The 57,671-nt window shown below is 66.8% G+C and carries 41 protein-coding genes (2 of these 41 only partly in view); 17 read left to right on the top strand and 24 right to left on the bottom strand.

Going from position 1 to position 57,671, the window contains the following annotated elements; all coding sequences use genetic code 11:
- The 3 genes in view from carB to E5790_RS21760 are tightly spaced (at most 8 nt apart) and all read left to right on the top strand, a layout consistent with a single transcriptional unit that may run on beyond the window.
- Positions 1-1,878, top strand: the 3' portion of a protein-coding gene (gene carB / locus E5790_RS21770) for a carbamoyl-phosphate synthase large subunit (RefSeq protein WP_014646994.1). Its footprint begins 1,365 nt before the window's first position; 1,878 of the gene's 3,243 nt are visible here — the last part of the coding sequence; the start codon falls outside the window, past its left edge; the stop codon is at positions 1,876-1,878.
- A gap of 8 nt (positions 1,879-1,886) precedes the next feature.
- A complete protein-coding gene (gene greA / locus E5790_RS21765; protein WP_026347191.1) occupies positions 1,887-2,351 on the top strand; it encodes a transcription elongation factor GreA in 465 nt (154 codons plus the stop codon).
- A 4-nt stretch (positions 2,352-2,355) separates the two neighbouring features.
- Positions 2,356-3,273 (top strand): Regulatory protein, RpfE type, encoded by a 918-nt coding sequence (locus E5790_RS21760; RefSeq protein WP_014646995.1) that lies wholly within the window; start codon positions 2,356-2,358, stop codon positions 3,271-3,273.
- 112 nt (positions 3,274-3,385) lie between these two features.
- Here the strand turns inward: E5790_RS21760 and E5790_RS21755 are convergent, their stop codons facing one another.
- Positions 3,386-4,426 (bottom strand): DUF1176 domain-containing protein, encoded by a 1,041-nt coding sequence (locus E5790_RS21755; RefSeq protein WP_111206965.1) that lies wholly within the window; start codon positions 4,424-4,426, stop codon positions 3,386-3,388.
- A 146-nt stretch (positions 4,427-4,572) separates the two neighbouring features.
- Here E5790_RS21755 and recJ point away from each other — a divergent pair, with 146 nt between their 5' ends.
- Positions 4,573-6,330 (top strand): single-stranded-DNA-specific exonuclease RecJ, encoded by a 1,758-nt coding sequence (gene recJ / locus E5790_RS21750; RefSeq protein ID WP_111206976.1) that lies wholly within the window; start codon positions 4,573-4,575, stop codon positions 6,328-6,330.
- A 142-nt stretch (positions 6,331-6,472) separates the two neighbouring features.
- Positions 6,473-9,385 carry a VIT domain-containing protein gene (locus E5790_RS21745; RefSeq protein WP_111206964.1) on the top strand — a complete coding sequence of 971 codons (2,913 nt, stop codon included), beginning with the start codon at positions 6,473-6,475 and terminating at the stop codon, positions 9,383-9,385.
- A gap of 102 nt (positions 9,386-9,487) precedes the next feature.
- Here E5790_RS21745 and E5790_RS21740 read toward each other — a convergent pair whose 3' ends face one another.
- On the bottom strand, positions 9,488-10,687 hold the full coding sequence (locus E5790_RS21740; RefSeq protein WP_049440096.1) for an acyltransferase family protein: 1,200 nt from the start codon (positions 10,685-10,687) through the stop codon (positions 9,488-9,490).
- A gap of 175 nt (positions 10,688-10,862) precedes the next feature.
- Here E5790_RS21740 and E5790_RS21735 point away from each other — a divergent pair, with 175 nt between their 5' ends.
- The 8 genes from E5790_RS21735 (at position 10,863) to E5790_RS21700 (ending at position 22,817) form a co-directional block, all read left to right on the top strand.
- Complete coding sequence (locus E5790_RS21735) at positions 10,863-11,723, top strand: LytTR family DNA-binding domain-containing protein (RefSeq protein WP_032959458.1); 861 nt, start codon at positions 10,863-10,865, stop codon at positions 11,721-11,723.
- A gap of 70 nt (positions 11,724-11,793) precedes the next feature.
- Positions 11,794-12,919, top strand: a protein-coding gene (prfB, locus tag E5790_RS21730; RefSeq protein WP_014037064.1) for a peptide chain release factor 2 whose coding sequence is annotated in 2 segments (ribosomal slippage) — positions 11,794-11,868 and positions 11,870-12,919 — 1,125 coding nt in all. Because the reading frame shifts where the segments join, the coding sequence is not laid out codon by codon here.
- A 156-nt stretch (positions 12,920-13,075) separates the two neighbouring features.
- Positions 13,076-13,858, top strand: coding sequence for a helix-turn-helix transcriptional regulator (locus E5790_RS21725; protein WP_021204557.1), 783 nt, complete (start codon positions 13,076-13,078; stop codon positions 13,856-13,858).
- Between the two features lie 646 nt (positions 13,859-14,504).
- Positions 14,505-15,890, top strand: coding sequence for an NAD-dependent succinate-semialdehyde dehydrogenase (locus E5790_RS21720; protein WP_111206962.1), 1,386 nt, complete (start codon positions 14,505-14,507; stop codon positions 15,888-15,890).
- A gap of 62 nt (positions 15,891-15,952) precedes the next feature.
- Complete coding sequence (locus tag E5790_RS21715; RefSeq protein ID WP_111206961.1) at positions 15,953-17,593, top strand: acetolactate synthase large subunit; 1,641 nt, start codon at positions 15,953-15,955, stop codon at positions 17,591-17,593.
- Positions 17,594-17,780: 187 nt separating this feature from the next.
- Positions 17,781-19,292 (top strand): lysine--tRNA ligase, encoded by a 1,512-nt coding sequence (gene lysS / locus E5790_RS21710; RefSeq protein WP_049440102.1) that lies wholly within the window; start codon positions 17,781-17,783, stop codon positions 19,290-19,292.
- A 205-nt stretch (positions 19,293-19,497) separates the two neighbouring features.
- Positions 19,498-20,643 carry a two-component system response regulator gene (locus E5790_RS21705; RefSeq protein WP_032959453.1) on the top strand — a complete coding sequence of 382 codons (1,146 nt, stop codon included), beginning with the start codon at positions 19,498-19,500 and terminating at the stop codon, positions 20,641-20,643.
- Positions 20,640-22,817: a response regulator gene (locus E5790_RS21700; protein ID WP_111206960.1), complete on the top strand. Its 2,178-nt coding sequence runs from the start codon at positions 20,640-20,642 to the stop codon at positions 22,815-22,817. The genes E5790_RS21705 and E5790_RS21700 overlap by 4 nt, the downstream gene beginning before the upstream one ends.
- 70 nt (positions 22,818-22,887) lie before the next feature.
- Here the strand turns inward: E5790_RS21700 and E5790_RS21695 are convergent, their stop codons facing one another.
- From E5790_RS21695 to betI, 5 genes are all read right to left on the bottom strand, one after another.
- Positions 22,888-23,760 (bottom strand): crotonase/enoyl-CoA hydratase family protein, encoded by an 873-nt coding sequence (locus E5790_RS21695; protein ID WP_014647007.1) that lies wholly within the window; start codon positions 23,758-23,760, stop codon positions 22,888-22,890.
- 161 nt (positions 23,761-23,921) lie between these two features.
- A complete protein-coding gene (locus E5790_RS21690; protein WP_014647008.1) occupies positions 23,922-25,598 on the bottom strand; it encodes a long-chain fatty acid--CoA ligase in 1,677 nt (558 codons plus the stop codon).
- A 221-nt stretch (positions 25,599-25,819) separates the two neighbouring features.
- Entirely contained in the window at positions 25,820-27,502 is a 1,683-nt protein-coding gene (betA, locus tag E5790_RS21685; protein ID WP_014647009.1) for a choline dehydrogenase, read from the bottom strand.
- A gap of 101 nt (positions 27,503-27,603) precedes the next feature.
- Entirely contained in the window at positions 27,604-29,076 is a 1,473-nt protein-coding gene (gene betB, locus E5790_RS21680) for a betaine-aldehyde dehydrogenase (protein ID WP_014647010.1), read from the bottom strand.
- 38 nt (positions 29,077-29,114) lie between these two features.
- Complete coding sequence (betI, locus tag E5790_RS21675) at positions 29,115-29,705, bottom strand: transcriptional regulator BetI (RefSeq protein ID WP_014647011.1); 591 nt, start codon at positions 29,703-29,705, stop codon at positions 29,115-29,117.
- Between the two features lie 168 nt (positions 29,706-29,873).
- Here betI and E5790_RS21670 point away from each other — a divergent pair, with 168 nt between their 5' ends.
- Positions 29,874-31,424, top strand: a complete 1,551-nt coding sequence (locus E5790_RS21670; protein WP_014647012.1) for a BCCT family transporter — start codon at positions 29,874-29,876, stop codon at positions 31,422-31,424.
- Positions 31,425-31,553: 129 nt separating this feature from the next.
- On the opposite strand, the gene acnA is transcribed toward E5790_RS21670, so the two are convergent.
- Positions 31,554-34,307: an aconitate hydratase AcnA gene (gene acnA, locus E5790_RS21665; protein ID WP_111206959.1), complete on the bottom strand. Its 2,754-nt coding sequence runs from the start codon at positions 34,305-34,307 to the stop codon at positions 31,554-31,556.
- A 302-nt stretch (positions 34,308-34,609) separates the two neighbouring features.
- Between acnA and E5790_RS21660 the strand changes: the two genes are divergently transcribed.
- Genes E5790_RS21660 through acnB form a run of 3 tightly spaced genes read left to right on the top strand, consistent with a single transcriptional unit; the run spans position 34,610 to position 37,874 of the window.
- On the top strand, positions 34,610-34,834 hold the full coding sequence (locus tag E5790_RS21660; protein WP_005409505.1) for an AbrB/MazE/SpoVT family DNA-binding domain-containing protein: 225 nt from the start codon (positions 34,610-34,612) through the stop codon (positions 34,832-34,834).
- Between the two features lie 6 nt (positions 34,835-34,840).
- Positions 34,841-35,239 carry a type II toxin-antitoxin system VapC family toxin gene (locus E5790_RS21655; protein WP_005416402.1) on the top strand — a complete coding sequence of 133 codons (399 nt, stop codon included), beginning with the start codon at positions 34,841-34,843 and terminating at the stop codon, positions 35,237-35,239.
- Positions 35,240-35,282: 43 nt separating this feature from the next.
- Positions 35,283-37,874 carry a bifunctional aconitate hydratase 2/2-methylisocitrate dehydratase gene (gene acnB, locus E5790_RS21650; RefSeq protein ID WP_014647014.1) on the top strand — a complete coding sequence of 864 codons (2,592 nt, stop codon included), beginning with the start codon at positions 35,283-35,285 and terminating at the stop codon, positions 37,872-37,874.
- Between the two features lie 144 nt (positions 37,875-38,018).
- Here the strand turns inward: acnB and E5790_RS21645 are convergent, their stop codons facing one another.
- From E5790_RS21645 to E5790_RS21570, 16 genes are all read right to left on the bottom strand, one after another.
- Positions 38,019-39,164, bottom strand: coding sequence for an XVIPCD domain-containing protein (locus E5790_RS21645; RefSeq protein ID WP_229653759.1), 1,146 nt, complete (start codon positions 39,162-39,164; stop codon positions 38,019-38,021).
- Between the two features lie 219 nt (positions 39,165-39,383).
- On the bottom strand, positions 39,384-40,022 hold the full coding sequence (locus E5790_RS21640) for a hypothetical protein (RefSeq protein ID WP_111206958.1): 639 nt from the start codon (positions 40,020-40,022) through the stop codon (positions 39,384-39,386).
- A gap of 414 nt (positions 40,023-40,436) precedes the next feature.
- Entirely contained in the window at positions 40,437-41,510 is a 1,074-nt protein-coding gene (locus E5790_RS21635) for a chemotaxis response regulator protein-glutamate methylesterase (RefSeq protein ID WP_014647016.1), read from the bottom strand.
- On the bottom strand, positions 41,507-42,103 hold the full coding sequence (gene cheD / locus E5790_RS21630; RefSeq protein ID WP_014037083.1) for a chemoreceptor glutamine deamidase CheD: 597 nt from the start codon (positions 42,101-42,103) through the stop codon (positions 41,507-41,509). The genes E5790_RS21635 and cheD overlap by 4 nt, the downstream gene beginning before the upstream one ends.
- Positions 42,100-42,969, bottom strand: a complete 870-nt coding sequence (locus E5790_RS21625; RefSeq protein ID WP_049407415.1) for a CheR family methyltransferase — start codon at positions 42,967-42,969, stop codon at positions 42,100-42,102. Before E5790_RS21625 ends, cheD begins: the two co-directional genes overlap by 4 nt.
- Before the next feature lie 37 nt (positions 42,970-43,006).
- Complete coding sequence (locus E5790_RS21620; RefSeq protein WP_111206957.1) at positions 43,007-45,277, bottom strand: methyl-accepting chemotaxis protein; 2,271 nt, start codon at positions 45,275-45,277, stop codon at positions 43,007-43,009.
- A gap of 827 nt (positions 45,278-46,104) precedes the next feature.
- Complete coding sequence (locus tag E5790_RS21615) at positions 46,105-48,480, bottom strand: methyl-accepting chemotaxis protein (RefSeq protein WP_075076502.1); 2,376 nt, start codon at positions 48,478-48,480, stop codon at positions 46,105-46,107.
- Positions 48,481-48,581: 101 nt separating this feature from the next.
- Positions 48,582-48,887 (bottom strand): hypothetical protein, encoded by a 306-nt coding sequence (locus E5790_RS21610; protein ID WP_223224824.1) that lies wholly within the window; start codon positions 48,885-48,887, stop codon positions 48,582-48,584.
- A gap of 213 nt (positions 48,888-49,100) precedes the next feature.
- Positions 49,101-49,592, bottom strand: coding sequence for a chemotaxis protein CheW (locus E5790_RS21605; protein WP_014647021.1), 492 nt, complete (start codon positions 49,590-49,592; stop codon positions 49,101-49,103).
- A 183-nt stretch (positions 49,593-49,775) separates the two neighbouring features.
- Positions 49,776-50,549, bottom strand: a complete 774-nt coding sequence (locus tag E5790_RS21600; RefSeq protein ID WP_046430424.1) for a flagellar brake protein — start codon at positions 50,547-50,549, stop codon at positions 49,776-49,778.
- A gap of 160 nt (positions 50,550-50,709) precedes the next feature.
- Entirely contained in the window at positions 50,710-52,959 is a 2,250-nt protein-coding gene (locus tag E5790_RS21595) for a methyl-accepting chemotaxis protein (protein ID WP_111206988.1), read from the bottom strand.
- A gap of 371 nt (positions 52,960-53,330) precedes the next feature.
- Positions 53,331-55,319: a chemotaxis protein CheA gene (locus E5790_RS21590; protein ID WP_111206882.1), complete on the bottom strand. Its 1,989-nt coding sequence runs from the start codon at positions 55,317-55,319 to the stop codon at positions 53,331-53,333.
- Between the two features lie 45 nt (positions 55,320-55,364).
- A complete protein-coding gene (locus tag E5790_RS21585; protein WP_005409521.1) occupies positions 55,365-55,730 on the bottom strand; it encodes a response regulator in 366 nt (121 codons plus the stop codon).
- Positions 55,727-56,035, bottom strand: coding sequence for an STAS domain-containing protein (locus tag E5790_RS21580; RefSeq protein ID WP_014647026.1), 309 nt, complete (start codon positions 56,033-56,035; stop codon positions 55,727-55,729). Before E5790_RS21580 ends, E5790_RS21585 begins: the two co-directional genes overlap by 4 nt.
- Before the next feature lie 285 nt (positions 56,036-56,320).
- A complete protein-coding gene (locus tag E5790_RS21575; protein ID WP_111206881.1) occupies positions 56,321-57,586 on the bottom strand; it encodes a chemotaxis protein CheW in 1,266 nt (421 codons plus the stop codon).
- Positions 57,583-57,671, bottom strand: partial view of a ParA family protein gene (locus tag E5790_RS21570; RefSeq protein ID WP_014647028.1) — the end only. 694 nt of this gene lie beyond the right edge of the window; the window shows 89 of its 783 coding nt (coding positions 695-783); the start codon falls outside the window, past its right edge — the gene reads right to left on this strand; its stop codon occupies positions 57,583-57,585. Before E5790_RS21570 ends, E5790_RS21575 begins: the two co-directional genes overlap by 4 nt.

The following is a 57,671-nucleotide window of genomic DNA, read 5'->3' as shown; positions in this document are numbered from 1 at the left end:
CTGTCGTTCATCGACCACTGGTTCCTGGACCAGATCGAGGAAATCATCGCTGCAGAAGGCGAAGTCGCGGCCGGTGGCATCGACGCGCTGGACGCCGCACGCCTGCGCAAGCTGAAGCGTGCTGGCTTCTCCGATGCGCGCCTGGCGCAGCTGACCGGCACCAATGAAGCCGCCATCCGCGCGCTGCGTCGTGCGCACAAGGTGCGCCCGGTCTACAAGCGCGTGGACTCCTGTGCGGGTGAATTCTCCACCGGTACCGCCTACCTGTACTCGACCTACGAGGACGAGTGCGAGGCCGCGCCGAGCAACCGCGACAAGATCATGATCCTGGGCGGTGGCCCGAACCGCATCGGCCAGGGCATCGAGTTCGACTACTGCTGCGTGCACGCCGCACTGGCGCTGCGCGAGGATGGCTATGAAACCATCATGGTCAACTGCAACCCGGAAACCGTGTCGACCGACTACGACACCTCCGACCGCCTGTACTTCGAACCGCTGACCCTGGAAGACGTGCTGGAGATCGTCGAACTGGAACAGCCGAAGGGCGTGATCGTGCAGTACGGCGGCCAGACCCCGCTGAAGCTGGCGCGCGCGCTGGAAGCCAATGGCGTGCCGGTGATCGGCACCAGCCCGGACTCGATCGACCTGGCCGAAGACCGCGAGCGCTTCCAGCAGCTGGTCGACACGCTGGGCCTGAAGCAGCCGCCGAACCGCATCGCCCGCAACGACCAGGAAGCCCTGCTGCTGGCCCGCGAGATCGGCTACCCGCTGGTGGTGCGCCCGAGCTACGTGCTGGGTGGCCGTGCGATGGAAATCGTCTATGGCGAAGCCGACCTGGCCCGCTACGTGCGCGACGCGGTGAAGGTGTCCAACGATTCGCCGGTGCTGCTGGACCGCTTCCTCGACAACGCCGTGGAGTGCGACGTCGACATCATTGCCGATGCCCAGGGCAACGTCCTGATCGGTGGCGTGATGGAGCACATCGAAGAAGCCGGCGTGCACTCGGGCGATTCCTCGTGCTCGCTGCCGCCGTACTCGCTGTCGGCTGAAACCCAGGCCGAGCTGCGCCGCCAGGTGGTGGAGCTGGCCAAGGCCCTGAACGTGGTCGGCCTGATGAACACCCAGTTCGCGATCCAGACCAGTGACGAGGGTGCCGACACCATCTACCTGCTGGAAGTGAACCCGCGTGCCTCGCGCACCGTGCCGTTCGTGTCCAAGGCCACCGGCATGCCGCTGGCCAAGATCGCCGCCCGCTGCATGGCCGGCAAGACGCTGGCGGAGCAGGGCGCGACCAAGGAAATCGTGCCGGACTACTACTCGGTGAAGGAAGCGATCTTCCCGTTCGCCAAGTTCCAGGGCGTCGACCCGATCCTCGGGCCGGAGATGCGCTCCACCGGTGAGGTGATGGGCGTGGGCCGCACCTTCAACGCCGCCTTCGCGCGGGCGCAGGAAGCCGGCGGCATCAAGGCCCCGCCGGTTGGCAAGGCCTTCGTCTCGGTGCGTGATCCGGACAAGAAGCGCGTGCTGCCGGTGGCCAAGGCGCTGCTGGCGCGTGGCTATAGCCTGGTCGCCACCCGTGGCACCGCCGCCTGGCTGCAGCAGCACGGCATGGACTGCGAGATCATCAACAAGGTGGTCGAAGGCCGTCCGCACATCGTCGACTCGATCAAGAACGGCGAGATCGTCTACATCGTCAACACGACCGAAGGTCGTTCGGCGATCAACGACTCGTTCTCGATCCGTCGCGAGGCGCTGCAGCATCGCGTCACCTACTCGACCACCATTGCCGGCGCCAAGGCGCTGGTGGATTCACTGGAATTCCGCGGCACCGGTCCCGTCTGGTCGCTGCAGGAGCTGCACAAGGAGTTGAATGCATGAGAGCCCCCATCACCATGAAGGGCGCGCAGAAGCTGCGCGACGAACTGGATCACCTGAAGTCGGTCAAGCGCCCGAAGGTGATCGCCGCCATCGCCGAAGCGCGTGAGCATGGCGACCTGAAGGAGAACGCCGAGTACCACGCCGCGCGCGAGGAACAGGGCTTCATCGAAGGCCGCATCAAGCAGCTGGAAGGCGAGCTGTCGCACGCCGAGATCATCGACGTGAGCAAGCTCAACGCCGGCTCCAAGGTGGTGTTCGGCGCCAGCGTGACGCTGGCCGACGTGGAAACCGACGAAGAGAAGAAGTACCAGATCGTCGGTGACCTGGAAGCGGACATCAAGCTGGGCCTGATCGCGATTTCCTCGCCGGTGGCGCGCGCGATGATCGGCAAGCTGGAAGGCGATTCGATCGTGATCGACGCCCCGGCCGGCCAGCGCGAGTACGAGATCGTCAGCGTCAGCTACGTGGACTGACACGGTGGCAACGGCGACCCTGCTGTTGCCGGCCCGCAGCCGCTTTGCCGCGGCTGCGTTGCCGGACGATGTGGCACGTGCGCTCGGCCGTGCCACGACCGTGCAGGTCGCGCCGGGCGAACGCGCGCAGCTGACGCGCCATTTTGCGGTTGCCGCGCCGCACTGGCCGGTGGCCGCGTTGACCCGCCAGCGCGACGTCGGCGATGCCGCCGGCGCCAGCTGGCTGCGTGCCGATCCGGCCTGCATGGTGCCGGACATGCATGGCGCGCGGATGATGGCCTACGGCGAAACGCTGCGGCCGACGCTGGCCGACAGCCTGGCCCTGCTGCCGGTGCTGCAGCCCTTGTTTGCCGATGCCGGGTTCGTGCTTGACGCACCGGACCCGTCGCGCTGGTACCTGCGGCTTCCAATCGACCTGGTGCTGCCGGACTTCAATAGTCCGGACGAGGTGCTGGGCGATGACCTGTTCTCGCATCTGCCGGAGGGCGAGGGCGGCCGTCGCTGGCGGGCGCTGATGACCGAAGCGCAGGTACTGCTGCACAACCATTCCTGGAACCAGCAGCGCGCCGCTCAGGGACAACAGCCGATCAATTCGCTGTGGTTCTGGGGCGGTGGCGTGATGCCGGTGTCGGTCAGCACGCCGCACGCACAGGTGCGCAGCCGCGATGCCCTGCTGCAGGGCCTGGCCCTGGCGGCTGGCGTAGCCGTGGATGGCGAACAGGCGGTGGATGCACTGGTCGACCTGCGCCAGCTGCGTTCGCTGCAGCAGCTCGGCAATGATGCAATCCGGCCGCTGCTGGCCGCGCTCAAGCGTGGCGAGCTGCAGCGGCTGGTGCTCGATTTCGAGGACGGCCTGCAGTTCCAGCTGGACCGCGGCCAGCGCTGGCAGTTCTGGAAGAAGCCGCGGCAGCTTCACGATTGATCGGGGTCGACCGATCGGGGTCGGATCCGTTTTCCATCGGAAAACGGCTCTGACTCCCAGGGTTTGTCGGGGTTGCCGACCAGCGGCCGGCACTACCGCAGGTAGCGGCGCCTCAACGGACCTCGCTGACCACCGTCGGCAGTGTCCAGTGCCCGCCGAGCATATTGCGACACTGGCCCGTCGTGAAATCGCTGCTCTTCACGAAGCGCTCCCCGTCCCACACCCAGTCATTGGCGGAGATGCAATCGCCGACACCGCGGCCTCGGGAGCGGCCTCGCAGCGTAGCGTCATCGCGGTCAAAATCTTCGGCCAGGTTGGTGACAAAGGTCGCCTGGTAAGGCGATCTGTCTCGCACCACCCAGTAGGCGTTGCTCATGTTGTAGGCACCCACGAAGCAACTGGTGCTTGCCAGTACATGCTGGGCGTCCAGTCGCTGGATCTCGATCTCATCTGTCCCGCCATCGCTCAGGCGGCCGCACTCATCCGGCTTCGGCAGGCTGGCGATCAGCGCCTTGCGCAGGCCCGGTGCCTTGGCCAGCGCCGCGTCCGAGGCGCGCGGTGCCATCAGCGTGCCGCGCACGATCACTGGCACCGGCAACGCCGCAGGCACGCTCGCTTCGGGCTTGTCGCCACGCCGCACCAGCGCACCGGGCGTGCCCAGCCGGCCCTGGGCCTCGTCCATCTTCAGCAGTACGGCCGCTGCGCCGCTGTCGGAGATCGGCCACGCCTTGCCCTTGCCGTCGATGATCTCGATGCGTGCCTGGCGCGGCAGTGCGGCGACCAGTGCATCGGTCTGTGCCTGCTGCAACAACACGTTGTCCCCGTCGCCGGTGTCGTGCACCGGGCCCAGGTCCTTGCCGTTCAGGCGCAGGCGCAGCGCCCCGGTCGGCGTCGGGCTTTCGCCATCCTCGCCATTGCGCAGCCGCGCGAGCACCTTCGTACCCGGGCCGCCCGCGCGTTCCAGCATCAGGCTGAGCAGATTGCCGGGTTCTTCCGGGCTGTAGCCGGCGGCGCGGCAGGTGCGGGTGCTGTCACAGGCTAGCGACCAGTCGTTGTGCTGGAACTGCACGCCGGCCTTCGGTTCGGGCGTGGCGGCGTGGGCGGCCGGGGCCAGGGCGAGGCCCAGCAGCGCGGGAAGGAGCGTGCGATGCATGCGTTGAAGTCCATTTCAGGGCCGACAAGCATGGAAGATATGCTGGCAGATTCCAAATGCTCGCGATCAGGGGGGGAGCCTCCTGCGGGCAGAGAGATCCGACCCCGCGCTATCATGGGGATGTCTTCCGCAACCCGGCGATGCCGATGTCCCTTGCCGCCGATGCTGTGCAGCCATTCCCTGATACGCCGACGATCCGCCGCCGCGATGCGGTTGCGCCCGGCAGCTGGCCGGAGGGCACGCTGCCGCTGCTGGCGCGTCTCTATGCCAACCGGGGCGCGGGTACACCGGAGTTGGCGCAGCCGAAACTGGGCAATCTGCACGCCCCCGAGCTGCTGACCGGCATCGATGATGCGGTGGGCCTGCTGATCGAGGCCATCGCCAATGACAAGCGCATCCTGGTGGTCGGCGATTTCGATTGCGATGGCGCCACCGCCTGTGCGGTCGGCGTGCGTGGCCTGCGCATGCTCGGCGCGCAGCATGTCTTCCACGCGGTGCCGAACCGAATGGTGCACGGCTACGGCCTGTCACCTTCTCTGGTGGAGGAGCTGGCCGAGCTGCAGCCGGACCTGCTGGTCACGGTCGACCACGGCATCGCCTGCCATGCGGGTGTGACCGCGGCCAAGGCGCGGGGCTGGCAGGTGCTGGTCACCGACCATCACCTACCCGGGCCGCAGCTGCCGCCGGCCGATGTCATCGTCGATCCCAATCTCGACGGTGATGCCTTCCCCAGCAAGTCGCTGGCCGGCGTCGGCGTGATCTTCTACGTGCTGATGGCGCTGCGCCGGCACATGCGCGAGGCCGGCGTCTTCGCCGATGGCAAGGGGCCGGACCTGACCACGCTGCTGGACCTGGTGGCGGTCGGCACCGTCGCCGACCTGGTGGCGCTGGATCCGAACAACCGGGCACTGGTCAGCGCGGGCCTGCGGCGTCTGCGCGCGGGGCAGGGCTGTGTCGGCCTGCGTGCGCTGATCGAAGCCAGCGGCCGTGATGCCGCGCGGCTCACAGCCACCGACATCGGCTTCGCGCTCGGCCCGCGCCTGAATGCCGCGGGCCGGCTGGAAGACATGGCGCTGGGCATCGCGCTGCTGCTGACCGAAGACCCGCGCCAGGCGCGCGAGATCGCGCAGACGCTGGAGCAGATCAATTCGGAACGGCGCGCCGTGCAGCAGTCGATGACCGACGATGCCGAGCAGGCGTTGACCCGCGTGGTGCTCGACATGTCGGGGCAGCGACCGGTGGCGGCCTGCCTGTTCGATGCCGACTGGCATCCGGGTGTGGTTGGCCTGGTCGCATCGAAGATGAAGGATCGCCTGCATCGCCCGGTGATCGCCTTTGCCCCGGCCGAACCGGGCGCCGACACCCTGCGTGGCTCGGCGCGCTCGATTCCCGGCCTGCACATCCGTGACGCCCTGGCGCTGGTCGACGCGCGCCATCCGGGCCTGATCGAACGCTTCGGCGGCCACGCCATGGCGGCCGGGCTCAGCCTGCGGCGTGACCACGTCGATGACTTCAAGGCCGCCTTCGTCGCCGTGGTGCTGGAAATGCTCGATCCGGCGGCACTGCAGCAGCAGGTCCTCAGTGATGGCGAACTGGCGGCGGACGAGCTGGACCATCGCCACGCCGATGCGTTGCGCCTGGCCGGGCCGTGGGGCCAGGGTTTCCCCGAGCCACTGTTCGACGGCCACTTCGAAGTGGCCAACTGGCGCGTGCTGAAGGAGCGTCACCTGAAGCTGGAACTGCGCCTGCCCGGCGTACCCGGCACGATCAACGCCATCCATTTCGGCGGCTGGCACGGCAACGCGCCCGGTCGCCATGTGCATCTCGCCTATCGCCTCGCCTGCGACGACTATCGCGGCGGCAGCGCCATCCAGCTGATCGTGGAGCACTGCCTGCCCGCATAGAAAAAGGGGACGGAGGGGATTAAGTCGCTTGTGCCTCGTTTGCCAATTGCGACTTAATCCCCTCCGTCCCCTTTTTGGGGGCGCCAACCCCATTACGGTTGCTGGTGCGTTCAAAGGTTCACGATCCCACTGGAGTCCGCTCATGGTCTTCGTCCGTTGCTGCACTGTGTTGTTGCTGGCCCTCGCGGCCTGGCCCGCTGGCGCGCAGTCGCCGCCGATCTCCCGGCCGCAGGCCAGCATGCCTTTGCTGATTGCCCCGGCCGCCGAGCAGGCGGTGCAGCTGCGACACGCCCGCATCGAAGGCGAAGTCCAGGCCGGCATCGCCCAGACCCGGATCACACTGGAATTCCACAACCCGAACCGGCGCGTGCTGGAGGGCGAGCTGCAGTTCCCGCTGGCCGACGGTCAGCAGGTCAGCGGCTTCGCGCTGGATATCAACGGCGAGATGCGTGACGCGGTGCCGGTGCCCAAGGATCGCGGCCGCCAGGTGTTCGAGGAGATCGCCCGTCGCGGGGTCGACCCGGGCCTGCTGGAACAGACCGCCGGCAACCAGTTCCGGTTGCGCATCTACCCGCTGCCGGCCGGCGGTAGCCGGCGCGTGGAGCTGGTGATTCGCGAGCCGTTGGCCTTCGCCGGACAAGGCTGGCAGTGGACGCTGCCGCTGCAGTTCGCCGCCGGCGCGGCCTCGGTTGAACTGAAACTGCAGACACCCGGCGCGACCACTGCAGGTACGGCACCCTTCCGCATCAGCGCGGGCCAACTGCTGTGGCAGGGCAAGGGCGCGCAGTTGCCGCAGCAGCTGCAGTGGAACCTGCCGGCAGCACGTCAGGCGCAGGTCCAGGTGGCGCCCTGGCAGGATGGGCACTACCTGCTGGCACAACTGCCGGTGGCGGCCAGCAGTAAGCCGCGCACGCTGCCCAGCGAGATCGGCCTGCTGTGGGACGGCTCCGGATCGGCGGGACAGCGCGATCGCTCACGGGAGTTCGCCCTGCTGGATCGCTACTTCGCTGCGCTGGGTGACGGCACCGTGGCCTTGACCGTGCTGCGGGATCGCGCCGAGCCGGTAAGGCGCTTCCGCATCCGCGCCGGTAACTGGAGTGAGCTGCGTGCGGCACTGCAGGCCGTACGCCCGGACGGTGCCAGCGCGCTGGCGCAGTGGCAGCCGCAATCGAGCGTGAAGGAATACCTGCTGTTCAGCGATGGCCTGCTGACCTATGGGCCGGAACAGCTGCCGGCGATGGCGCCGGACCAACGCCTGTTTGCGGTCAGCAGCGCCGGCGCGCGCACCGATGCCGTGCGACTGCGTGGATGGAGCGAAGCGCATGGCGGTCGCTTCGTAGCGCTGGGGAAGGATGTCGAATTGGCCGCCCGTGAGCTGCTGTCGTCGCCGCTGGATGTGCAGGTCGATGCAGGGCGCGGCGTGCAGGACGTGGTGATCGATCGTCGCAGTGAAGCCCAGGGCTGGTTGTGGCTGCATGCACGACTGGCGGCCGACGGCGTGCCGATGCGGGTGCGCGTGGGTGGCGGCGAATGGCAGGCGCTGCCCGCCACGCAGAAGAGCAAAGACGGTGAACTGCTGGCAGGCTTGTGGGCGCAGGCGCGCCTGCAGCAGCTGGCCGCCGACCGCCGTGGCAACCGTGAGGCGATGCAGCGCCTGTCACAACAGTTCGGCCTGGTCGGGCCGGATACCTCGCTGATCGTGCTGGAGACGCTGGAGGACTACCTGCGCTATGCGATCCGCCCTTCGGGCACGTTGCGCGCCGAGTACGACGCCAGGTTTGCAGTGCAGGTAAGTGATCGCGCCGCAGCCGATCGCCAGCGCCTGGATGAAGTGGCCGCTCGCTGGAAGGAGCGCCAGCAGTGGTGGAACCGCAGCTGGCCGAAGGGTGTGCCGCCGCAGCCGAAGGGCGGGGCACTCGAAGTGGCCTCCGCGGACTACGCGATGGAATCAGCGCCGGTGGCGATGCTCGCCGCGCCGGCGCCGGCGGCACCACCCGCCCCGGCACCGATGGCCGCCGCCGCCGAGCAGCGCATGGAAGCCAGCAGCGCGCGTGCGCGTCGCTCAGCGCCTGCATCGAACAATGCCCTGGATTCAATCACGGTCACTGGTGGCCGTGTCGCTGCGCCCGCTGCTGCCAACGACGGCCAACTCGGCATCCAGCTGGCGGCCTGGCAGCCGGACTCGGCCATCGCCCGGCGCCTGCGCGAGGGCCCGCCGTCGCAACTCTACGACCGCTATCTGGCCGAGCGCGATGCCCACGCCGACAGCAGCGCGTTCTTCCTCGATGTGGCCGACCTGCTGCTGGAGCAGGGCCAGCGCGAACTGGCACTGCGGGTACTGTCGAACCTGGCCGAGATGGATCTGGACAACCGGCATCTGCTGCGCGTGCTCGGCTACCGGCTGATGCAGGCTGATGCCCCGGCACTGGCGGTGCCGGTGTTCGAGCAGGTGCTGGCGATGGGCCAGGAAGAACCGCAGAGCTTCCGCGACCTGGGCCTGGCGCTGGCAGCGGCCGGCAAGCCGCAGCAGGCGCTGGCGCCGCTGTACCAGGTGGTGGTGCGGCCGTGGGACAGCCGCTTCGATGGCATCGCCCTGATCGCATTGGATGAGCTGACCAACCTGGTGGCGCGCAGCACGCCACGGCTGGATACCTCGGCCATCGACCCGCGCCTGCTGCAGGCAATGCCGCTGGACCTGCGCGTGGTGCTGTCCTGGGATGCCGACAACAGCGACATGGACCTGTGGGTGACCGACCCGAACGGCGAGCGTGCCTACTACGGCAACCGCCAGACCTACCAGGGCGGGCGGATGTCGCAGGACTTCACCGGCGGCTATGGCCCCGAGCAGTTCTCGCTGCGCAACGCCAAGCCGGGCAAGTACAAGGTCGAGGCGAACTATTTCGGCAGTCGCCAGCAGCTGGTGACCGGTGCGACGACGCTGATGCTGCGCCTGACCACCCATTGGGGCACGGCCAAGCAGAAGGACCAGATGGTGACGATGCGGCTGAAGGATCGCGCCGAAACCGTGCTGGTGGGCGAGTTCGAGGTGCGTTGATCGCTCGGGCACCCGTGTAGAGTCGAGCTGGCTCGACTGCCTCAATGTAGAGCCGAGCCTGCGCTCGGCTCATGGCAGAAGCAGCCGAGCGTGGGCTCGGCTCTACACTACTGCGGTGCGCGCCATTGGCGCCGCCGGCGGATTCGCACGCAGGCCGAACAGGGGCCGCAGCCAACGCACGCGACGGATCAGCAACTCATGGATCAGCAGGCAGCCGCCGACAGTACCGGCCAGCAGCAGGGCCGGTTCCATCCACGGGCCCAACTGAAGTGGCTTGAGCCAGAACAGCAGCACGATGATCAGGCTCTGGTGCAGCATGTACCAGGGATAGATCGCCTCGGTGCAGTACGGCAGCCAGCGGAACGGGCGATCGAGGAAGACCTTTCCCCAGCCGAGGATGGCCAGCAGCGCGGTCCATACGTAAAGCGACTGGCTGGCCCGGCCCTGCAGGTCCCAGAACGGTTCGGGCCATTGCCGCAGCTGGGAATCGGCGGGCAATACCTGGCCGAGGATGCGCAACCCCAGATACCAGCCGACGGCAGCCAGCGCCAGCCATAGCGTGGTGCGGCGCAGGGCGACCACGCGCTCCCAGAACACCGGTTCACGACCCAGCAGGTAGCCGGCCAGGAACACCGTCGCGTACTTCGCGTGCTGGTACCAGTCGCCGAGCAGGGCATTGGTGGACGGGTAGATCGGCTCCAGCCAGATCACCCAGGCCAGCAGCAGGGCGGACGGAAGGCCGATCAGCAGCATCGGCGATGCTGCGCAGAGCGCCATCGCGCGGCGAACCACCGCCGTTCCCAGCAATGGCATCAACAGGGCCAAGGCCAGCGTGTAGTTCCACAGATAGGCCAGGTACCACAGGTGGTTCCAGGTGATGCCGTACTGCCAGCCGGCGAAGCTGCCTTCCGGCCACGGCCGCACCTGCCAGTAGCGCAGCAGGAACTGGCCGAAGCCGGGTGCCACGTGGCCGTTGGCCACGCCTTCGCAATAGGGCTGGATCGGCACGATCACGAACATGCCGAACAGCAGCGGCAGCAGCAGCCGCCAGGTGCGCAGGCCGGCGAAGCGCAGCAACCTGCCTTCCGGCCGCATCAGCGCGATGGCGATACCCGAGATCAGGAACAGCAGCGACATCCGCCAGCGGTTGACGAACAGCATCGGCCACTGCAGCCATTCGGCGGTATGCACGCTCTTGAGGTGAAAGCCCCAGTCGTCCACGTAGGCCATGGCGGTGTGGTAGAGGATCAGCAGGGCGAAGGCGAACACGCGCAGGGCGTCGATGTCGTAGCGTCGGGTCATGGTGGTGGTGTGCCGGAGAGTCGAGCCAAGGTGACGCCGCCCGGTCCGTGCGGCGACTGGCAAGGGGCCGCTGGAACCGACGCAGTGACCAATGGCGGGGGTGGTGGGATCAATGGAGCCGCTACCCTTTGTCCCTTGAGGCAGGCTGGAGCACCGCAACGACATGGATGCAGCAATGACTCAGGGCCGACCATCGCGCTGGCGTACTTCAACCCGGCTGCTGGTATGGGCGGCGATCCTGTCGGCCTCGGCAGTGACCAATGCGCTGGTGGAAGTGATGGACGCCAGTCGCCGCGGCGCCGATCTCGGGCTGTGGGAGCCGATGATCTGGGAGTTCAGCAGCCTCGGCCTGGTCCTGTTGACCCTGCCGCTGCTGTGGTGGGGCTGCGAGCGCTGGCCGCTGCATGCCGATACCTGGAAGCGGCGATTGCCGCTGTATCTGCTGGCCAGCGTCGGCTGGTCGCTGCTGCACGTGGTGGGGATGGTGCTGCTGCGGCACCTGGCCTACGGGTCGCTGGGCCATCGCTACCAGGATGATGCCGGCTGGCTGGAGCGTTTTGCCTACGAATACCTGAAGGATGTACGCACGTTTGCGATGTTCGTGGCACTGGAGCACTTTGCCAGCTGGTTCGGCCGGCGCAGGCAGGGCGAGGCGAGCCTGCTGGCCGAGCCGGACGTCGGCCCGCCGGTGGAGCCGGTCGAGCGCCCCCAGCACTTCCTGGTGCGCAAGCTGGGCAAGGAGTTCCTGGTCGCCACGGCGGACGTGGAGTATGCCCAGGCCGCGGGGAACTATGTGAACCTGCGGGTACGCGGCCACGACTATCCGCTGCGGATCACCATGGCGGTGCTGGAGCAGCGGCTCGACCCGGGCGAGTTCCTGCGCCCGCACCGCAGCTGGCTGATCCATCGGGGCCAGCTGCGCTCGATCGAGCCGCTGGACGGTGGCGAGGCCCTGCTGCACATGGCCGACGGGGCGAAAGTGCCGTGCAGCCGGCGCCAGCTGCCGCTGCTGCGGCAGGCGCTGGGGGCAGGGTGAGGCCCTCATTCCGGGCACCCGCAGCCTGCGGTATCATTACCAGTCATCTTTTGAATGCATAACCGCCGACATGATCGAACTGAATCCTGTCCGCCAGCGCATCACCGATCTGACCGATCGCGTGCTGTCGCTTCGGGGGTATCTTTGACTACGACGCCAAGAAAGAGCGTCTTGAAGAAGTAACGCGGGAGCTGGAAAGCCCCGACGTCTGGAACAACGCCGAGTACGCCCAGAACCTGGGCCGCGAACGTTCCAGCCTGGAAAAGACCGTGGGCGGCATCGCCTCGGTGCTCGATGGCCTGAACGATGCCACCGAGCTGCTGGAGCTGGCCGAGTCCGAGCAGGACGAGGACACCGCCCTGGCCGTGGTCGCCGACCTGGACAAGCACCAGGCCCACGTGGAGAAGCTGGAGTTCCAGCGCATGTTCTCCGGCGAGATGGACAATGCGGCGGCGTTCGTCGACATCCAAGCCGGTGCCGGCGGCACTGAAGCCCAGGACTGGGCCGAGATCCTGCTGCGCATGTACCTGCGCTGGTGCGAGTCGCGCGGCTGGAAGACCGAACTGATGGAAGTGTCCGGTGGCGACGTTGCCGGCATCAAGTCGGCCACGCTGCGCGTGGAAGGCGACTATGCCTATGGCTGGCTGAAGACCGAGACCGGCGTGCACCGCCTGGTGCGCAAGTCGCCGTTCGACTCGGACAACCGCCGCCACACCAGCTTCACATCGGTGTTCGTGTCGCCGGAAATCGACGACAACATCGACATCACCATCAACCCGGCCGACCTGCGTACCGACGTGTACCGTTCGTCCGGTGCCGGTGGCCAGCACGTGAACAAGACCGAGTCGGCGGTGCGTATCACCCACATCCCGACCAACATCGTCGTGGCCTGCCAGACCGGCCGCAGCCAGCACCAGAACCGCGACAACGCGATGAAGATGCTGGCCGCCAAGCTGTATGAACTGGAGATCCAGAAGCGCAACGCCGAGAAGGACGCGGTGGAAGCCACCAAGTCCGACATCGGCTGGGGCAGCCAGATCCGCAACTACGTGCTGGACCAGAGCCGCATCAAGGACCTGCGCACCGGCATCGAACGGTCGGACACGCAGAAGGTGCTGGACGGCGACCTGGACGAGTTCGTCGAGGCCAGCCTGAAGGCCGGCCTGGCCGTGGGCTCCAAGCGCGTCGATGCCTGATCGGCGCGCCTGCGCGGATATCGTCACCCTCGTGCGCAACGCCGAGGGTGGCTGATCACGCTTCCGATGTGGGGCCGAGCCCATGCTCGGCTGCTGTTGGCGCAGTAGCAGATGCGTCGAGCATGGCTCGACGCTACAACGGGTACGGCGGTAGCGATGATGCGCAGCGAAAGTGAACGCAAGGAACTCGGCGGCTTTCTCAAGGCCTGCCGCGCCCGTGTCGATCCTGCCACGCTCGGCCTGCCGGCCGGGCGCCGGCGTACCCCGGGCCTGAAGCGCGAGGAAGTCGCGCTGGCGATCGGGGTGAGCGTCAGCTGGTACACCTGGATCGAGCAGGGCCGTGAAGTGCGCGCCTCGCCCGAGGTGCTGGAGCGCCTGGCGCAGGTGCTGCGCATGAGCGACGACGAACGCGCCTACGCGTTCGCGCTGTCCGGCTACGGCGTGCCGCTGGAATCACCGGACGAGAGCGTGACCGACGGCTTGCGCCAGCTGGTGGAGGCGATGCAGCCGATCCCGGCCTATGTGCGCAACACCCGCTTCGACATCCTGGCCTGGAACCCGGCCATCGCCGATCTGTTCGTGGACTACAGCCAACTGGCGCCGCATGAGCGCAACACGCTGCGGCTGATGTTCCTGTACCCGCCCTACCGCACGCTGATCCTCAACTGGGAAGAAATGACCCGCGGCCTGCTGGCAGGCTTCCGTGCGGCGATGGCGCAGGCGCCGGACAAGGCGCCGTTCCTGGCGCTGGTGGAGGACATCGCGGCGCATAGCGAGGAGTTCCGCCAGTGGTGGCCGGAGCACGACGTGCGCCGGTTCGATGAGGGTGCGAAGAAGCTGAACCATCCCACGCGCGGGCTGCTGGACCTGCAGTACGTGGCGCTGGTGCCGGAGAGCCGGCACGATCTTTCCCTGGTCACTTACCTGCCGCGTAGGTAGGTTGGTCGGCAGGGCTTGCAGCCCTGCACCTGCTCAATGCAACGGCCAAAGCCAGAGCCAGAGCTAGAGCTGGATTCCGTGGGTTGGCGGGGCGGTGTCGGAGTGCGGGGACGCCGTAAACCCGTCCCTGGGGGCTTGGCAGCCGCATCCATGCGGCTGACACCCCGCACTCCGACACCGCCCCACCTTTGAAAGGTTCACGCGGCTGTTGGTAGGTGTCGACCTTGGTCGACACATCTGTCAGATATCGAAAGAAATTCCGGGGTCAGATCCGTTTTCCTATGGAAAACGGATCTGACCCCAAGAGCATTTCCGACAGATCGCGGAAAACCGTCGAAGGCGGGGTGGGTCCGGTTGCGGGAGTGTCCGCGGCATGGATGCCGCGGCCAAGCCCCCAAGGACGGGTTTACGGCGTCTCCCGCAACCGGACCCACCTCGCCATCCCACGGATAGCCCGCTGTTGCTGCTGCTTCGGCTGTTGCCGTTGCCTCTGCGGGTGCAGGGCGCAGCCCTGCAAGAGCCCCCATTCAGACAGGTAAGTGCAGGTCACAGGATAAGCAGACGCCTTGTTGCCTCCGCCAATCGGGTCCACATTCCTGTGCAGGAGACGGGCCGCCGCCCGTCGACGAGACACCAGGAGACCTGCATGTCCGCTGCCCCCACCACCGCCATTTCCCGCGATCCGGCCACCGGCCAGCAGATCGCCAGCCATCCCTTCGCCACGGATGCCGAGCTGGAAGCGATCCTCGATCGCGGTCAGGCCGGTTTCGCCGCCTGGAGCGCCCGCAGCCTGGAACAGCGAGCGCAGGTGTTGCGTGCGATGGCGGGCGTACTGCGCCGTGACCGCGAGACGCTGGCCGCGCTGGCCACTGCCGAAATGGGCAAGGTCCAGGCCGAAGCACTGGCCGAGATCGAGAAGTGTGCCGTGCTGTGCGACTGGTACGCCGACCACGGTGCGCAGTTCCTGCGCGACGAGCCGACCCAGGTGCCCGACGACAAGGCTTACGTGTCCTACCTGCCGCTGGGCGTGGTGCTGGGCATCATGCCGTGGAATTTCCCGTACTGGCAGGTGATGCGCGCGGCGGTACCGATCCTGATGGGCGGCAACGGCTTCCTGCTGAAGCCGGCCGAGAACATCGTCGGCACCGCGCAGCTGCTCGATGCCGCCTGGCGTGATGCCGGGCTGCCGGAAGGCACCTTCATCGCCGCCAACATCAGCCGCGAGGGTACCAGCCGTGCGATCGCCGATGACCGCATCGCCGCCGTCACCCTGACCGGCAGCGTGGCCGCAGGCCGCAGCATCGCTGCCCAGGCCGGGCAGGCGCTGAAGAAGGTGGTGCTGGAACTGGGCGGCTCGGATCCGTTCATCGTGCTGGCTGACGCTGACCTGGATGCGGCCGTCGATGCGGCGGTGACCTCGCGCTTCCAGAACACCGGGCAGGTCTGCATTGCCGGCAAGCGCATCATCGTTGAAGACGCGGTGTACGGCCGCTTCGTGGCGCAGTTCTGCCAGAAAGTGCAGGCGCTGACCATCGGTGATGGCCGTGAAGCGGGCAATCGCGTTGGTCCGATGGCACGCCAGGACCTGCTGGAACAGTTGGACGCGCAGGTGCGCGCCTCGGTGGACGCAGGCGCGAAGCTGCTCGTCGGCGGCCATCAGCTCGATCGCCCGGGCGCGTTCTACGCGCCCACCGTACTGGCGGACGTGGAGCCGGGCATGCAGGCCTTTGACACGGAAACGTTCGGGCCGGTGGCCTCGATCAGCCGCGCCCGCGATGCCGACCACGCGGTGGAACTGGCCAACCAGAGCGAGTTCGGCCTCAGCGGCAACCTGTGGACCGGTGACCGCGCGCGGGCCATGCAGCTGGCGCGCCGGCTGCAGACCGGCGGTGTGTTCGTCAACGGCTTCTCCGCTTCCGACCCTCGCGTGCCGATCGGCGGTGTGAAGAAGAGTGGCTTCGGCCGCGAGCTCTCGCACTTCGGCATCCGTGAATTCGTCAACGCGCAGACAGTGTGGTTCGACAAGCATTGACGCGCGGCTCTCATCCTTCCTGCAACGATCCACCATCAGTCCAGCACAAAGGACGGCATCCGATGTCCAAGGGTTCAGATCTGCTCGTCGCCGCACTTGAGAACGAAGGCGTCGAGCGCATTTTCGGCATTCCCGGCGAAGAAAACCTCGACGTGGTCGAGTCGCTCCGCCATTCCAGCATCGAACTGGTCATCACCCGCCACGAACAGGCGGCGGTGTTCATGGCGGCCACTTACGGCCGCCTGACCGGCAAGCCGGGCGTATGCCTGGCCACGCTCGGCCCGGGCGCGCTCAACTTCACCACCGGCGCCGCCTATGCGCTGCTGGGTGCGTGGCCGGTGATCATGATCACCGGCCAGAAGGGCATCGTCGCCAGCAAGCAGGCGCGCTTCCAGATCGTCGACATCGTCGGCACGATGAAGCCGCTGACCAAACAGGCGCGGCAGATCGTCTCGGCACGCACCATTCCGACCATCGTCCGCGAGGCGTTCCGTGTCGCCCAGGAAGAGCGCCCGGGCCCGGTGTTGCTGGAGCTGCCCGAAGACATTGCTGCCGATGAGGTCGAGGGCGTGGCGCTGATTCCGCCGCACGCGGTGGACCGTCCCATTGCCAGCCCGGAGGCGCTGGATCGGGCAGCAGAGCTCATCCGCAATGCAAAGCGGCCGCTGCTGATGATCGCTTCGGCGGCCTCGCGGCCGCAGTCCAGCGACGCGCTGTCCGCGTTCGTGCTGCGCGCCGGCATCCCGTTCTTCACCACGCAGATGGGCAAGGGCGCGGTGGCCGGTGGTTCAGGCCTGTACATGGGCACCGCGGCGCTGACCGAGCGCGATTACGTGCACATGGCGATCGACCAGGCCGACGTGATCGTGACCATCGGCCACGAGGTCACCGAGAAGCCGCCATTCGTGATGCGCCCGGGTGGGCCGACGGTGATCCATATCGGGTACTCGCAGGCGGCGGTGGAACAGGTGTATTTCCCGCAGGTGGAGGTGATCGGCGATATCGGTCGTTCGCTGACCCAGCTGGCCGACCGCATCGAGGGCGCGGTGCCGAATGCCGCTGCGCTGCTGCCGCTGCGCGCGACCATCCTCGAACACCTGGCCGACCGGGCCGAAGAGGTCGGGTTCACCCCGCAGCGGCTGGTGCACGACGTGCGCCAGGTGATGCCGCCGGATGGCATCGTGGCGCTGGACAACGGCATGTACAAGATCTGGTTCGCGCGCAACTACCGCACCCAGGTGGCCAACACGCTGCTGCTGGACAACGCGCTGGCGACGATGGGCGCGGGCCTGCCGTCGGCGATCATGGCCTCGATCCTGTATCCGCAGCGGCGGGTGCTGGCGGTGTGCGGCGACGGCGGTTTCATGATGAACAGCCAGGAGCTGGAGACGGCCCGCCGGCTGGGCCTGAACCTGGTGGTGCTGATCCTCAACGACGGTGCCTACGGCATGATCCGCTGGAAGCAGGCCGTGGACGGATTCACCGACTACGGCATGACCTTCAGCAACCCCGATTTCGTGAAGTACGCCGAGGCCTATGGCTGCAAGGGCCACGAGGTGACGGCCATCGAGCAGTTCATCCCGACCCTGGAAGCGGCCTTCAACGAGGGCGGGGTGCACCTGGTGTCGGTGCCGGTGGACTATTCGGAGAACCAGCGGGTGCTGGTGGATGAGTTGCGCCAGGCGTTCCCCGGCAACAGGTAGCGGCGGAGCAGGGCCGGCCGATCCGCCCGGTAGGTGTCGACCTTGGTCGACACGCACGGCGCCAACCAAGGTTGGCGGCTACCGGGGCGGGCCCGGCCCAGGGCTGGGGCTGGGCGGTTTTGGTATGCTGGGCAACCGGCTGTGCCGGGCGCTGCATCCCCCCTCACTACACGATTCCCGCAGATCCATGAGCGAAGCTACCGATACCCCCCCCGTCGACGAAAACAAGTTGATCGCCGAGCGCCGTGAGAAACTCAAAGCGCTGCGTGGGCAGGGCATCGCGTACCCGAACGACTTCCGTCGCGAGGACTTCGCCGGCCGCCTGCAGGAAGAATTCGCAGATGCCGAAACCTGGACCGCCGAGGCCCTGGAAGGCAACGGCCGCCAGGTGAAGATGGCGGGCCGCCTGATGGCCAAGCGCATCATGGGCAAGGCCAGCTTCGCGCAGATCCAGGACGAGTCCGGCCGCATCCAGCTGTTCCTGCAGGGCGCGGTGCTGGGCGATGCCTATACCGCCTTCAAGGGCTGGGACGTGGGCGACATCATCGCCGTCGAAGGCGGCCTGACCCGTACCAAGACCGGCGAGCTGTCGGTCAAGGCCGAATCGATCCGCCTGCTGACCAAGTCGCTGCGCCCGCTGCCGGACAAGTGGCATGGCCTGGCCGACGTCGAGCAGCGTTACCGCCAGCGTTACGTCGACCTGATCGTGACCCCGGAGTCGCGCGCGGTGTTCATCAAGCGCTCGAAGATCATCCGCGCCATGCGCGCGTGGCTGGACAACCGCGACTTCCTGGAAGTCGAGACGCCGATGATGCACTACATCCCCGGCGGCGCGGCGGCCAAGCCGTTCACCACCCACCACAATGCGCTGGACCTGGACCTGTACCTGCGCGTGGCGCCGGAGCTGTACCTCAAGCGCCTGACCGTGGGTGGCCTTGAGCGCGTGTACGAGATCAACCGCAACTTCCGCAATGAAGGCGTCAGCACCCGCCACAACCCGGAATTCACCATGATGGAGCTGTACGAGGCCTATGCCACGTACAACGAGATCATGGACCTGACCGAAGGCGTGATCCGTGACGTGGCCAAGGCGGTCAACGGTGGCACCGAGGTCGAATGGGACGGCGCGAAGATCGACCTGGGCCCGGCATTCCGCCGCTGGCGCATGGACGAGGCAGTCCGCCACCACAACCCGGAAATCTCCGTCGCCGATTGCACCGACCGCGATGCGCTGCTGCGTCATTGCGAGCGCCTGAAGATCCGCGTCAAGCCGTCCTACGGCTGGGGCAAGCTGCTGCTGGAGATCTTCGAGGCCACCGTTGAGCACACCCTGATCCAGCCGACCTTCATCACTGACCATCCGGTGGAGGTCTCGCCGCTGGCCCGTGCCAACGACAATGACCCGGGCTACACCGACCGCTTCGAGCTGTTCGTCAACGGCAAGGAGCTGGCCAACGGCTTCTCCGAGCTGAACGATCCGGAAGACCAGGCCCAGCGCTTCCAGGCCCAGGTGGCGGCGAAGGAAGGTGGCGATGACGAGGCCATGCACTACGACGCCGACTACATCCGTGCGCTGGAGTACGGCATGGCACCGACCGGCGGCCTCGGCATCGGCGTGGATCGCCTGGTGATGCTGCTGACCGGCAGCAGCTCGATCCGCGATGTACTGCTGTTCCCGTACATGCGTCCGGAGCAGTAAGTCGTCTTTTTGACTCCCGATTGTGCGCGCCGTCCCGAAACGAGACGGCGCGATTGACGCGTCCCGCACTCGGCGTATCGTAATTGCACTACCTTGACGCCTGTTATGGCTTGATCGGCGCCAGGGGGAGGGCACGGTGTGGGGAGTCCGCTTCACATTGTGATGACGATCATGAATCGGGACGCATGACACGGGAGTCAGGCCGATGCAGGGTGCGAGCGTTCGCAGCGGCAGAGTATCCTCGCCTGCTGATGATCCAGCGTGGTCGAGAAACCAGGCAGAGTACGCGTTGAACATCGTCATCGTTGACGACCAGACTTCGGCCCGGACGATGCTGCGTCACGTCATCGAAGACATCGCGCCGGAACTGAGCGTGTATGACTTCGGAGACCCGCTGACCGCATTGGCCTGGTGCGAAGCCCATCCGGTCGACCTGCTGCTGCTCGATTACCGCATGCCGGAGATGGATGGGCTGGAATTCGCCCGTCGTTTCCGTCGCCTGCCCAAGCACCGTGACATTCCGGTGATCCTGATCACCGTGGTCGGTGACGAGCCGATCCGGCAAGCGGCACTGGAAGCAGGCGTCATCGACTTTCTGGTCAAGCCGATCCGCCCGCGCGAGCTGCGGGCGCGCTGCTACAACCTGCTGCAGCTGCGCCAGCAGACCGAGAACGTGAAGCAGCGGGCGCTGTCGCTGGAGCAGCGCCTGCTGGCGAGCATGCATGAGGTCGAAGAGCGCGAGCGCGAGACGCTGTCGCGGCTGGCACGCGCGATCGAGTTCCGTGATGCCGGCACCAGCGCCTACCTGGAGCGCATGGCGCGCGTGGCCGGACTGATCGCCGAACAGCTCGGGCTGCCCGAAGAGGAGGTGCGCCTGATCGAAATGGCTGCGCCGCTGCATGACATGGGCAAGATCGCCATTCCCGATGCGGTGCTGCTCAAGCAGGGCAAGCTCAACGAGGAAGAACTGGCGATCATGCGCCGGCACCCGCGGATTGGCCATGAACTGCTGAGCGGCAGCCAGAATCGCTTCATCCAGGTTGGCGCGTTGATCGCACTGCGTCATCATGAGCGCTACGACGGCAGTGGCTATCCCGATGGGCTGGTCGGCGACGCGATTCCGCTGGAAGCGCGCATCGTGGCCGTCGCCGATGTCTTCGACGCCCTGATTTCGCCCCGTCCGTACAAGGAAGCATGGACCATGGAAGCCACTCTGGCTTATCTCTACGCCCAGCGTGGCCGCCTATTCGATCCCCGATGCGTGGACGCGCTGCTGCGCGGCCGCGAACAGCTCGACCAGATCTGCGCCGAGCATTCGATGGCGTCCGCGCGCCCGGGGCTGGGCGCGTGAAACGCCTGTTGTCGCAGCTGCGGCTGCGCCTGTCCCAGCGCCAGGACAGCGAGCACGGCCAGCAGATCGTCCGCATCGTGCTGATCAGCCTGATCCTGGCCTACGTACTGTTGCCGGCACCGCGCCACGATCTGCCGCACACCCAGTACGTCGGTGTGCTGGCGATCGTGCTGACCGGCCTGAGCCTGTCACTGTTGCTGTTCGGCTGGCTGCTGTGGCGGCCGGCGCGTTCCGATCCCCGCCGCGTGCTGGGCATGCTGGCTGACTACGGCCTCATTGCTGCCGGCATGGTGCAGATGGGTGAGCCGCTGGCCTGGGTCTACATCGTGGTGATGTGGGTGACGGTCGGCAATGGCATGCGCTTTGGCAACCACTATCTGTACGTGGCGGTGGCCATGGCGATGGTGAGCTTCGGCTGCACCGTGATGCTGACGCCTTACTGGCAACAGAATTTCCGCCTGGCCATTGGCCTCTGGCTGGGCCTGGCAGCGGTGCCGCTGTACTTCTCGACATTGCTGCGGCAGCTGACCGAAGCGATGGCCGAGGCGCGCCGCGCCAGCGAGGCCAAGAGCCGGTTCCTGGCCAACATGAGCCATGAGTTCCGCACGCCGTTGAACGGTCTCAACGGCATGACCGAAGTGCTGGCCACCACGCGCCTGGATGACGAGCAGCGCGAGTGCCTCAACACCATCCAGGCGTCCTCGCGCAGCCTGCTGGCACTGGTGGAGGAAGTGCTGGACATCTCGGCCATCGAGGCCGGCAAGCTGCGCGTGGTGGCCGAGGACTTCGCCGTGGCCGACGTGATCCAGGCGATCGGTCTGATCCTGTTGCCACAGGCCAAGGCCAAACGGCTGGATTACCGGGTGAAGGTGGCCGATGGTGTGCCGCCACGCGTGCGCGGCGATGTCGGGCACCTGCGGCAGATCCTGCTGAACCTGGCCGGCAACGCGGTCAAGTTCACCGACCATGGCCGGGTCGAGATACGTGTCGGCGTGGTGCAGGCCGATGCCAGCGGGGCGGTGCGGTTGCGCTTCGACATCCTCGACACCGGCATCGGCGTGCCACCTGCCATGCGTGCACGGCTGTTCGACGCGTTCGAGCAGGCCGATGTCAGCATGGCGCGCCGCCACGAGGGGACGGGGCTGGGCACGACCATCGCCAAAGGCCTGGTCGAGGCGATGGACGGTGACATCGGCTATCTGGAATACCCGCCGCGCGGCAGCCACTTCTGGGTCGAGCTGCCGTTCGCGCCGCCGCAGCCGCAGGTGCCGGGCGCGGTGCCGAGCCTGAGCGGCGACGAAGACGCGGGCCCGGGCGGCAACGTGATCGCTTTTGCCGATCCGTTCCTGCGCCATCGCGCCCGCGTGCGCAGCATGCAGATCCTGGTGGCCGACGACCACGAGGCCAACCGCATGGTCCTGCAGCGCCTGCTGCAGAAGGCCGGCCATCGCGTGCTGTGCGTGGACGGCGGTGAGGCGGTGCTGGATGCGTTGGCCGACAGCGAGTTCGACGCGGTCATCGTCGATCTGCACATGCCGGGCATGAGCGGGCTGGACATGCTCAAGGAACTGCGGGTGATGCAGGCCGGCGGCGGTCCGCGCACGCCGGTACTGGTACTCAGTGCGGATGTAACGCCCGAGGCGATCCAGCGCTGTACCCAGGCCGGCGCACATGCCTTCCTGGCCAAGCCCGTCGTTGCGGTGCGCCTGCTCGATACGCTGGCCGAGATCGCCAGCAATGCCCAGCTGAAGACCATGGCCGCACCGGTGGTGCGACCGGCGGCGCCGCTGCAGGATGGCGTGCTCGACAGCAGCGTGCTGGACGAACTGGCTTCGCTGGGCATGGGCGAGGGCTTCGAACGTGAGTTCATCCGCCAGTGCCTGGAGGACGTGGCGAGCTGCATGGGCAAGGCCGAGCAGGCCGGCGAGGCTACGCAGTGGGATGTGTTCCGCGAACAATCCCACGCGATCAAGGGCGTGGCCAGCAACCTCGGCCTGATGCGCGCGTCCAACCGTGCCGGCGAGCTGATGCGGATGGCCGACTGGCAGCTCAAGACCGAATGGCGTCAGCGCCTGGGCATCCTGCAGGAGGCGATCAAGGAAGGCCGGCGCGCGCTGGACGCGCGGGCCGAACGCCGCATGCGCGGCGCCGCCGATGATGGTGAAGCGCGCTGAGGCGTGGCGTGGACCCAAAAAAAGCCCGGTGGCCAGCCGGGCTTGAACCCATCCTGGGGGAGGGGAGGAATCAGGCCGCGTCGAGACTGGCGCGACGGGTCTGGGCCTTGATCAGGCGATCCATGGTGCGCAGCGAGCGGTCGCCGAGTGCAAGGGCGGAATCGACCCATACCTTGGTGATCTCCAGCAGTTCGTCGTAGCTGACCGGCTGGGCGATGGCGCGTGCGGCATTCATCGCCAGATAGGACTGCGGCGTGCGCTGCTGCTGGCGGATCAGTTCCTCGACCGCCGCCCGGCCTTCGCCCTTCTTCACCAGCACGTCGACCACGCCCATGGCATGCATCTCCTCGGCACTGTAGACCCGGCCGTCGAGGATGATCTTCTCGGCCAGGTGGGGGGACACGCGCCGGCACAGGAAGGAGTACGCACCCATGCCCGGGAACAGGCCGAACAGCACCTCCGGCAGGCCCAGTCCGCTGCCTTCCTCGGCGACGATGGTGTGGCAGGCCAGGGCCATTTCCAGGCCGCCGCCGAGGGCGTCACCCTGGATCAGCGCGATCGAACGGACATCGCCACCGAACCCGGTATGCAGGTGGTGCACGCCCTCCACGCAGCGCTGGGCGTAATTCAGCAGGAGGTCGCGGTTGCCTTCGCGGATCAGGCGGGTGAACAGGTCCAGGTCGCCGCCCAGATTGTAGGCGACGGCATCGGAGGCCAGCACGAAATGCCGCAATGTCCCGTTGTGGCGTTCGGCAGGGCTGCGGGTGATGGCCGCCATGTAGCTCCACATTTCGTCGAGCATGTCCTTGCGGCAGCAGGGACGGATCCCGGTGGCGGCATCGGCGTGCATGAACAGCCAGTGGGCAGCGCCGTCGGCGCTGTCTTCGGTACGGATGGTGGCGAACGGTGAGCCGCTTGAAGGCAGCTTTTCGATGGTACTCATGGAAGGGTCCTCGGCATGCGGCCCGCAGTGTCAGGTGGGTGGCCGGCGGGCCGAACGGTCCACACACGCGGCGATGCTACACCGCCTCAGCGGCGTCGCATGCGAAAGGGCCCGGGACGTTTCCGCCCCGGGCCCTGCACTGTCCAGATTGCCGCAAACCCTTACTGGGCGGGCGTATCGCGGAGTTCGCGACGGAGGATCTTGCCGACGTTGGTCTTCGGCAGCTCCTTTCGGAATTCAACGATTTTGGGGTGCTTGTAGCCGGTCAGGTTGGCCCGGGCATGCTCCTTGACCATTTCGGCGGTCAGGTTCGGGTCCTTCTTCACGATGACCACCTTCACCACCTCGCCGGACTTGTCGTCCGGGACGCCGACCGCGGCCACTTCCAGCACGCCCGGCATCATCGCGATCACGTCCTCGACTTCGTTCGGGTACACGTTGAAGCCGGACACCAGGATCATGTCCTTCTTGCGGTCGACGATGTAGAAGAAGCCGTGTTCGTCCATCTTGGCCATGTCGCCGGTATGCAGCCAGCCGTCCGCGTCGATGGCCTTGGCCGTTTCCTCCGGGCGCTGCCAGTAGCCCTTCATCACCTGCGGGCCCTTGATGCAGAGCTCGCCGACCTCGCCCAGCGGCAGGATGGCACTGTTGTCATCCTTGATGCAGGCATCGGTGGAGGGGATCGGCAGGCCGATCGAGCCGTTGTACTCGGTCAGGGTAAGCGGGTTGATGCAGGCTGCCGGCGAGGTCTCAGTCAGGCCATAGGCCTCGACCAGGGTCACGCCGGTGACCTTCTTCCAGCGCTCGGCGACGGCGCGCTGCACCGCCATGCCGCCGCCCAGGGTGACCTTCAGCGAGGAGAAGTCGACCGTGTCGAAACCGGGGGTGTTGAGCAGGCCGTTGAACAGCGTGTTGACGCCGGTGATGGCGGTGAAACGCACCGACTTGAGCTCCTTGACGAAGCCCTTCATGTCGCGCGGGTTGGTGATCAGGTGATTGCAGCCACCGAACTTCATGAAGACCAGCCCGTTCGCGGTCAGCGCGAAGATGTGGTACAGCGGCAGGGCGGTGATGATCCACTCCTTGCCCATCTCGATGCCGGACGCACTGATCCAGGCCGAGGCCTGCTGCATGTTGGCGATCAGGTTGCGGTTGGTCAGCATCGCGCCCTTGGCCACGCCGGTGGTGCCGCCGGTGTACTGCAGGAACGCGATGTCGTCGTGGTCGATCTCGACCTTGGGCAGGCTGTGGCGGCTGCCGAGCTTGAGCGCCTGGCGGAAGCGCACCGCGCCCTTGAGATGGTAGTTGGGCACCATCTTCTTGATGTACTTCAGCACGAAGTTGACGATCACGCCCTTGGCGCCGAGCAGGTCGCCCAGGCCGGTGGTGACCACATGCTTGACCGGCGTATCGGCGATGACCTGCTCGACGGTGTCGCCGAAGTTGTCGACCACCACCAGCGCGGTCACGCCGGCATCGACCAGCTGGTGCTTGAGCTCGCGGGCGGTGTACAGCGGGTTGACGTTGACCACGGTCAGGCCGGCGCGCAGCACGCCGAAGGTGGCCACCGGGTACTGCAGGCAGTTGGGCATCATCAGGGCGACGCGGTCACCCTTCTTGAGCTTGAGCTCACCGAGCAGGTAGGCCGCGAACTGTTCGACCAGCGCGTCGGTCTCGCCGTAGGTGAGGACCTTGCCGAAGCTGGAGTAGGCGGGACGGTCGCGGAATTTCGCGACGGAAGCGTCGAAGACCGAAGCTACCGAATGGAACTCGTTGACGTCGATCTCGGCGGGAACGCCTTTCGGATAGCTCTGCAGCCAGGGACGATCCAGACTCATATTCCCCCTCCAGGAATCGTGATGTATTAGGTCCGGCCCTGAGCGTATCGACAACGGCCGGTCATTGCAGCATACCCCGCCGTAGGGAAAACGCGAAGAGGCCCCGAAGAGCCTCCTTGCTGGGTAGTGCCGGCCGCTGGCCGGCATCTGCGCTGGACGGACCATACGATGGATGCCGGCCAGCGGCCGGCACTACCGTGGCCCCAAGCGGGCCGGCTGCGTCAACCCTGCTTGCGAACGGGTGCGCCGTTGGCCTTGTAGTACGGCGCGGTGCTACGGGCGAGCGGGGTGCGGCCGCGGATCACGTCGGCCAGCTTCTCGGCCATCATGATGGTCGGCGCGTTGAGGTTGCCGGTCACCACCTGCGGCATGATCGAGGCATCGACGATGCGCAGGCCTTCCAGCCCGTGTACGCGGCCTTGGCCATCGACCACCGCCATCGGATCGTCGGCATGGCCCATCTTGTTCGAGCACGACGGGTGATAGGCAGTCTCGGCGTGCTCGCGCACGAACGCATCGATCTGCGCGTCGGTCTGCAGCGCGCTTCCCGGCGAGATCTCGCGGCCGCTGTACGGGGCCAGCGCCGGCTGCGCGAAGATCTCGCGGGTGATGCGGATCGCCGCACGGAACTCGCGCCAGTCCTGGTCGTGCGACATGTAGTTGAACAGGATGCTCGGATGTTCGCGCGGGTCCTTCGAGCGCACGTGGATGCGGCCGCGGCTGGGTGAGCGCATCGAACCGACGTGCATCTGGAAGCTGTGCGCCTTGATCGGGTTGGAGCCGTTGTAATTGATCGCCACCGGCAGGAAGTGGTACTGCAGGTTCGGCCAGTCGAATTCGGCGTCGCTGCGGATGAAGCCACCGGCCTCGAACTGGTTGCTGGCGCCGATGCCGGTGCCCAGGAACAGCCACTCGGCACCGATCGCCGGCTGGTTGTACAGCTTCAGTGCCGGCGCCAGCGACACCGGCTTCTTGCACTCGTACTGCAGGTACATCTCAAGGTGGTCCTGCAGGTTGGCGCCGACGCCCGGCAGGTGGTGCACCAGGTCGATGTCCAGGCTGCGCAGCAGGTCGGCCGGGCCGACGCCCGAGCGCTGCAGGATCTGCGGCGAGGCGATGGCGCCGCCGCACAGCAGCACTTCGCGGCGGGCGGTGGCGCGCTGCGGCTGGTCGCTGTGCAGCCACTGCACGCCCACGGCGCGCTTGCCCGAGAACAGGATGCGGTCGGTCAGCGCGTGGGTGACGATGGTCAGGTTCGGGCGCGGCTTGGCCAGGTCCAGGTAGCCGCGGGCGGTGCTGGAACGACGGCCCTTCGGGGTCACCGTGCGGTCCATCGGGCCGAAACCTTCCTGCTGGTAGCCGTTGAGGTCGTCGGTGCGCGGGTAGCCGGCCTGCACGCCGGCTTCGACCATCGCAGCGAACAGCTCGTTGTTGCCGGCCTTCGGCGTGGTAACGCGCAGCGGGCCGTCGCCACCGTGGTAGTCATTGGGGCCGATATCACGGGTTTCGGCCTTGCGGAAGTAGGGCAGGCAGTCCAGGTAGGTCCAGTCTTCCAGGCCCGGCATGCTGGCCCAGTTGTCATAGTCCATCGCGTTGCCGCGGATGTAGCACATGCCGTTGATCAGCGACGAGCCGCCCAGGCCCTTGCCGCGGCCGCAGTCCATGCGGCGGTTGTTCATGAAGGGCTCCGGATCGGTCTTGTACGCCCAGTTGTAGCGCTTGCCCTGCAGTGGGAAGGCCAGTGCCGCCGGCATCTGGGTACGGAAGTCGAGCCGGTAGTCCGGGCCACCGGCTTCCAGCAGCAGCACGCTGACATCGGCATCTTCGGTGAGGCGGGTAGCCAGCACGTTGCCGGCCGAACCGGCGCCGATGATGATGTAGTCGTACTCGTTGTGGGTGCTCATGGGTGTCTCCTGCAGGCCGGGGCGCGCTGCATGCAGGCGTCCCGGCGGGATGTCGGATCGGCGCGGTGGCCGGACGATGGGGCGTGCTGGCGGCGCGCCGGTCAGAACACGCTGGCGTAGTCGCCCAGCTCGACCTGCACCGACTTGATGCGGGTGTAGTGGCCGAGGGTCGAGATGCCGTTCTCGCGGCCGACGCCGGATTCCTTGTAGCCACCGACGGGCATTTCGGCCGGCGATTCGCCCCAGGTGTTGATCCAGCAGATGCCGGCTTCCAGGCGGTGGATGATGCGGTGGGCGCGGCTGACGTCCTTGCTGACCACGCCGGCGGCGAGGCCGAAGGTGGTGTCGTTGGCACGACGCACCACTTCGTCTTCGTCGTCGTAGGCGAGGATGCTCATCACCGGCCCGAAGATCTCTTCCCGGACAATCGTCATGTCATCGCGGCAGTCGGAGAACACGGTCGGCAGCACGTACGCGCCATTGGCCAGCGCGCCTTCGGTGGCACGGCCGCCGCCGGTCAGCAGGCGGGCGCCTTCGGCCTTGCCGCTTTCGATGTAGCGCAGCACGTTTTCCATGTGCGGGAAGCTGGTCAGCGGGCCGAAGTTGGTCTCGGCGGCCATCGGGTCGCCGATGCGGATGCGCTTGACGCGCTCGACAACGGCGGCCTCGAACGCGGCCAGCATGCTGCGCGGCACGAACACGCGAGTGCCGTTGGTGCAGACCTGGCCGGAGCTGAAGAAGTTGGCCATCACCGCGATGTCGGCGGCGCGGTCCAGATCGGCGTCATCGCAGATCACCAGCGGCGACTTGCCGCCCAGCTCCATGGTCACTTCCTTCAGCGACGAGGACGCCGCGCTGGCCATGACCTTCTTGCCGGTGGCGACGCCGCCGGTGAAGGAAATCTTCTCGATCACCGGGTGCTCGGTCAGCCACTGCCCGATCTCGCGGCCCGGGCCCTGCACGACGTTGAACACGCCGGCCGGCACGCCGGCTTCGGTGTAGATCTCGGCCAGCCGGATCGCGGTCAACGGGGTCACTTCGGACGGCTTGAACACCATCGCATTGCCGGCGGCCAGGGCCGGGGCCGACTTCCACATGGCGATCTGGATCGGGTAGTTCCAGGCGCCGATGCCGGCCACCACGCCCAGCGGTTCGCGGCGGGTGTAGAAGAAGCTCGATTCGCGCAGCGGCAGCTGGATGCCTTCGATGGCGGTGGCCAGGCCAGCGTAGTACTCGACCACGTCGGCGCCGGTGACGATGTCCACGGTGGTGGTCTCGGCCAGCGCCTTGCCGGTGTCCAGGGTTTCCAGGTGGGCCAGTTCGTCGTTGCGCTCGCGCAGGAGCTCGACGGCGCGGCGCAGGATGCGCGAGCGCTCCATGGCCGTCATCGCGGCCCACACCTTCTGGCCTTCGGCCGCGCTCTGCACGGCGCGCTCGACGTCGGCCTGGCTGGCAACCTGCACTTCGGCGATCACCTCACCGGTGGCCGGGTTGACGGTCTTGAAGGTCTTGCCGCTGGTGGCATCGACGCGCTGGCCGTGGATGTAGAGCTGTTGGACGGGCAGGGTGGTCATGGGGCGTACTCCTTGGAAGGGGGCGGGTGCTGAAGCGCTTATAGCGCGGCAGCCTGCAACTGGAAGTCGATGTAGCCGTAGGCGATGCGCCGCGACTTGTCGGCGTTGAACTGGCCGCCGACCAGGCTGCCACGCAGCCACAGGCCGTCGATCATCGCGGCCAGGCCACGGGCGGCCAGGCGGGCCTGCGGGTGGGGCAGCAGGCGGTTGAACTGGTGGCACAGGTTGGAGAACAGGCGCTGGTCGTTGGCGCGCTGCAGCCGGGCCAGTTCCGGCTGGTGCATGCTGGCGGCCCAGAACGTGAGCCAGACGCGCATTGCCGTACCGTTGATCTGGCTGTCGTCGAAGTTGCCATCGACGATGGCACGCAACTGCTCGCGGGGGTCATCGCTGGCCTCGGCGCGGTAGCGGGCGACGGCGTCCTTCAGTTCGCGCAGGATCTGCCGCATTGCAGCATTGAGCAGGCCGTCCTTGTCGCCAAAGTAGTGGGCGACGATGCCGCTGGACAGCCCTGCCTTCTTCGCGATGGTGGCGACGGTCGCGTCGGCCATGCCGATCTCGTCGATGGTCTGGAAAGTGGCCCGGATCAGCTGTTCGCGCCGTACCGGTTCCACGCCTTTCTTCGGCATTGTCTCTCCACGGATTGCGACCCGAAGGATCGGCTGCCCGCCATTATGCTTTTTATTGATTGAACGTTCAATCAATAAACCCTAGGATGCGCTCGCGCCCCACGCCATGGGCCCGGTTTACCGGTCCGGCCCCGCCCATGTGCTCCCCCGGACTGATGAGACGATCCCATGTCTTCCCTGGCTCATCCCAAGCGTTCGCCCCTGCGCTTGAACCGTTTTGTCTTTCTCAGCTCCTCGGTGTCGATCGGCATCCTCGGGCTGCTCACCGTTCTCTATCCCGAAGGCAGCGAGCACTGGCTGCAATGGGCGCAGGCCGAGGTGTCGGCCGCGTTCGGCTGGTGGTACATGCTGCTGATCGTGCTGTGCCTGGGCTTCGTGCTGTGGCTGGCGTTCTCGCCGTATGGCCGCATCCGCCTGGGCCACAACGAGGAGTCACCGGCGTTTGGCTACGTTGCCTGGGTCTCGATGCTGTTCTCGGCCGGCATCGGCATCGCGCTGCTGTACTACGGTGCCTACGAGCCGCTGGACCATTTCCTGCATCCGCCCGGGCAACCCGGCGGGACCGTGGCCGCCGGCCGCGAAGCGATGGTGCTGACCTTCCTGCACTGGGGCCTGCACGGCTGGGCGCTGTACGCGCTGGTCGGCGTGGCGCTGGGCTACTTCGCGTACCGCCGCGACCTGCCGCTGGCGCTGCGCTCGGCCCTGTACCCGATCTTCGGTGAGCGCATCCACGGCCGCATCGGCGACATGGTCGATGGTTTCGGCATCCTGGCCACGCTGATCTCGATGGTGACCAACCTCGGCATCGGCGCGCTGGTGGTGCAGTCCGGCCTGGTCTACCTGTTCCACATCCCGGATACGCCGCAGGTGCTGGTGGCCATCGTGCTGGTGATGATGGTGGTGGCCACCATCGGCGTGGTCGCCGGTGTGGAAAAGGGCATTGCCTGGCTGTCCAACCTCAACGTGCGCCTGCTGTGTGGCCTGCTGCTGTTCGTGCTGGTCACCGGCCCGACCCTGCACCTGTTCGACGGCCTGATCCAGAACACCGGCGATTACCTTGGCGCGTTCGTGCGCAAGAGCTTCGACATGTACCTCAACGACCCGAAGGGCCGTGAGTGGATGGGCTCGTGGACGCTGTTCTACTGGGCCTGGTGGATCGCCTGGGCGCCGTTCGTCGGCCTTTTCGTGGCGCGCATCTCGCGCGGCCGCACCATCCGCGAAGTGATCATGGGCGTGCTGCTGATCCCGCTCGGCTTCACCCTGGCCTGGCTGTCGATCTTCGGCAACACCGCCATCGACCTGGTGCTCAACCACGGCCAGGCGATCCTGGGTGAGGTGGCCCAGCACGATGCGGCGATGACGCTGTTCAAGCTGCTGGAATACCTGCCCGGCGCGCCGTACGTTGCCGGTGCGGCGGTGGTGATCGGCTTCGTGCTGTTCCTGACCCCGGTCGACTCGGGCACGCTGATGATCGCCAACCTGTGCACCCGTCGCGTTGACGATGGTGTGGAAGACGGCCATGACGCGCCGATCTGGCTGCGCGTGTTCTGGGCGGCCGGCATTACCGTGGCCAGCGTCGGCCTGCTGCTGGCCGGCAATTTCAGTGCGATGCAGACGGCGGTGGTGCTGTGTGGCCTGCCGTTCTCGTTCACCCTGGCGTTCTACATGTGGGGCCTGCTGAAGGCGCTGCGCACCGACCCGGACGCACCCCGCCGCTGAGCGCGTCTGTAGAGCCGAGCCCATGCTCGGCTGCTGTTGGCGCAGAAGCAGCCGAGCGCAGGCTCGGCTCTACAGGGGGGGCATCGCAGACGGAAAGGGCCGGACCCGCAAGGATCCGGCCCTTTTCCGTTACTTGGCTGCCAGCTGGCGCAGCACGTACTGCAGCAGGCCGCCATGACGGAAGTACTCGACTTCCTTCGGGGTCAGCAGCATCACCGAGACCTCGAAGGTCTTCTTCGTGCCATCGGCCTTGGTCGCGGTGACCGTGGCGCGCTTGCTGGCACCGTCCTGCAGGCCGGTGATGTCGATCACTTCCGAGCCGTCCAGGCCCAGGCTCTGCGCGTTCTCGCCGTTGCGGAACTGCAGCGGCAGCACGCCCATGCCGACCAGGTTGGAGCGGTGGATGCGCTCGAAGCTTTCGGCGATGACCGCCTTCACCCCCAGCAGCAGGGTGCCCTTGGCCGCCCAGTCGCGCGACGAACCGGTGCCGTATTCCTTGCCGGCCAGCACCACCAGCGGCACCTTGTCGGCCTTGTACTTCATGGCCGCATCGTAGATCGCCAGCTTCTCCGGCTGGCCACCACCGGCGGGGTAGTACAGGGTGTTGCCGCCTTCCTCGCCACCGAACATCAGGTTCTTGATGCGGATGTTGGCGAAGGTGCCGCGGACCATGACGTCGTCGTTGCCGCGGCGGCTGCCGTAGCTGTTGAAGTCGGCCGGCTGCACGCCGCGTTCCTGCAGGAAGCGGCCCGCCGGCGAGTCCTTCTTGATGTTGCCGGCCGGGGAGATGTGGTCGGTGGTGATCGAATCGCCGAACAGGCCCATCACGCGTGCGCCGTGCACGTCGTCGATGCTGCCGGTCTGCATGGTCATGCCATCGAAGTACGGCGGGTTCTTGATGTAGGTGGAGGCATCGCTCCACGCGTACAGGTTGCCGTCCGGCGAGGCGATGGTGTTCCAGCGGGTGTCGCCCTTGAACACGTCGGCGTAGTTCTGCTTGAACATCTCCGGGCCGATGGTGGCGGCGATGACATCGCCGATTTCCTTGTTGCTCGGCCAGATGTCGCGCAGGAACACCGGCTGGCCATCGCTGCCGGTGCCCAGCGGCTGGGTGGTCAGGTCGATGTCGGTGGTGCCGGCGATGGCATAGGCCACCACCAGCGGCGGGCTTGCCAGGTAGTTCATCTTCACTTCGGGGTGCACGCGACCCTCGAAGTTGCGGTTGCCCGACAGCACCGAGGTGACCACCAGGTCGCCGGTGGCGATGCCGGCGCTGACTTCGGTCGGCAGCGGGCCGGAGTTGCCGATGCAGGTGGTGCAGCCGTAGCCGACCACGTAGAAGCCGATCTTCTCCAGCTCCTTCAGCACGCCGGCCTTTTCCAGGTAGTCCGTGACCACGCGCGAGCCCGGCCCGAGCGAGGTCTTCACCCACGGCTGGCGGTTCAGGCCCTTGGCGGCCGCATTGCGGGCCAGCAGGCCGGCACCGATCATCACCGCCGGGTTGGAGGTATTGGTGCAGGAGGTGATGGCGGCGATGACCACCGCGCCATCCTTCAGCCGCACCTTGCGGCCTTCGATCTCGATGTCGGCGAAGCCCTTGGCCAGCTGCTCGTTGCCGACCGCCGCGCCGCCGCCTTCATTGACGAACGAGGAAACATCATCACTGCGCTTGTCGCGGTTGCTGGTCATGCCAACCAGTGCTTCGCGGTAGTTCTTCTGCACGTCCTCCAGCAGCACGCGGTCCTGCGGACGCTTCGGGCCGGCCAGCGACGGCTTCACCGTGCCCATGTCCAGTTCCAGCGTGGTGCTGTACTGGGCATGCGGGCTGCCCGGTTCGTGCCACAGGCCCTGTGCCTTGGCATAGGCTTCGACCAGGTCGATCTGCTCTTCGCTGCGGCCGGACAGGCGCAGGTAGTTCAGCGATTCGGCGTCGATCGGGAAGATGCCGCAGGTGGCGCCGTACTCCGGGGCCATGTTGCCGATGGTGGCTCGGTCGGCCAGCGGCAGGTGCTGCAGGCCGTCACCGTAGAACTCGACGAACTTGCCGACGACGCCCAGCTTGCGCAGCATCTGGGTGACGGTCAGCACCAGGTCCGTAGCGGTGGCACCCTCGGGCAGCTTGCCGGTCAGCTTGAAGCCGACCACCTGCGGAATCAGCATCGACGACGGTTGGCCGAGCATGGCGGCCTCGGCTTCGATGCCGCCCACGCCCCAGCCAAGCACGCCGATGCCGTTGATCATGGTGGTGTGGCTGTCGGTACCGAACACGGTATCGGGGTAGGCGACCGCCTTGCCGTCCCTGTCGGCGGTCATCACTACGCGGGCCAGGTTCTCCAGGTTTACCTGGTGGACGATGCCGGTGTTCGGCGGCACCACCTTGAAGTTGTCGAAGGCCTTCTGGCCCCAGCGCAGGAAGCCGTAGCGTTCCTGGTTGCGCTGGAACTCGATCTTGCCGTTGAGGTCCAGCGCGTCCGGCTTGCCGAACACATCGACCTGCACCGAGTGGTCGATGACCAGTTCGGAGGGGATCTGCGGGTTGATCTGCTCCGGCGAGCCGCCCAGCTTGACGACCGCGTCGCGCATCGCGGCCAGGTCGACCACGCAGGGCACGCCGGTGAAGTCCTGCAGGACCACGCGCGCCGGCATGAAGGCGATCTCGGTGTCCGGCTCGGCCGCCGGGTTCCAGCGGGCCACGGCTTCGATGTGGTCCTTGCCGACGGTGATACCGCCGTCCTCGTGCCGGAGCAGGTTCTCCAGCAGGATCTTCATCGAGTAGGGCAGGTGGGAGATATCGAAGCGCTGGCCCAGCGTGGGCAGGCTGAAGTAGTCGTAGGTCTTGCCGCCGACGTTCAGCTGGCTGCGGGTGGAGAACGAATCGCTCATGCGGGGTAACTCCTTCTTGCGGATGGCTTGCAGTGGCCCGCGCATGGGCGGGCCTGCTTGCGGTCGCCGCGGGCCTGACGGCCCCGGTCGTCCCAGTATGAACCTCAGACTGAATGGATTCATCCGGGCCGGGTTCCGGCCTGCGGCAGCGGTTCCAGACTACAGGGGAAGGTGTATGGCGTATGTCACGTTTGTGGCCGATCCTTTGCGAGGCAAGGGCTGGCGGGGCGCCGGTCCTGTTCAGGGTGGAAGTATGCCCGGGGAAGTATGTATAATTTGTGCATACTCTGGAGGGCCTACCGATGGAAGCCACTGTTGCAGAACGCGGACAGATCACCCTGCCCAAGGCGGTGCGTGATGCCCTCGGCCTGACCAAGGGCACGCTGCTGAAGGTCGAGCTGGACGGCAGCCGCATCATCCTGCGCAAGAGTGTTGACGATGCGATTTCACGGGCGCGCGGCAAGTTTGCGCTGGACGGCTTCGAATCGTCCGACGCAGCGGTACGCGCGGTGCGTGACGAGGAATAAGCCGTGATGATCGCCGTCGATTCACCGGTGCTGGTCGAGCTGCTCAGCAATGGTCCGCAGGCCGATGCCGTGGAAGCCATCCTCCGGCAGAGCCTGGTCGGTGGCCGCGTGGTGGTCTGTGGCGCGACCCTGGCCGAGGTCTGCGCATCGCTGCGCGGCGGCGCCGAGGTGCTCGAAGCGCTGGAAGAAATGGGCGTGCACTTCAACCCGATGGAAGCCAAGTCGGCGCTGCGCGCCGGCGAGATGCACCGCCGTCATCGCCAGCGTGGCGGCAGCCGCCGCAGCCTGGACGAATTCATGGTCGGCGCCCACGCACTGCTGCAGTGTGACGGCCTGATCACCTGGAACGACACGTTTTACCGCGACTACTTCAAGGGCCTGAAGCTGATCGTGCCGCACGCCTGAGCCCACTTTGTTATTTCAACCTACGCATTACCCGGGAGTTGTCATGTTGGAAGCCTACCGCCACCACGTCGCCGAGCGCGCTGCGCTTGGCATCCCGCCGCTGCCGCTGAGCGCGCAGCAGACGGCCGATGTCATCGAACTGCTGAAGAACCCGCCGCAGGGCGAGGCCGAGTTCCTGCTCGACCTGCTGACCCATCGCGTGCCGGCCGGTGTCGATGACGCGGCCAAGGTCAAGGCCTCGTACCTGGCGGCGATCGCCCTGGGCAGCGAGCAGAACCCGCTGATCAGCCGCGAGCGCGCCACCGAACTGCTGGGCACCATGCTCGGCGGTTACAACGTCGCCCCGCTGGTGCAGTTGCTGGACGACGCCAGCGTCGGCACCATCGCCGCCAACGGCCTGAAGAAGACCCTGCTGGTGTTCGATGCGTTCCATGACGTGCAGGAAAAGGCCAAGGCCGGCAACGCCAACGCCCAGGCCGTGCTGCAGAGCTGGGCCGATGCCGAGTGGTTCACCAGCAATCCGGAAGTGCCGCAGAGCCTGACCGTCACCGTGTTCAAGGTGCCGGGCGAGACCAATACCGACGACCTGTCGCCGGCACCGGACGCGACCACCCGCCCGGACATTCCGATGCACGCCCTGGCGATGCTGAAGAACAAGCGCGACGACGCGCCGTTCACCCCGGAAGAAGACGGCAAGCGCGGTCCGATCCAGCAGATCCTCGACCTGAAGGACAAGGGCCATCTGGTCGCCTACGTCGGCGACGTGGTCGGCACCGGTTCCTCGCGCAAGTCGGCCACCAACAGCGTGCTGTGGTGGACCGGCGACGACATTCCGTTCATCCCGAACAAGCGCGCCGGTGGCGTCTGCCTGGGTTCGAAGATCGCCCCGATCTTCTACAACACCATGGAAGATGCCGGCGCGCTGCCGATCGAGCTGGACGTGTCGAAGATGGAACACGGCGATGTGGTCGAGCTGCGTCCGTATGAAGGCAAGGCGCTGAAGAACGGTGAAGTGATCGCCGAGTTCCAGGTCAAGTCCGACGTGCTGTTCGACGAAGTGCGTGCCGGTGGCCGCATTCCGCTGATCATCGGCCGTGGCCTGACCGGCAAGGCGCGCGAAGCGCTGGGCCTGGCCCCGACCGATCTGTTCCGCCTGCCGGTGCAGCCGGTCGACACCGGCAAGGGCTTCTCGCTGGCGCAGAAGATGGTCGGCCGCGCCTGTGGCCTGCCGGAAGGCCAGGGCATGCGCCCGGGCACCTACTGCGAACCGAAGATGACCTCGGTGGGCTCGCAGGACACCACCGGCCCGATGACCCGCGACGAGCTGAAGGACCTGGCGTGCCTGGGCTTCTCGGCCGACCTGGTGATGCAGTCGTTCTGCCATACCGCCGCGTACCCGAAGCCGGTGGACGTGAAGACCCACCACACCCTGCCGGAGTTCATCTCCACCCGTGGCGGCGTTTCGCTGCGCCCGGGCGACGGCGTGATCCACAGCTGGCTCAACCGCATGCTGCTGCCGGACACCGTCGGCACCGGTGGTGACTCGCACACCCGTTTCCCGGTGGGTATTTCGTTCCCGGCCGGTTCGGGCCTGGTCGCCTTCGCCGCGGCCACCGGCGTGATGCCGCTGGACATGCCGGAGTCGGTGCTGGTGCGCTTCAAGGGCAAGATGCAGCCGGGCGTGACCCTGCGTGACCTGGTCAACGCGATCCCGCTGTACGCGATCAAGTCGGGCCTGCTGACCGTGGCCAAGGCGGGCAAGAAGAACATCTTCTCCGGTCGCATCCTGGAAATCGAAGGCCTGCCGGAGCTGAAGGTCGAACAGGCGTTCGAGCTGTCCGATGCCTCGGCCGAGCGTTCGGCGGCCGGTTGCTCGGTGCGCCTGAACAAGGAACCGATCATCGAGTACCTGACCAGCAACATCACGCTGCTGAAGTGGATGATTGCCGAGGGTTACCAGGACCCGCGTTCGCTGCAGCGTCGCATCGAGAAGATGGAAGCTTGGCTGGCCAACCCGCAGCTGCTGGAGCCGGATGCCGACGCCGAATACGCCGCCGTCATCGAGATCGACCTGGCCGACATCCACGAGCCGATCGTGGCCTGCCCGAACGACCCGGACGACGTGAAGACCCTGTCCGAAGTGGCCGGTGCCAAGATCGACGAAGTGTTCATCGGTTCGTGCATGACCAACATCGGTCACTTCCGCGCCGCTGCGAAGCTGCTGGAAGGCAAGCGTGACCTGCCGACCCGCCTGTGGGTGGCCCCGCCGACCAAGATGGATGCTTCGGAGCTGACCAAGGAAGGCGTGTACGGCACCTTCGGCGCTACCGGCGCGCGCATGGAAATGCCGGGCTGCTCTCTGTGCATGGGCAACCAGGCGCAGATCCGCGAAGGCTCCACCGCGATGTCGACCTCGACCCGCAACTTCCCGAACCGCTTGGGCCGCAACACCAACGTGTACCTGGGTTCGGCGGAACTGGCGGCGATCTGCTCGCGCCTGGGCCGCATCCCGACCAAGGAGGAGTACATGGCGGACATCGGCGTGATCAACGCCAATGGCGCGGAGATCTACCGCTACATGAACTTCGACCAGATCGAGGAATACCAGGACGTGGCCAAGACGGTCGCTGCCTGATGCGGTAACTGAAAACCCCCGGCTCGCGCCGGGGGTTTTTTTGTGGGCGGATGACGCATGGTAGTGCCGGCCGCTGGCCGACAACCCGTTGAAACGAAGAACCTCCGGTGAAAGCCGGGTTTTTATTGTGCCCGGCCAGGTGGCCTAGCCCATGCGCATCGCGGTTCGGGTCTGCTCCTGGGCGTGGTCTTGCTGACCGACCTGCTGTGCCTGCGCAATCTGTTCGGCCTTGGCGATCGACTGCTCCACCGGCGTATTGATTGCCTCGCTGATCGGAACCGACGCCCGCAGGTGTGCCGGATTGCCCGGTGCTCCCTGCACAACGAACAGGCGAGGGCCCGAGCCATCGCTGGGTGGAATGCCCAGGACCACATGATCAACGCGTTCGAGGCCGCTGCTCTTGGCCGTCGCAAGCAGGCTGGCCGTCATGCGCTCACTGGTTTCATCGAAGCTGCGCCCGTGCCTGGCATCCACGGCGGATACACCATCGCGGATCTGCTGGTAGAGCACATGGTCTGGATGGCCTTCCTTCCTGGGATCCAAGCCTGCCTTGTCCAAGGTTGACTCAATGCTCTCCTGCAATGGACTCCTGGGAGAGAAGCCGGGATTGCCGAGAGAGGGCGAGCCCTTGTCGGTTGCATCCTGGGTCAGTTGCTCCCCCGGCCTGAGCGCATTCTGGGCCCGCTGCTCCGCTTCAGCCTCGCGGCGGGCATATGCACCGGCTTCCTCAATACCGCGCAGGTAATTGACCCCGTCGCGCAGCAGGCCAGGTCCGCCGCCGACAAGCATGGTCGCGCCTGCGCGCAACTGATGAACATCACTGCGGTAGTCGGCAATCCGGCGCAGGTCTTCGGGATCTGTGATCCGGGCCTGGGGATTGTCCAGTACAGACTGCACCGGGCCCTTGTCGGTCACGCGATCAAGGAAATGAACCAATCGATGGGAGTCGCCCAACTGGACCGCCACTGCGGCGGACATGACATGGCCGCTTTTCATCCCAGGTGTTCCAAGCGAGGCGATGCGCTGGCCGTGCTCGGCGTTGCGCAGGACCTCCAGTTCCGTGGGCAGCGCATACATCTCGACCTTGCCGTAATGAGGACCGCCCGCGCTGACCAGGTCGCCTGCCATCACATGGTTGGTGAAGGGCGCCGCGTTGGCCGGCTGGCCCTCAGGAAGGCGATACGCCAGCCCGGCAGCAGCGTAAGGATTGAATGCGTCGCCGGGGAGGTTGTAGTGGTGTGCAGTGATCTGGGCGAGCGCGCCGCCCAGCGAGTGGCCGGTGACGTACACCGGACCATACCCATTCTCTTTAGCCAGATCGATCGCCTGCTTGGTGAGTGCGAGGGCATCGCCGAGTTGTGCGTTGACTCTTGACGCCTTGGTAGCCGGTGGCGGAGTTTAGGCTGGCCAACACACGATATTCCGTCCCGGCAATGGTAACAATGGCCTTGGGCGCAGGGAGCGGATCCTTGTAGACATGATCTGAGAGGGCTGCATTTGCTCCAGGATTCATTGGGCTGTTCCTTCAGTCCGTGTGGAGATTTCGATTGGGAAGTAATCCTTTCGCTTATCTTGAGGCATCTTCTCGTACCAAGTCGAAGGCTCGGTAGGCGTCCACTCTGGCGATCCCCCTGAAGTCATGGGGCGCAAGGCGCGATGTACGTAGGTAGTAGCGAGTTTCTCGGTTTCAAGCTTTGTGAATGAAGTCCATGCGGTTGCTTGGATAGGGCGATCATCGATGATGAAGGCGAATGAAGCTTCCACGAGCACGGGCGTCCAAGTGCACGGGCCACGACCGTAATAGTCGGCAACTTCCATACCGTCGTTGAAAACAACACTGCTGAATTCAGTTGCACTGAGGCGCTGCGCCTGAAGCTCAACCTTGTGCTGGTTCGGCTCGTACTGCACCCCCTCCCAATTGTTGACCGGAGGGAGACAGAGTGGGTCTATCTCATACGTGACGAAGACCGAAGGAACGGGGACATCCACGGGTGCATCATGGACCCGAATCACAATCGGCAGCGCATCCTTTGGCGCCGGATTCTCGCGATAGACCGGGTATGAGCGTTCCTTGTTGCAGCCCGGAACGGCCAGTGTGATCGAGGCGATCAACGCAACGTGAGCAAGGGGCGGGAGAACTTTCAGCATGAGCGGTCCATGTCGCTGCAGGATTTTCCTTGATCCTTGGAACATGCGGTCTCATCACGAACGACGGCGCCCCATCCGGGCAAATGCGACAGGTTGCGCAGTGGGTATTGCCCGTTACCCGGACCTCCCTCCCTGCGTACCCGAGCAGCGCGGCCTTGCGGGGTAACGTTCATCGGCGTTCCATTGCTGTGCGATACCTGACTATACGACCCGCTCCAGCCGCGCTCCAAGTCGGTGTCCTGCGGGCCTCCCGTTTGGCGCGCATGGCTTGCGGCAGGGTCCAGCCTCGAGCAGCGCCGTTGAAACATCAATGGTCGAAGGTGCTGCCGGCGGATCGGCAATTGCGCCTGACGTCTCTTGGAGGTGTTCAGCAGGGTGCAGAGCCGAGCATGGGCTCGGCTCTACAGGGACCTGTCAGCCGCGGGCGAGGGCGAGCAATCGCTCGGCGATCCGCTCCAGCGGCACCTGTTCCTCGGCCGCGCCCAGCTTGAACGCGGCACCCGGCATGCCCCAGACCACGCTGGTGGCTTCGTCCTGCACCAACGTCGGCGCGCCGGCCTGGCGCATTTCCAGCAGGCCGCGTGCGCCGTCGTCGCCCATGCCGGTGAGGATGGCGCCGATGGCGTTGCCACCGGCGTTCTGCGCGACCGAACGGAACAGCACGTCCACTGCCGGCTTGTGGCGGTTCACTGCCGGGCCATCGTCGACGCGGCAGCGCCAGCGCGCACCGTCGCGGATGATCCGCAGGTGCTTGCCGCCCGGCGGCAGGTAGGCGTGGCCGGGCAGCACCGCTTCGCCGTCGCTGGCCTCACGTACCGCCATCGCCGAGTGGCGGTCCAGGCGTTCGGCGAAGGCACTGCTGAAGCTGGCCGGCAGGTGCTGGGTCATCACCACGGCGGGCGCGTCGGCAGGCATGCCTTCCAGCACCACGCGCAGCGCTTCGGTGCCGCCCGCCGAGGAACCGATCGCGATCAGCCGGTCGGTGGTGCGGAACTGCGGCGCGGCCGGGCGTATCGCGGGCGCGGCGTCCAGCATGAGCTTCGGCGCGGCAGCGCGCACCAGCGGACGTACCCGCGAGCGCGCCGCCATCTTGACCTTGGCGATGATCTCGTCGGCGTAGCCCTGCAGGCCGCGGGCCACGTCCAACTTCGGCTTGGACACAAAATCCACGGCGCCCAGCGCCAGTGCCTGCAGGGTGGTGTCGGCGCCGCGCTCGGTGAGCGAGGAGATCATCACCACCGGCAACGGGTGCAGGCGCATCAGGTTTTCCAGGAACGCCAGCCCGTCCATGCGCGGCATTTCCACGTCCAAGGTGATCACGTCCGGGGCCAGTCGCTTGATCTTTTCACGGGCCAGCAGCGGGTCGGCGGCGGTGCCGACCACGTCGATGGCGGGATCGCTGGACAGGATCTCGGTGAGCATCTGGCGCACGACGGCAGAGTCGTCGACGATCAGCACCCGGCAGGGGGCGTTGCCGGTAAAGGTCATTCGAACAGCTCCACGCCACCGGTGACCGGCGCCTTGGACAGGCGCGCACGCACCGCCGATTCGGTGGCGGCCACTTCGGCCTCATGCGCATGCGGCAGGCGCTGCACCACCACGCGGCCGGTGTCAGCGAAGAACCAGATCTTGCGCGGATGGATGCCGCACAGGTCCTCGGCGATGATCGGGATGTGCTCGGCCTGCAGGTACTGGCGCACGAACTCGGCGTTGCGGGTGCCCACTGGATTGCTGGTGAAGCCCTTGAGCACGTTGGCGCCGCCGAACACCTTGGCTTCGATGCGCTTGCGGTGGGCGCCCCGCTTGAGCATGTCGTTGATCAGCAGTTCCATCGCATAGCTGCCGTAGCGTGCGGGTGCGCCGTCACCGGCGTTGCCCTCCGGCAGCAGGAAGTGGTTCATGCCGCCGATCTTCAGCACCGGGTCGCGCAGGCACGCCGCCACGCAGGAGCCCAGCGTGGTGGTCAGCGCAGTGGTGTCATCGACCACCAGGTATTGGGTCGGCAGCAGCTTGGCGGCGATGGTCTGGAAGCGCGCATCCTGGTAGCGCATCACATCGTCGGTACGCAGCGAGGCATTCATGCGCCGGCCTTTGCCGCACGGCGGTACAGGGTGCGGCCGCAGGGCTGGATCAGGTCGGCGGCGTGCAGGTAGTTCTCCGAATGGCCGGTGTAGAGCAGGCCGTCATCGGCCAGGTGCTGGACCAGGCGACCGAGGATGGCGCGCTGGGTCGGCTTGTCGAAGTAGATCATCACGTTGCGGCAGAACAGCGCGTCGAACGGGCCGCCGACGTCGTAGCGCGGGGCGAGCAGGTTCAATGGGCGGAACTCGATCAGTTCGCGCAGCGCCGGCAGCACGCGGCACTGGCCCTCGTTGGGGCCGCTGCCGCGCTGGAAGTAGCGGCGGCGCAGGTCCGGATCGAGGCTGGCGACGCGATCGATGTTGTAGACGCCGCGGCCGGCGGTGGCCAGCACCTGGGTATCGACGTCGGTGGCAATGATGCGTACCGGCGGCTTCAACGTGCCGAAGGCCTCGCAGGCGGTGATCGCCATCGAGTAGGGCTCTTCGCCGGTGGACGCCGCGCACGACCACAGCAGCAGTGGGGCGCGGCTGGAGCGCTGTTGGAGTTCCTCGCGCAGCTTGTCGAAGTGATGCGGTTCGCGGAAGAACGAGGTCAGGTTGGTGGTCAGCGCGTTGGTGAACGCCTGCCATTCGTCACCATCTTCCTGCTCCAGATGGTCCAGGTACTGCTGGAAGCTGCGCATGCCCAGCGTGCGCAGGCGGCGCGACAGGCGGCCATAGACCATGTCGCGCTTTGCCGGCGCGAGGGCGATGCCCACGCGCTGGTAGATCAGGTCGCAGACGCGGCGGAAATCGCGGTCGGCGAACTCGAATTCGCGCGGGCCGGTGACGATGGGGGTAGGACTTTGCACGGGGGACGTGTCCATCGGCAGAGGCGGCGGCCGCAGCCGCCGCGGGTGGGTCTCAGAATTCCTGCCAGTCGCTGTCGCTGGCGGCGAAGGTGCTGGCGTTGCTGCTGCGGCGGACCGGAGCGGGCGTGCTGGTCGGCTGCGGGCGTGCCACGGTGGTGATACGGGCCGGCTCCGCGCGCGCGGCCACGGCCTTCACTGCGGCGGACACCTGGTTGTCGAGGCGGAAGATCGCCACGGCGTCAGCCAGCTGGCCGGCCTGGTCCTCCATCGCGCGTGCCGCAGCAGTGGCTTCTTCCACCAACGCAGCATTCTGCTGGGTGGTTTCGTCCATCTGCACCACGGTCTGGTTGACCTGCTCGATGCCCGCCGACTGTTCCTGCGAGGCCGCAGAGATCTCGGCCATGATGTCGGTCACGCGCTGCACCGAGGCGACGATCTCGCCCATGGTCGCGCCGGCCTTGTGTACCAGCGCCGAGCCTTCGGCAACCTTGCCGACCGAGTCGTCGATCAGGCCCTTGATCTCCTTGGCGGCGGCGGCCGAGCGCTGGGCAAGGGTGCGCACTTCGCTGGCGACCACGGCGAAGCCGCGACCCTGTTCACCGGCACGGGCGGCTTCCACTGCGGCATTCAGTGCCAGGATGTTGGTCTGGAAGGCAATGCCGTCGATGACCGAGATGATCTCGGCGATCTTCTTCGACGAGGCTTCGATGGCCGACATGGTGGTGACCACCTGGCCGACCACGTCACCGCCCTGCGAGGCGACACCGTGCGCGCCGATGGCGAGCTGGTTGGCCTGGCGTGCGTGCTCGGCGTTCTGGCGCACGGTGGAGGTCAGTTCCTCCATCGAGGCGGCGGTTTCTTCCAGATTGGCGGCCTGCTGCTCGGTGCGGCGCGACAGGTCGCTGTTGCCGGAGGCGATCTCGCCGGCGGCCAGGGTGATGCTGGAGGCGCTGGCCTGGATCTGGCCGACGATCTGGGTCAGCTGTGCAACGGTGGTGTTGGCATCGTCGCGCATGCGTGCGAACACGCCCTGGTAATCACCGTGCATGCGTGCGGTCAGGTCACCTTCGGCGATGGCCGACAGCAGCTGCGAGAGCTTGCCGAGGTTGTCATCGCTGACCGCCATCATCGCGTTGAGGTTCTCCAGCATCAGGCGGAAATCGTGATCGAAGCGCTGCGCATCGCCACGGAGGCTGAAGTCGCCGGCGGCGGCGGCGCTGGCCAGCTGCTTGATCTCGGCATTGATGCGGCCGAGGTTGGCCTTGACCGTATCAACGGTGGTTGTCATCGCGGCCTTTTCGCCCGGGTAGCGTGCAATGTCGCGGCTGAGATCGCCAACCGCGTACTGCTGCACCACGTCCAGCACGTCGTGCAGGGTCTGCACGTGGCCGCCGACCAGGGCGTTGGTTTCCTGCACCATCAGCCCGTACTCGCCGGGGAAGGCGCTGGCGTCGATGCGGTAGCTCAGTTCGCCGCCGTCATGACGGCGCGCCATTTCGCGCTGGCCGGTGATGACTGCATGCAGCTGCTGCTGCATGCCGGCCATGGCCTCCAGCAGGCGGCCGGTTTCGTCGTGCGGCTGCGGGCCGATGTGGCTGTCCAGCTTGCCGCCGGCGATGCCTTCGGCCACGGCGGTGGCCTGCTTCAGCGGCACGGCGATGCGGTTGCCGATGACCCAGCTCAGGGCCAGCACGATCAGCACCAGTACGCCACCAGAGACCGCCATGATGGCGGTGAACACCAGCGCCTGTTTCTGCACGTCGTCCATGTAGACGCCGCTGCTGACCACCCAGTTCCAGGGCGCGAACAGGCCGGCATAGGCGACCTTCTCGACCTCGCCCTTGCTGCCCGGCTTGGCCCAGCGGTAGTTGACGAAGCCGCCGCCGGCGCGAGCCGCTTCGACCTGGTCGTAGTAGATCCGTACGCCGTCGTCGGTACGGAAGTCCTTCATGTCCTTGCCGACCAGGTCCTTGCGGAACGGGTGCATCAGCAGGCGGTAGCCGGTGTCGTAGATGTTGAAGTAGTAGGTATCGTTCCCGGCGCGCATGACCTCCAGCGCCTGCAGCGCGGCGCTCTTGGCGGCCTCTTCGCTGAGCTCGCCGGTACCGGCCAGGCGGTGGTAGTGCTGCAGGATGCCGTAGCTCAGTTGGACCTGGGTCTTCAGCGCGCTCTTGCGGGTTTCGGTCAGGTCCAGGTACTGCATGCGGGCGGCGATCACCGAGAGCGCGATCACGCCGAGCGCGATGAGCAGCGTCAGCAGGTTGAGCTTGCGCCGGACGGAAAGATTGCGGAAGTAGTGTTGCCAGCGATGCAGGAGATTCATCGAGCAGGACCAGGTCGAAGCGGGCGGGCGGCGCCGTGCCGGTCAGCGGCGGGATACGCCGTGACAACCCCGTTATCGGCCGCGCGGGCGGGGGATTGAGGTGCGGTGTCCGAACGTATTCAGGTTTCCTTGCAGCGGCGGCTGCGGCGCTGCCTGCGGCAGGCTTTTGAAGCAACGGCAACGGCAACGGCAACGGCAACGGCAACGGCAGGTCATGGCGATGGGTAGCTACGGGTTGGCCGGGTCGGGGTGGGCAGGCAGGACACGCCGTGAACCCATCCATGGGGGCTCGATGGCGCCATCCATGGCGCCAACGGTCCTGCCTGCCCACCCCGACCCGGCCCGCCAGGGCTTCACTTCGGCGGACGGCAAGAGCATTGGGTTTCCAGGTGGAAAGAGGGGTCAGATCCGTTTTCCTGCGGAAAACGGATCTGACCCCGGAAGCAACGCGGATGTTGCTCTTGCTCTTCTTTCTTCAATCCGGGGTGGACGCGCACGGGAAGTGTCCGTGGCCGGGAGGGTGGGTTGCGCAGGGGCGTGAGCCGCATGGGGTCGAGGCATGCCTCGGGCGGGTTGGGCAGGACGCCCAACCCCGGTCTTGCCGTGTGCGCAGGACAGTGCACACGTGCAAGCGGCGACCGAGCTTACAGAGACGTACTTGCAGCGTCCCCTGCGCAACCCATCCTCCCGGCCCAAACGAAGGAAGTCCGCCGCTCTCAGCGACCACCCCGAGGGGCTTCGCCGTTGGCTGGATAATCAGATACCCCGTAAACAAAAACGCCCCAGCACAGGGCCAGGGCGTTCTCGTAACTCAGGTCAGGCAGGCATCAGAACTCCTGCCAGTCCCCGTCGGCCAGTTCGGTGGCCATCGGGCGACCACCCGCCGTGCGGCGGGCCGGCGGGGCAGCCGGGGCCGGGGCAGCCGGTGCAGCGGCGCGCGGCGCCGGGGCGGTGACGCGCGGGGCGGCGACGACCTCGGCTTCGTCCACCACGAAGATCGACACGGCCTCGCTGAGGTGGCCGGCCTGTTCTTCCATCGCACGTGCGGCGGCGGTGGCTTCTTCCACCAGCGCGGCGTTCTGCTGCGTGGTTTCGTCCATCTGCACCACGGTCTGGTTGACCTGCTCGATGCCGGCGCTCTGTTCCTGCGAGGCGGCGGAGATCTCGGCCATGATGTCGGTCACGCGCTGCACCGAGGCGACGATCTCGCCCATGGTCGCGCCGGCCTTGTGCACCAGCGCCGAGCCGTCGTTGACCTTGCCGACCGAGTCGTCGATCAGGCCCTTGATCTCCTTGGCGGCCGCGGCCGAGCGCTGGGCGAGGGTGCGCACTTCGCTGGCGACCACGGCAAAGCCGCGGCCCTGTTCGCCGGCACGCGCGGCTTCCACTGCGGCGTTCAGCGCCAGGATGTTGGTCTGGAAGGCAATGCCGTCGATGACCGAGATGATCTCGGCGATCTTCTTCGACGAGGCTTCGATGGCCGACATGGTGGTGACCACCTGGCCGACCACGTCACCGCCCTGCGAGGCGACACCGTGCGCGCCGATGGCGAGCTGGTTGGCCTGGCGTGCGTGCTCGGCGTTCTGGCGCACGGTGGAGGTCAGTTCCTCCATCGAGGCGGCGGTTTCTTCCAGGTTGGCGGCCTGCTGCTCAGTGCGGCGCGACAGGTCGCTGTTGCCGGAGGCGATTTCACCGGCAGCGGAGCTGATCGCGCGGCTGGACTGCTTGATGCGGGTGACGATCTCGCTCAGCTGCGCGGCGGTGGCGTTGGCGTCGTCGCGCATGCGGGCGAACACGCCCTGGTAATCGCCGTGCATGCGCACGGTCAGGTCGCCCTGCGACAGCGCGGCCAGCAGGCCGGAGATCTGCTCGATGCTGCCGGCGTTGGCGTCCAGCAGGCCGTTGATCTGCTGGGCCAGCTGCAGGAAGAAGCCTTCCTTGTCGCTGGCATCGATGCGGCCGGACAGGTCGCCAGCGGCGGCCTGGGCGATCACGCGGGCCACTTCGGCTTCGACCTGCGCTTCCTGGGTACGGTCGCGCCATTCCACCACGTAGCCGACGGTGTCGCCGCCTTCATTGCGGATGGTCGAGACCACCTGGGCGAACTGGGCATCGCCGTACTGCATCGGGCGACGGGCGACGCCGTGTGCCTTCAGGTTGCCCAGCAGGGTCTGGTCCATCTCGCCGCGGTGTTCGAGCACGGTGACCGGCTTGCCGATCAGCGAAGCCTGCGCATCGAAGTCCGGCAGGTCGCGGCGCAGTTCGTCCTGGTACTGGCTCAGGGTCTGCTGCAGGGCGCGGTTGCTGTAGACGATGGTGTTGCTGGTGTCGGTCAGGTAGACGCCGGTCGAGCTGTAGTCCAGCGCGGTACGGATGCGCAGGTTCTCGCGGGCGATGGCCTGGTCGGTCTCGATGCGCTCGCGCAGGTCGCGCTGCATGCGCTGCATGGCCTGCATCAGTTCGCCCACTTCATCCTGGCGGCTGACGTCGATGTGGCCATCGAGCTTGCCGCCGGCCACGTCGTTGGCCACCGAGACGGCGCCACGCACGCTGCCGACCAGGGCGCGGGCAAACAGCCACACCAGCACCAGGCCGAGCGCGGCGCCGCCCAGCAGGGCGATCACGGTCAGCACGGCCGAGGCGGAGTAGGTGGATGCGGCCTCTTCGCGCGAGGCGCGGGCGAGGCGGTTGTCTTCGGCGATCAGCGCCTCCAGCGCGGAGGCGGCCTTGCGGTGCTTGGTGCGGGTTTCGCCGACGAAGGTATCGATGGCGTCGTCCGGCAGGTCCAGTTCCAGCATCTCGGTAACGCTGTCATAGGATGCCAGGGCGTCCTTCCATTCCTTGGCGAAGGCGTCGAACAGCTTCTTCTGCTGCGGGTTGTCGACCAGCTTCGGATACTCCTTGATCGACTTGTCCATGCTGGCGCGCAGGTCGACGCCCTGCTTGCGCGCATCGGACTTGACGTCATCGCTGGCGCGGATCAGCTGCTGGTAGGCGGCATTGCGGTACTCGCCCAGCATGCCGCGCATCTCGCCGGCCATGCGGATGCTCTCCATGCGTGAACCGGCCAGCTCGGTGGTCACGTTGTTCAGCGAATGCAGGCCGCGATAGGCGACGATGCCCTGCAGCAGCATCACCAGCAGGAGGACGCCGAAGGTCAGCAGCAGTTTCGGCATCAGTTTCAGGTTGTTGATCCACGGCATGGGCGTTGCGAGCTCCTAAGGCAGACGCGCCCGGGCATCGGGCCCGGTTGCAGCAGAAACCACGCCAGGACCAGGCCCGGCGTGGTCCGACGAACGGCGGATTACTTGATGTTGGCCAGCTTCAGCCCGGCCGGCGAGCTGACTTCGATTTCCGCACGCGAGGCGTCGCGCTGGATCTTGCCGATCACGCACACGGTCTTGCCTTCCAGGGTTTCCAGCGGGAAGGAGAACTTGCCGCGGTTCTCGCCGGCGATACGCGCCGAGAAGGTGTGGCGCGGGAAGGCGCCGCCCATGTACAGGAAGGTCGGCTGGCCTTCGGAGCCTTCTGCGTAACGGGCCTTTTCGACCTTGCCACAGACCATGCCGTCCTTGCCGACCGAACGCGGCGCCATTTCCGGCGGGATCATGTCGGCCGACTGGGCGAAAGCGGAGGCGGCGGTGGTGGCCAGGACAGCGGCCGAGACGAACGCAAACAGGGACTTCATCGAGGGTATCTCCGGGGATGGTAACGATCGGGCCGGTCCTGCGCGCTCCTGCGCGACCGGCTTCTGTCCCCCTATCGGCACCGCCGAAGGGAACTGAAGGGTTTTGTGACTGGAACGTGAAGCAGTTCCGGTTGCTCAGGCAGCGACGTCTTCGGCGAGGTTGGCCTGGCCCATGTCGGCGCTGTCGAGCAGGGTCTCGATGTCCAGCAGGATCAGCATGCGATCGTCGTGGGTACCGATGCCGGAGATGAAGCGGGTGTCGACGGCGGCGCCGAATTCCGGGGTCGGGCGGATCTGCTCGGCCGACAGCGGGATCACGTCGGAGACGCTGTCGACGACGATGCCGACCACGCGGTCTTCCACGTTCAGCACGATCATCACGGTGAAGGCATCGTAGCGGGCGTTGTCCAGGCGCAGCTTCAGGCGCAGGTCGATGACCGGGACGATGGTGCCGCGCAGGTTGATCACGCCCTTGATGTAGTCCGGGGCGTCCGGCACGCGGGTGACGGCGTCGTAGCCGCGGATTTCCTGCACCTTGAGGATGTCCACGCCGTAGTGCTCATCACCAAGGGTGAAGCTGAGAAATTCGCCACCGGCGCTGGCGGCGGAGCTGGTCTTGTCGTTCATCGAGGGGTCCTGGTTCTGCCGGAAGTCCCGGTGTCAGGCTCGATATCGGCCCCGCCGGGGGGGACTTTAGGTGCCGGGCAGTGCCGTGGATGGGGTCAGATCCCTTTTCAGGGAAAAGGGATCTGACCCCGGCACGCGTTCCAGGGTTGCCGGCCGGCGGCCGGCACTACCGGTCGGACGGCCTCAGAGCTCGCCGTTGCGGCGGGCCTTGCGCTGGCGGTCGATGCGGAAGATGTAGCGCTGGATGGCGCTGTCGGCGCCGCGTGGCAGGCATTCAAAGCGCATTCCCACGCGCTTGACCTCGATGCCATTGGGCTGACGCTGCGGCAGCAGGTTGCAGACCACCAGTTCGATATCCAGGTCGGGGCCGTCCGGCAGCGACAGCCGCGCCGGATAGCGCTTCTGCAGACCAAAAACCGCGCAGTCATTGGGCACCACCACGGCCAGGCCGCCACCGCTGATGTCCACTACGCGCATCGACAGGGCTTCGGCGCGCGCTTCGCCAGGCGGCAGCAGCAGGTGGGGCGAGTCGGTGACCGGCGTCTCCAGCCGGTACAGCTCGCGGCGCTGCAGGTGCACCAGTTCGTCAGGCAGCGGCGCACGGAAGGCCACATGGCCGTCGTTGTCCACGCGCTGCAGTTCGTGCAGCCGGAACCGTACCAGCACGCGTTCGAGCTGGGCGAAGCACAGCAGGTGATCGGCCTGCTCGGCGGCGCGGTTGGAGGCTTCCTGTGGGCTGCCATCGAGCAGCAGGAAGTCCTCGTCTTCGTCGAGGTCGAGCAGGGCGGTCGGGAAGGAACGGTCGCGGCCGTCGATATGGGCGTTGATCAGCGATCGCTGGTCGATCAGCGAGCGCAGCAGCTGGCGCAGCTGGCGCGGGTTGCGGACCAGGAATCGTTCGTCCGCGGCATCAGCCGCGTGGACATCATGCACTGCAGTGTCGTTGCCGTCGGACATGGAATCTACGGTCAGGGGCGGGCGCCAGCACGCATTGGCGCGAGGCTCGATGGGGATATCGGCTCCTGCACCGGATTATGAAGTGGGATTTGCATCACTTTCCACGCGTAAGGGGTCAGATCCCTTTCCCACAGGAAAGGGATCTGACCCCGTGCTTCTGTCAGAATTCCTGCCAGTCGCCGTCCGTGGCCAGCGCCGGCTGGGCCGTTGCCGTGCGCAGCGCACGTGCCGGGGCCGGCTTTGCCGCAGGCGCGGCGGCTGCGACCTGTCGCGGTACCGGTGCGGCCAGCGGGCGTGCCGGGATGGCCATCGTGCCCTGCGATGCCAGCCGGAAGCGGGCCACGGCTTCACCCAGCTGCACGGCCTGGTCTTCCATCGCGCGTGCCGCAGCAGTGGCTTCTTCCACCAGCGCAGCATTCTGCTGGGTGGTTTCGTCCATCTGCACCACGGTCTGGTTGACCTGCTCGATGCCCGCCGACTGTTCCTGCGAGGCCGCGGAGATCTCGGCCATGATGTCGGTCACGCGCTGCACCGAGGCGACGATCTCGCCCATGGTGCTGCCGGCCTGGTGGACCAGGCTGGAGCCTTCGGCAACCTTGCCGACCGAGTCGTCGATCAGGCCCTTGATCTCCTTGGCGGCGGCGGCCGAGCGCTGGGCAAGGGTGCGCACTTCGCTGGCGACCACGGCGAAGCCGCGGCCCTGTTCGCCGGCACGGGCGGCTTCCACTGCGGCATTCAGCGCCAGGATGTTGGTCTGGAAGGCAATGCCGTCGATGACCGAGATGATCTCGGCGATCTTCTTCGACGAGGCTTCGATGGCCGACATGGTGGTGACCACCTGGCCGACCACGTCACCGCCCTGCGAGGCGACACCGTGCGCACCGATGGCGAGCTGGTTGGCCTGGCGTGCGTGCTCGGCGTTCTGGCGCACGGTGGAGGTCAGTTCCTCCATCGAGGCGGCGGTTTCTTCCAGGTTGGCGGCCTGCTGCTCGGTGCGGCGCGACAGGTCGCTGTTGCCGGAGGCGATCTCGCCGGCGGCCAGGGTGATGCTGGAGGCGCTGGCCTGGATCTGGCCGACGATCTGGGTCAGCTGTGCAACGGTGGTGTTGGCATCATCCCGCATGCGCGCGAACACGCCATTGAACTGGCCTTCCATGCGCGCGGTCAGGTCGCCGGCGGCGATCGACTGCAGCAGCTGCGAGAGCTGGCCGAGGTTGCCGTCGGCCACCTGCATCATGGTGTTGAGATGCTCGATCATCAGCTTGAAGTCATGCTGGAAACGCTGTGCGTCGCCACGCTGGCTGAAGTCACCGGCAGCGGCCGCCGCGGCCAGCTGCTGGATCTGCGAATTGATCGCCAGCAGGCTGGCCTTGGCCGCGTCCATCGATTCGTGCAGGATCGCGCGGCTGCCGGGCAGGCGGCGTGCATCCGGGGTGAGATTGCCGATGGCGTACTGGTTGAGCACGTCGATGGCATCGCGGATCGCATCCAGGTGCTCGAAGATCACCGTATTGATGCCGCCGGCCAGCTGGCCATAGACACCCGGGAAATCTTCCGGAATGCGATGGCTGATGTCCGGTCCCGCGTGCATCTGTGCCATCAGCTGGGTCTGCTCGCTGAAGCGGCGGAGCATTGCGGTCATCTCGGTCGTGGCGGCCAGCATCCTGCCGGCTTCGTCCTTGCTGGTGGCCTGGGTGCTGACGCTGAGGTCGCCGCGGGCAACCGCCTGGATGGCATGCACGGCCTTGCCCAGCGGGCCAGTAACGGCGCGCGAGATGACGATGGCCAGCGCGGCGGCCACCAGCGACAGCAGCACGATGCAGCCGATGATGGCGATCATGCTGGTGCGATGGGTGGCGTTGGCGTCGGCGATCTTGCCGTCCATCTGCCCGGCGATGTGGGTGCCCAGTGCCTTCATCGCAGCGAACAGGTCGCGGCGCGCCGGGCGTGACTGCTCATCGGAGATCTGCTGGGCCTGCGCGCCATCACCGGCGGCCACGGCGTCGCGCATCGCCTTGTTGGCGGCGAAGTAGCGATCCAGCTGGTTGCTGGCGGCGCGATACAGTTCGCGCTCCTTGTCCAGCGCCGGCAGCGCCGCGTACGCCGCCAGTTCGTCATGTACGGCCTTGGCGGTGTCGTCCATGCGCTTGTTGTAGTCGGCGACCTTCTCCGGCTGGTCGAGCATGCTCAGCTGGGCCAGTTCGTAGGTGCGGAACTCACCGAGCTGCGAGCGCGCCTCGCCCAGGTGCTGGACCGAGGGGATATCGTTGCCGGCCATCTCGCGCAGCTGCGCGTTGGCTTCGCTCAGTCGCAGCAGGGCGAACGCGCCGAGGACCAGGGTCATCAGGGTGGTAAGGGTGAACCCCACGGCCAGCTTGCGGGCGATGGGCAGATCTTGGAACCACTTCATGCAGGGTGCTCCAGGTGGGCAGAGTGCCGGCGTCTGTGCGCCGGTTTGGGGGTGGTTGCAGAGCGAACGGTGGTGCCCGGTGGGGTTCGGTGACGGCCGTCAAAGCGAAATAGCGGCGCAGTCCGGATGGACTTTATGGACGCATGTCACATTCGGTGGCGTAGGGATGACGGCGCGGAAGTGGCGCAGCGGCGGGGCTTTCGCTTGCATGGCGTAGTTGCATGCGAAAGCACGGCGCCGACGGAGTTCACGGAAGAGGTGGGGTCAGATCCCTTTCCGCAGGAAAGGGATCTGACCCCACCGCCGGGGAGCGCGCAAACAAAAACCGCCGCCCCGAAGGGCGGCGGTCCAGTACACGCATGCAGTGTGGATCAGGCGGCCTGCGGCATCCGCAGTGAACGCACCAGCCCGCCGATGTCGACGATCAATGCGACGCGGCCGTCGCCGAGAATGGTCGCACCGGACACCCCGCCGATGCGGCGGTAGTTGTTCTCGATGTTCTTCACCACCACCTGCTGCTGGCCGACCAGTTCGTCCACTTCCAGGGCGATCTTCTGGCCATCGCCTTCGACCACCACCACCAGCGATTCGCTGCCGGGTGCACGGTTGCCGTAGCCGTAGTACTCGCTCAGCGACAGGATCGGCAGGTACTCACCGCGCACGCGCAGCACGCGGCCTTCGCCGGCCATGCTGCGGATGTCCTCGGCTTGCGGCTGCAACGCCTCAAGCACATAGGCCAACGGCAGGATCAGGGTCTCACCGGCTACCGCCACGGTCATGCCATCGAGGATGGCCAGGGTGAGCGGCAGGCGGATCAGCGTGCGGGTGCCAGCGCCGAGGCTGCTTTCAATCTGCACCTCGCCCCCCAGCGCCTGGATGTTGCGGCGGACCACGTCCATGCCGACGCCACGACCGGACAGGTCAGTGACCGCATCGGCCGTGGAAAAGCCGGGCTGGAAGATCAGGTCCCAGACCTGCGAATCGGTCGGGTTGTCCGGCACCGCCAGGCCGCGCTCGCTGGCCTTGGCCAGGATCTTGGCGCGGTCCAGGCCGCGACCGTCGTCGCTGACTTCGATGACGATGTGGCCGCCCTGGTGCGAGGCCGCCAGGGTGATCGTGCCGGTTTCGTCCTTGCCTGCACCGCGGCGCACGTCGGGCATTTCCAGGCCGTGGTCGATCGAGTTGCGCACCAGATGCACCAGCGGATCGGCGATCTTCTCGATCAGGCCCTTGTCCAGCTCGGTACCTTCGCCGACGGTGCGCAGCCGCACCTGCTTGCCGAGGCGGCTGGACAGGTCGCGGACCAGGCGCGGGAAGCGACGGAACACCGCATCGACCGGCAGCATGCGCACGCCGATCACCGCTTCCTGCAGGTCGCGGGTGTTGCGTTCAAGCTGGTCCAGGCCAGCGAACAGGCTCTCGGCGTGGACCGGGTCCAGCGCATGCGAGACCTGCTTGAGCATGGCCTGGGTGATGACCAGTTCGCCGACCAGGTTGATCAGCGCGTCGACCTTGTCGACGCTGACGCGGATGGAGGTTTCCGCTTCCTGGCTGGCGCCACCGCTGGCGGCAGGCGCGGCGGGTGCCGACGGCGACGCTGCCGCCGGAGCGGGAGCAGCCGCGGCCGGCGCCTGGGTGGCCAGGCTCGGCGGTGCGGCCGGACGGATGTCCAGCTCGCAGTCGTCCAGTACCCACGCGAAGGTGTCTTCGATCTTGCTGCGCGGCACCTTGCCGACCAGACCCAGGTCCCACGCCAGGTGGGCTTCGAGCGGATCGAGCTGCGCGAAGCCCGGCAGGCGGTCCATGCGCGCGGCGACCTGCAGCGAACCGAGGTGTTCCAGTTCGCGGATGATGCGCAGCGGGTCGTTGCCGCTCATGAACAGCGACGGCGCCGGGGTGAAGCCGATCTGCCAGGCTTCCGGCGTATCGTCCACCTTGGCTGCGGCGGCCGCCGGGGCGCTCGCTGCGGCCTGGCCGGACAGAACCGCTTCCAGGCGTGCCTTCACCGCAGCGACGGCAGCCGGATCGGCAGCCTGGCCATGTTCGGCTTCGCGCAGCAGGGCGCGCAGCACGTCCACCGAAGACAGCATGGCGTCGACGGCGTGGCCTTCCAGTGCCCGCTTGCCGGCGCGCAGCTCATCGAGCAGCGTTTCCAGCACGTGGGTCAGGCCGGCGATCGCGTCGAAGCCGAAGGTGCCGGCGCCGCCCTTGATCGAATGGGCAGCGCGGAACACCGAATTGATGATCTCCGCGTCCTGCTGCCCCGATTCCAGGGCCAGCAGGCCAGCCTCCATCGCGTCGAGGCCTTCGCGGCTCTCCTCGAAGAAGGTGGCGTGGAAGCGTTGCAGGTCCATGCTCATGGCAGTGGTGGTCCGGAAGCGAAGAGGGGGAGCGGTGCCGGGCGATCAGCCCAGCACTTTCTGCACGGTGGCGACCAGCTGTTCGGGATTGAACGGCTTGACCAGCCAACCCGTGGCGCCAGCGGCCTTGCCTTCGGACTTCTTGTCGGCGGCAGATTCGGTGGTCAGCATCAGCAGCGGGGTGAACTTGTAGTCCGGCAGCTGGCGCAGTTCGCGGATCAGCGCGATGCCATCCATGTTCGGCATGTTGACGTCGGTAACCACCGCATTGAAGCGCTGGCCCTTGGCGCGACCGAGCGCGACCGCGCCGTCTTCAGCTTCTTCGACGGCAAAACCGGCCGAGGTGAGGGCGAAGGACACCATCTGGCGCATCGACGCCGAATCGTCCACCACCAAGATACGTGCGCTCATGCAGCGTTCTCCACAGATTTCAGGTTGTCATGGGTTACGTCCAGGCCGAGGGCCTGGGTGACGCCCAGCAGGCGCGCGGCGTCACGGAAGGTTGCAGTGCAACCGTGGAAGCCGGTGCCCAGGCCTGCCTCGCGGCGGGCCTGCACGAACGCACACAGCACCTGCACGGCGGCCGTGTGGATGCGGGCGACCTGGCTGGCATCCAGGGTCAGCTCGCCTGCCTGCTCCACCAGGGGGGCAAGGCGGTTCTTGAGCTCGGTAGTGCTCTCGATGCCGAGATCCCCACCCAGTTCGACAGTGCTCATCGTTGCTCCGGACAAACGGTTCCGTGATCCATAACGGCACCCCGGTGGGGTTCTTTAGAAGAATCGACGTGGTGCGTCGATGCGGTCGCTGTTGAAAAGGGGACGGAGGGGATTAAGTCGCAAGCGACCTGGCTCTGCCGCAGCCCCCTCGGCAACGTCGACCGCGCAGTGGGGATGTAAGGTGTTGATCCAACGGATCAACCCCTTGCGTCCCCGACAGGCACCGCTTCGGCGCCAAGCGCCGAGCCACTTGCGACTTAATCCCCTCCGTCCCCTTTTTGGGGGTCAGCTCAACAGCCGTGTGGCGTCGAGCAGGATCATCGGGCGCTGGCTGACGCGGGCCACGCCGCGGAACAGGTCGTTGGAAATCTGGCAGATGCGTGCGGTATCGGGAGGTTCGATCTGTGAATCGGTGAGGTTGGCGACATCTTCCACCGCCGACACGCGCAGGCCGATGGTCTCGCCGTCTTCTTCCAGCACCACGATGCGGGTCTGGGCGTCGTCCTCGGCGGCAGCCGCGCCCAGGTGCAGGCCCAGATCCATCACCGGAACCACCTGGCCGCGCAGGTTCATGATGCCCAGCATGGCGGCAGCGGTGCCGCGCAACGGCAGCAGCGGCACCGGCAGCACGACCTCCTGGACCTTCAGCAGTTCCAGCGCATAGGCCTGGGTGCCGCAGCGCAGGCGCAGCCAGCGCGAGGTGCGTTCACCGGCGCGACGGTTCTGCGGATGCGGGCTGCGGGCCGGTTGGTGGGCCTGCGCCTGCAGCTCCTGCCAGGTGCCGGGGCGGTTGCCTGCGGGTGCATCGACGGCGACGCGCGGCGGCGGCGTAGCGGCGCGTGCGGCCGGGGCCGGTGCAGGGCGTGCCGCCGGGGGGGCCACCGGCGCTGCGACCACGGCGGGCGGCGGCGCAGGCACGTCTTCGCCACCAGCGGCTGCCTCGAAGGCGGCCTGCAGGCCGGGGCTGTCGGTGTGGGCGAGACGATGGCTGTCCGCCGGGTCGGTCTCGTAGATCACTTCGTCCGGCAGATCGTCCCAGGTGGGTTCCGGGCCGGTGTTCGCAGCGGCCGCAGCGGGTGCCGGCGCGGTTTCGTGGATGACCTCGTCGGGCAGGTCATCCCAGGTCGGCTCGCGTTCGGTGGACGAGGCGCTGGCCGGCGCGGCGGCGGCCTCGAAGGCGGCCTCCAGTGCAGACTCATCCTCGGCCGGGGCCGCGACGACGGCATCCGTTTCGTAGACCACTTCAGCGGGCAGGTCGTCCCACGTGGGTTCGCGTTCGGCATCGATCACGCTGACGGGCGCGGACGCAGCATCGAAAGCGGCTTCCAGTGCGGCATTGTCCACGGCAGGGGCAGCGGCAACGCTCTCGGTTTCGGTTTCGTAGATCACCTCGGCCGGCAGGTCATCCCAGGTGGGTTCGCGTTCGGCGGCGGCTTCGGTGGCCGTGGCCGGGGCGGTGCTGATCGGCGCGGGGAGGGGAGCGGCGGCCGGGGCGATCGCCTCGCCCAGCAGTTCGTCCAGGTAGTCGTCGAGGATGCCGGTGCTGTTCATGCGGCCTGCTCCAGGGCGCGGGCATCCTCGCCGAGGATCCAGTTCAAGGCGCGCCGGTAGGCAGCCAGGCCACGCCCCGGGTAGT

It is taken from the genome of Stenotrophomonas sp. PAMC25021 (genome assembly GCF_004795795.1).
GTDB classification, from domain to species: Bacteria; Pseudomonadota; Gammaproteobacteria; order Xanthomonadales; family Xanthomonadaceae; genus Stenotrophomonas; species Stenotrophomonas muris.
The sequence above is the reverse complement of the archived record's forward strand: the minus strand, read 5'-3'. Positions and strand labels throughout refer to the sequence as shown.

Coding starts and splice junctions, on each gene's coding strand:
- E5790_RS21655 (WP_005416402.1), top strand. CDS start 34,841: ATGATCGCCGTCGATTCACCGGTGCTGGTCGAGCTGCTCAGCAATGGT.
- lysS (WP_049440102.1), top strand. CDS start 17,781: ATGAGCGAAGCTACCGATACCCCCCCCGTCGACGAAAACAAGTTGATC.
- E5790_RS21735 (WP_032959458.1), top strand. CDS start 10,863: ATGACTCAGGGCCGACCATCGCGCTGGCGTACTTCAACCCGGCTGCTG.
- betA (WP_014647009.1), bottom strand. CDS start 27,502: ATGAGCACCCACAACGAGTACGACTACATCATCATCGGCGCCGGTTCG.
- E5790_RS21610 (WP_223224824.1), bottom strand. CDS start 48,887: ATGATCCCGCCGGAAATGGCGCCGCGTTCGGTCGGCAAGGACGGCATG.
- E5790_RS21740 (WP_049440096.1), bottom strand. CDS start 10,687: ATGACCCGACGCTACGACATCGACGCCCTGCGCGTGTTCGCCTTCGCC.
- E5790_RS21580 (WP_014647026.1), bottom strand. CDS start 56,035: ATGAGCACTGTCGAACTGGGTGGGGATCTCGGCATCGAGAGCACTACC.
- E5790_RS21635 (WP_014647016.1), bottom strand. CDS start 41,510: ATGACCTTTACCGGCAACGCCCCCTGCCGGGTGCTGATCGTCGACGAC.
- E5790_RS21625 (WP_049407415.1), bottom strand. CDS start 42,969: ATGGACACGTCCCCCGTGCAAAGTCCTACCCCCATCGTCACCGGCCCG.
- E5790_RS21640 (WP_111206958.1), bottom strand. CDS start 40,022: ATGCTGAAAGTTCTCCCGCCCCTTGCTCACGTTGCGTTGATCGCCTCG.
- E5790_RS21585 (WP_005409521.1), bottom strand. CDS start 55,730: ATGAGCGCACGTATCTTGGTGGTGGACGATTCGGCGTCGATGCGCCAG.
- E5790_RS21605 (WP_014647021.1), bottom strand. CDS start 49,592: ATGAACGACAAGACCAGCTCCGCCGCCAGCGCCGGTGGCGAATTTCTC.
- acnA (WP_111206959.1), bottom strand. CDS start 34,307: ATGAGCGATTCGTTCTCCACCCGCAGCCAGCTGAACGTCGGCGGCAAG.
- E5790_RS21620 (WP_111206957.1), bottom strand. CDS start 45,277: ATGAATCTCCTGCATCGCTGGCAACACTACTTCCGCAATCTTTCCGTC.
- E5790_RS21575 (WP_111206881.1), bottom strand. CDS start 57,586: ATGAACAGCACCGGCATCCTCGACGACTACCTGGACGAACTGCTGGGC.
- E5790_RS21695 (WP_014647007.1), bottom strand. CDS start 23,760: ATGAGTACCATCGAAAAGCTGCCTTCAAGCGGCTCACCGTTCGCCACC.
- E5790_RS21600 (WP_046430424.1), bottom strand. CDS start 50,549: ATGTCCGACGGCAACGACACTGCAGTGCATGATGTCCACGCGGCTGAT.
- acnB (WP_014647014.1), top strand. CDS start 35,283: ATGTTGGAAGCCTACCGCCACCACGTCGCCGAGCGCGCTGCGCTTGGC.
- E5790_RS21595 (WP_111206988.1), bottom strand. CDS start 52,959: ATGAAGTGGTTCCAAGATCTGCCCATCGCCCGCAAGCTGGCCGTGGGG.
- E5790_RS21720 (WP_111206962.1), top strand. CDS start 14,505: ATGTCCGCTGCCCCCACCACCGCCATTTCCCGCGATCCGGCCACCGGC.
- betI (WP_014647011.1), bottom strand. CDS start 29,705: ATGCCGAAGAAAGGCGTGGAACCGGTACGGCGCGAACAGCTGATCCGG.
- E5790_RS21660 (WP_005409505.1), top strand. CDS start 34,610: ATGGAAGCCACTGTTGCAGAACGCGGACAGATCACCCTGCCCAAGGCG.
- E5790_RS21670 (WP_014647012.1), top strand. CDS start 29,874: ATGTCTTCCCTGGCTCATCCCAAGCGTTCGCCCCTGCGCTTGAACCGT.
- betB (WP_014647010.1), bottom strand. CDS start 29,076: ATGACCACCCTGCCCGTCCAACAGCTCTACATCCACGGCCAGCGCGTC.
- E5790_RS21725 (WP_021204557.1), top strand. CDS start 13,076: ATGATGCGCAGCGAAAGTGAACGCAAGGAACTCGGCGGCTTTCTCAAG.
- E5790_RS21755 (WP_111206965.1), bottom strand. CDS start 4,426: ATGCATCGCACGCTCCTTCCCGCGCTGCTGGGCCTCGCCCTGGCCCCG.
- E5790_RS21690 (WP_014647008.1), bottom strand. CDS start 25,598: ATGAGTCTGGATCGTCCCTGGCTGCAGAGCTATCCGAAAGGCGTTCCC.
- E5790_RS21705 (WP_032959453.1), top strand. CDS start 19,498: ATGCAGGGTGCGAGCGTTCGCAGCGGCAGAGTATCCTCGCCTGCTGAT.
- recJ (WP_111206976.1), top strand. CDS start 4,573: ATGTCCCTTGCCGCCGATGCTGTGCAGCCATTCCCTGATACGCCGACG.
- E5790_RS21715 (WP_111206961.1), top strand. CDS start 15,953: ATGTCCAAGGGTTCAGATCTGCTCGTCGCCGCACTTGAGAACGAAGGC.
- E5790_RS21590 (WP_111206882.1), bottom strand. CDS start 55,319: ATGAGCATGGACCTGCAACGCTTCCACGCCACCTTCTTCGAGGAGAGC.
- E5790_RS21615 (WP_075076502.1), bottom strand. CDS start 48,480: ATGCCGTGGATCAACAACCTGAAACTGATGCCGAAACTGCTGCTGACC.
- E5790_RS21745 (WP_111206964.1), top strand. CDS start 6,473: ATGGTCTTCGTCCGTTGCTGCACTGTGTTGTTGCTGGCCCTCGCGGCC.
- cheD (WP_014037083.1), bottom strand. CDS start 42,103: ATGAATGCCTCGCTGCGTACCGACGATGTGATGCGCTACCAGGATGCG.